The sequence below is a fragment of the Pinisolibacter sp. genome, assembly GCF_036782435.1.
In the GTDB taxonomy this organism is placed as follows: Bacteria; Pseudomonadota; Alphaproteobacteria; order Rhizobiales; family Ancalomicrobiaceae; genus CALBKH01.
In genome coordinates this window covers 1-52,267 of sequence record NZ_DAIPZB010000036.1, presented here as the reverse complement: position 1 = coordinate 52,267, position 52,267 = coordinate 1, and the positions used below count along the sequence as shown (strand labels likewise).

Here is a 52,267-nt window from a genome sequence, read left to right as displayed (position 1 = left end):
TGAGTGAATCACGTCAGATGACGGTCGTCGAGACCTATCCGCGCACAGGTCTCATTAGTCGCCTCCGAAGATCTCGTCGCGCGCCTGCGTCATCTTGATGAGTTCAGGGCGACATGGGTCGTATGCGCGCCCGATCAGAGGTGCAACCGGAGGTAAACGCTCAGACCTATGTGTCTCCGCACGTCACATTCTCATATGAAGTGCTGACCGCCGACTGAAAGACAGAAGGAAGGAAGTGAGACCTGCTTATGGTCGTTGTTGTCGAACGTCCACTTCTGGCCGCCCGGTTCGTGGAACTGAATGTCCCATTAGGCGCGTTGCCGTCAGAGAACGATGGCCACTTGGATGGCTGCTTTTCCACTTCCGCAGGCCAGAAACCGACAGGCAGCAAACCACCCCATTGTAGCCGTTCGCTCACATCCTAATTTTGGAGGGCTATAGCGTAGGTGTAGTTCTCCGTTTCGTCGGCCTCGGCCCGCCATTCTCCTGCCATCCTGTTGAAATGGCCAGGAAGCCCCGGAAATCGAAGGGTTGCGAAGCGGCTCTGCTACACGACGGCGCTGCACGGGGCGGCGAGCAGATGGCCGGAGTGCCCGGACTTTCTCGGCGTGGAAACGTCCGGCAGTTCCGCGTTCGCGTCCCCGACAAGCTGCGCAAGACCATCGGCAAGGGCGAGATCGTCAAGTCGCTCGGCGCCGTTTCGCACGCGGAGGCGGCTCCCGCTACGTGGCGCTGGAAAGATCGAAGCCGATGAATGACGATCCGCCCATCGAACCAGCCTCTGTGGCTGCCTGAGCCCACGTCGAATTCGACCGAGGATCGAAGGTCCGATACCATTCCGCGCGCCTCACCCGCCGAATGTCGGCTTGGTATACCCGGGGCGCCCGACTTGCGGTATTGATGATCGTCACATCGTGTTCGCCGACCCGAAGATAGGTGCCGAGGCGCATGGCCAACGAGCCACTTGCCGTGGAAATCGCCAGCCGATTGCGCCGCAGCATCCTGGTCGGGCGACTGAAGCCGGGCGACAGCGTGAAGGAACGCGACAACGCCGCCGAGCTCGGCGTCAGCCGTACGCCGATGCGCGAGGCGATCCGGGTGTTGGCCAAGGAGGGGCTCATCGAACTGCGCCCGTCCCGCAGCCCGATCGTCGCGAACCCGAGCCTGCGCGAGGTGATCGACGACATCGACGTGATCCGCGCGCTGGAAGTGCTGTCGGGGGAACTGGCGTGCCGCAACGCCTCGGTCGAGGAAATCGAGGCGATCGCCGAGTTGCAGCATCGCTTGGACGGCGCACCGCCGGACGCCGACCCTCTCGACCTGTTCGAGATCGACATGGAGATCCACCGGGCGATCGCCCGAGCCTCGCACAACCCTTCGCTCGCCGAGACCCATGGCGCCTACCTCGCCCGGCTGTGGCGGGTGCGCTACCTCTCGGCGCGACAGGTCGGCGGCAAGGATCGCACCTACCGCCAGCACCGCGAAATCATCGCCGGGCTGAGAGCGCGTGACGCGGCCGAGGTCGCCCGGGTCGTCGCCAGCCACATCGACCACATCATCCTCAACGTCCGGGGCTATTTCGACAGTTCTCCCCGGTGCGACGGCGATCGTCCGGCGGTCCGCGGATAGCGGCCGAGCGAATTCGGAAAGACGGACCGGAAGGCTCGCGCGTCGGCCCGGAGGTCGTGGACGCGACTTGCGCCGAGACCCGTGGCTCGCTCGATCGGTGACGACGCCGGCGGTCCGCCCGGGTGGCCGACGGGCCGGCCCGGGCGAATGGATCAGACGAGGTCTTCGGGCAGCACGCTCGCCGGCATGTTCTGGTAGCAGACGGGCCGCAGGAAGCGGCGGATCGACAGCGTCCCCACCGAGGTGTGGCCGAAGTTGGTGGAGGCGGGATAGGGCCCGCCGTGGACCATCGAGTCGCACACCTCGACGCCGGTCGGGAAGCCGTTGGCGAGCAACCGTCCCGCCTTGCGCCGGAGGATCGAGATCAGCGGTCGCGCCGCCTCGGCATCCTCGTCGTCCATGTGGACGGTGCAGGTGAGCTGGCCGTGCAGCGAGCGCGCCAGGGCGGTCATCTCGTCCATGTCCTTCACCACGACGATCAGGCCGAGCGGACCGAACACCTCTTCGCCCAGCGCCTCGTTCTTCAGCCAGGTCTCGCCGGTGGTCATGTAGAGGTAGGGCGTGGCGTTGCGCAGATCGCAGACCGAGGTGAGCAGTTCCTGTACCCCGGCGGAGTGCGCGACCCGGTCGCGCCCGGCGCGATAGGCCCGGGCGATACCGTCGGTGAGCATGATCTGCGCACCGATCGGCTTCAGTGCGTCCGTGGCGGCACGGGCGAAGGCTTCGGCCTGCGGTCCGTCGAGCACCACCGAGATGCCCGGGTTGGTGCAGAACTGGCCGGCGCCCATGGTGAGCGAACCGGCCCAGCCGGCGGCGATCTCGGCGCCCCGGGCGGCGAGCGCATGGGGCAGGAAGAACATCGGATTGACCGATCCGAGTTCGCCGAAGAACGGGATCGGGTTCGGCCGCTGGGCGCAGAGGTCGAAGAGCGCCCTGCCGCCGGCGAGCGAGCCGGTGAAGCCGACCGCATTGATCAGCGGATGCTGCACCAACGCCGCGCCGGTCAGGCGATTGCCGCCCTGGATCAGCGAGAAGACGCCGGGGTGGATCCCTTCCGCCTCGATCGCCGCGGCGACGGCCCGGGCGACGATCTCGCCGGTGCCCGGATGGGCGGAATGCCCCTTCACGACGACCGGACAGCCCGCCGCCAGCGCCGCCGCGGTGTCGCCGCCGGCGGTGGAAAAGGCGAGCGGGAAGTTGGAAGCGCCGAAGACGGCCACCGGGCCGATCGGATGCTGCATCATCCTGAGATCGGGGCGCGGCAACGGCCGGCGATCGGGCAGTGCCGCGTCGTGGCGGCGGTCGAGATGGTCGCCCTTGCGGATGTGGTCGGCGAACAGGCGGAGCTGACCGGTGGTGCGACCGCGCTCGCCTTCGAGCCGCGCCGTCGGCAGACCGGTCTCGGCAGTGCCGATGGCGGTGATCTCGGCCCCGCGCTTCTCGATCTCGTCGGCGATCCGCTCGAGGAAGGCGGCGCGCGCGGCGCGCGAGGTCTCGCCATAGCTCTCGAACGCCGCCTCGGCGGCGACGCAAGCCGCATCGACATGCGCCGGCGAGCCCATGGCGAAGTCCATCGGTGCACCCGAAGCGGGGGCGGAAGCGAAGGTGGTCTCGCCCGCGACCCATTCGCCGGCGATCAGGTGTTTTCCGCTGAGCATGAGTTCCTCTCGAAAGTCCTCAGGGGCGCTGGATGCCCGTGGTCGCGACGAAGACGGCGTAGACCGCATTGGTCGCGGTGACGAAGAGTCGGTTGCGGCGGGGGCCGCCGAAGGTGAGGTTCGACACCATCGACGGGAACCTGATCTTGCCGAGGGCGGTGCCGTCCGGGGCGAAACAGATCACGCCGTTCTGGCACGAGGTCCAGAGGTTGCCGTGGATGTCGAGGCGGAACCCGTCGGGAACGCCCGGATCGACTTCGCAGAACACCCGACCGCCGGTCAGCGTACCATCGTCGCCGACGTCGAACACGCGGATGTGGTGCGGGCCGTCGGGATCGTGACTGCGACCGCTGTCGGCGACGTAGAGCCGCTTCTCCTCGGCGTCGAAGCACAGTCCGTTGGGCTTGACGAAATCGTCGGCGACGATCCGGGTCTCGCCGGTCTCGGGATCGACGCGGAAGACGTAGTTACCGGCCTGTTCGCGCGGCGACTTGTAGCCCTCGTAGTCCGACAGGATGCCGTAGTCGGGATCGGTGAACCACACGCTGCCGTCCGACTTCACGACGACGTCGTTGGGCGAGTTGAGGCGCTTGCCGTCGTGGCGGTCGGCGATGGTGGTGATCGAGCCGTCGGGTTCGAGACGGATCACCCGGCGCCCGCCGTGCTCGCAGCTCACCAGCCGGCCCTGACGGTCGCGGGTGTTGCCGTTGACGAATTCGGTGCGGGCGCGGAACACGCTCACCCCCTGCCCTTCGATCCAGCGCAGCAGGCGCTGGTTGGGGATGTCGCTCCACACGAGAGCGCCGTGGTCGGCGAACCAGACGGGGCCTTCGGCCCAGCGGCAACCGTCGTAGAGGAGTTCGATATCGGCGATGGGCACCGTCAGGTCGTAGAACCTGCGATCGTAATATTCGTAGCTGTCGCCGACCATGGCCATGGCGCGTCTCCTATCGTTGCGGCTCGTCGCCACCGGCCGTGGTGATGACCGCGATGATGATCACACCGGTGAGGATCAGTCGGATGCCGGCGCTGGCACCGAAGGTGTTGAGCATGGTGACCAGCAGGAACAGGAACATCGCCGCGCCCCAGATGCCGGGAATGTTGGCGCGGCCGCCGGCCACCGAGGTGCCGCCGATGACCACCACGGCGATCGAGGCGAGCAGGTATTCCTGGCCCATGTTCAGCGAGGCGCCGCCTGAGAAACCGGCGAGCAGGTAGCCGGTGAGGGACGCCAGTACGGCGCTCAATGTGTAGGTGAGGAAGCGGACCCGCTCGACCCGGATGCCGGCCAGCCGCGCCGCGCGCATGTTCTGGCCGATGGCCATCACCGACCGCCCGTAGAGGGTGCGGTGGAGCAGGACGCTCATCGCCATCGCGAACAGGATGACGACCAACGCGAGGATCGGCAGACCCCAGACCTGTGCGGTGGTGAAATCGGCCAGAAGCGGCGGCGGCTTGATCTTGAGACCGCGGCCGTAGGCGATGGCGGTCGACAGCACCAGGAAGCTCGACGACAACGTCGCGATGATCGGCGGGATCCGCAGGATGCGGATCAGCAGGTAGTTGAAGATGCCGACGGCGAGACCACAGGCCAACGCGATCACCAGGCCGACGACGAGCAGATCGTCGGAACCCTCCATCACCTTCATCGCCACCACCCCGGCGAGCGAGATGGTCGAGGGGATCGACAGGTCGACATTACCGGGGCCGGTGGTGATCACGAACATCTGGCCGATGCCGACGATCACCGTGAAGGTGGCGAAGGACAACGCCGCGGTCAGCACCTGGGCGCCCCCGGTGCCGCCGCTGTGGATCGTGGTCGCCAGCCACACCAGCGTCATGCCGAGGTAGGACCAGATCCAGGGTTTCGCGGAGAGGCGGCGGATCGCGGGCATCATGGCTCAGACCTCCCGCCGCTTGATGAGGGCCCGCAGCGCGAGAACGACGATCAGCACGGCGCCCTGGGCTCCGATCTGCCAGTCGGGCGAGATCTTCAGGAAGATCAGGAACGAGCCGGTCAAGGTCAGGGTGAGCGCTCCCACCACGGCGCCGAAGGGCGAGACCCGTCCGCCGACGAACTCGCCGCCGCCCAGGATCACGCCGGCGATGGCGTAGAGCGTGTAGCGATCGGCGATGTGGGCGTCGGCGGCCGAGGTGAGCCCGATCAGCGACAGGCCGGAGAGGACGCCGAAGAACCCGGCGGCGGAATACATGATCACCTTGATCTTGAGCAGCGACCAACCGGCACGGCTCACCGCGCGCGGATTGCCGCCGGCGCCGCGCAACACCGCGCCGTAGCTCGACATCATCAGGAATACGTGGACGACGATGCCGATCACCAGCGCCGCCACCACCGGGAACGGCACCCACGGCGTCTTCAGCCCCATGATCGCCTTGACCCACCCCGGGGCCGAGCCGCCGGGGGTGGGCAAGATCAACACGGCGACGCCCAGCCAGACGAAGGACATGCCGAGCGTGACCACGATGCTCGGCAGGTTGCGCCAATGGACGAGCGCCCCCAACGCCCCGTAGGCGGCGATCGCGGCGAGGAGCGCCAGGGCCCCGAGCAGCGGCGTCGAGGCGACCAACGTCGCGCCGATGGTGGCGGTGAGGCCGACGAAGGCGCCGATCGACAGGTCGAGGTCGTTGACCGTGATGATGAACATCTGCGCGATGGTCGCCAGCGCGATCGGCACCGCGTATTGCAGCATCAGGTTGAGCCCGAAATAACTCATCGCCCGAGGTTGGACGTAGAAGATCGCCGCCAGCAGGATCGCGAACGAGGCCCCCGGCAGGGCCGCACGCAGGAACTTCGGCGACGTCACGGCGGTGAGCATGGTCACGCGCTCTCCTTGAACGAGCACTGCAGGATCTTCTCTTCGGAAAGATCGGCGCGAGCGATGTCGGCGACGATGACACCGTCGCGGAACACGTAGGTGTGGTCGCAGTTCTTCAACTCGTCGGTCTCGGTCGTGTACCAGAGGAAGGTTCGGCCCTTCTCGGCCTCGTCGCGGATCAGGTCGTAGACTTCGAGCTTGGTACCGACGTCGACACCGCGCATCGGATCGTCCATCAGGATGATCTCGGCGTCGGAGGCGAGCGCGCGGGCGAACAGCGCCTTCTGCTGATTGCCGCCCGAGAGCGACAGGATGGCGTTGTTCATGTCCGGCGTCTTGATGCCGATGCGGCGCTTCCACTCCTCGCCCAGAGCCGCCTCGGCCGACGCGTCGATGAGGCCGTGGCGACGCATGCCGGCGAGCGAGCGCACACCGATGTTCTGGGCGATCGACCAGAGATGGAACACGCCTTCGGTCTGCCGGTCGCCGGCGACCAGCGCCACCGGGCCGTCGACCCGGGTCGAACCGCGGTGTTTTCCGGCGGCGTCGAAGATCTTCATCAGCATGGCCGTCTGGCCGTGACCGGCGAGGCCGGCCAGACCGATGATCTCGCCGCGATGCGCCCGCAGGTCCACGGCGTCGCGGTCGCTCGACCGAGCCTCGACCACCAGAGGCGTGGCTCCGCGCTGGCGTTCGTGTGCCTCGTGCACCTTGATCGCGGTCATCTCGACCACGTTGCCCATCGCCCGGACGAGGCTGTCGCGATCGAATTCCTCGGTCTTCTTCGCGGCGACCACGGCGCCGTCCTTCATCACCACGATGCGGTCGGAGGTGTCGAGGATTTCGCGCAGAAGGTGGGTGATGAGAATGCAGCTCATGCCGCCGCCGACCACCTTGCGCACGTAGTCGAGCAACTGGCGGGCGGTGAACGCATCGAGCGACGACGTCGGCTCGTCGAGGATGACGAGATCGAGCGGCGCGTCGGAAATGGTGAAGGCGCGGGCGATCTCGACCATCTGGCGTTTGCCGATCGACAGGTCGCCGACCACGTCGTCGGCCGATATCCCGTGACCGGGAAAGATCTCGTCCAATTTCGCCCCGATCAAGGCCCGGGCGCGGCGCTTCCACCCGAAGCCCTGGAGCGACGGGTGGAAGATGCGCGCGTTCTCGGCGACCGTCAGGTTGGGACAGAGCGACAGCTCCTGGAACACGCACCGGATGCCGGCTGCGTTGGCGCCGGCCACTCCGTAGCGTGCGGTCACGTCCTCACCGCGGACCGACATGGTCCCGGAACTCGGCGTGAGCGTACCGGCGAGCACGTGCATCAGCGTGGACTTGCCGGCGCCGTTGTGCCCGACGAGGCCGAGGCACTCGCCCGCCTCGACGCGCAGATCCACCCCGTTCAGCGCCTTCACCGCACCGAAGTGCTTGGCGACCTTCTCCAGGGCGACGATGGTACGCGTCGATTCGGTCATGTCCCGGCCCCTGCCGTCTTCGTCTCACTTGCCGGCGGCGACGGCCTTCGCATCGTCGAGAGTGTACTCGACGTTGGCGACACTGCCCTTCTCGGTCGTGGCGAGCGACTTCTCCAGGGTGTCCTGGTTGATCTGCAGGAACGGCACGGTCAGGTCCTTCGGCACCTGCTTGCCGTCGAGGATCATCTGGGCGACCCAGAAGGCGAGCGTGGAGACGCCGGGCGCGATCGAGACCGACATGGTCTCGTAGCCGTTGGCGGTCTTCTGTTCCTTCCACCACTGCAGTTCGTCGTAGCGGTTGCCGAGCGTGATCAGCGGGGTCGGACGACCGGCGGCGGCGAAGGCGCGGGCGGCGCCGTAGCCGTCACCGCCCTGGGTCACGACGCCGGCGATCTGCGGCAGCGACGGCAGAACACCGGCCACCGCCTTCTGCGCCACGTCCTGGGCCCAGTCGCCGTGCACGGAGCTGACGATCTTGAACTGCGGGTTCTTGGCGACGCCCTCGTGGATGCCGCCACTGATCGCGTCGTCGACGAAGACGCCGGCGAGGCCGCGGATCTCGAGCAGGTTGCCACCCTTGGGCAGGCGACCGGCCATGTAATCGACCTGGATGCTGCCCATCTTCTTGAAGTCGACGGCGATGCGGTAGGCGCAGGGTTCGTTGACGATACCGTCGAACGAGACGACCACGATACCGGCGTCACAGGCCTGCTTGACCACGCCGTTCAGCGCGGTCGGCGAGGCGGCGTTGACGACGATGGCGTTGTAGCCCTGCAGGATCAGGTTCTGGATCTGCGCGGCCTGCTCGGTCACCTGGTTCTCGGCGGTGGTGAAGGCGGGCGCCTCGGCGACGATGCCGTCGGCGACGGCCTTCTTGGTGATCTTGTCCCAGCTCTTGAGCATCGCCTGACGCCAGCTGTTACCGGCGTAGTTGTTGGACAAGGCGATGCGCATCTTCGAGGTTTCGGCCATGGCCGCGCCGGCACCGACAGTCACGGCGAGAAGGCTCGCCCCCATCAGTCTGAACATCGACATCTCGTTCCTCCATCTGTGATGTACGTCGTTATCGGCCTTCCCCCGGGGCGGCTTTCCGAGCGGCCCGGGACACTCCTCGCGGTGGCGGTCAGGAAAGATCCGCCGAGTGTTCCTCTTCGAGCGACCCGACCACGGCCTCGACGTCTTCGCGGGCGCTGACGAGCAGGATCGACATCGCGGTCTGGGCTTCCGCCGCCTCGCCGCGCAGAATGTGGTCGCAGACCGCCTGATGCAGCGGCACCGAGGCGGCGCGCGCGCCCGGCCGGCGCGACGAGATCCGGAAGCTGCGGGACAACAACACGCCGGTGACGTGCCACAGCGAGCTCAGAAGCTCGTTGCCGGAGGCGCGCAGAATGGCGGCATGAAAATCGAGGTCGGCCGCCATGTTCTCCCGAGTCATCGGTTCGATCTCGGCCATCCGGGCCATCGCCTCGCGCATCTCTTCGAGCGGTCGCGCGAGCCGCTTCTGCGCCGCCAGACGCGCCGCCGCCGGCTCGATGATCAGGCGAAATTCGAACAGGGCATCGGTGAAGGCCCCGGTGGGCTCCTGCTCGTAGGCCCAGAGCAGAACGTCGGGGTCGAGCATGTTCCAGTCGCCACGGGCGCGGACCCGCGTGCCCACCTTCGGGCGCGATTCGAGCAGTCCCTTGGCCGAGAGCAGCTTGATGGCTTCGCGATAGGCGGTCCGGCTCACCGCGAGGTCGACGCTCGCCACCTCCTCGGTGGAGAGGACCTCGCCTTCGGCGATCTCGCCGGCGACGATCCGGCGGCCCAGCTTCCGGGCGACCCGGCCGTGCAGGCTGCGGCGCGGCACCGTGCTCCTGTCGAGATCGGCTTCGAGCAGACCCATCCCCGTTTCCTCGTTCCGAGGCCCGGTTTCGGCGAGCCCCGATTGTTTTGCCAATACTCATACAATATGAGATCGTGATTGGTATACCATTTTTTTCGGGAACCTGCCATCATGCCGAACGCGGTGCCGCTCGGGGCCGGCGGAGCGCTTCGGGGAGACGACGGAAATGCCATCGTGGATCGATCGGAACGAACGGAACGGCACCTTCGTCGGGCGGGTCTGGAACCCGGAGGCGCAGGGACCGAGCGTGGTGACGCTGCGGGGCGACCAGGTGGTCGAGATCACCGCCCGCGCGGCTCCGCTGGTGCGCGACATCTGCGAGATGGACGATCCGGCGGGCTACGTGCGCAGCGCCGAGGGTACGGTGCTCGGCGACATCGACCGCATCGCCGAGGCCCCGGTGGGCGACCCGACTCGCCTGCATTTCCTCGCGCCGAACGATCTCCAGGCGGTGAAGGCGTGCGGCGTGACCTTCGCCCGATCGATGGTCGAGCGGGTGATCGAGGAGAAGGCGGCGGGCGACCCGTTGCGCGCCGAAGCGATCCGGAGCCGGGTCGGCACGGTCATCGGCGACAGCCTGCGCAACATCCGGGCGGGCTCGCCGGAGGCGGCTCGGGTGAAACAGGTGCTGATCGCCGAAGGTCTCTGGTCGCAGTACCTCGAGGTGGGCATCGGCCCGGATGCCGAAGTCTTCTCCAAGGCGCAGGTGCTCTCCGCGGTCGGCCCCGGCGCCGAGGTTGGGCTGCACCCGATCTCGTCGTGGAACAATCCCGAGCCGGAGATCGTGCTGACGGTGTCGTCCAAGGGGCGAATCGTCGGCGCCGCGCTCGGCAACGACGTGAACCTGCGTGACGTCGAGGGCCGCTCGGCGTTGCTGCTCGGCAAGGCCAAGGACAACAACGCCTCCTGCGCCATCGGTCCGATGATCCGGCTGTTCGATGCGACCTGGACGCTCGACGACGTCCGCGCCGCCGAGCTCGACCTGCGCGTCGAAGGCGAAGACGGCTACGTGCTCGACGGGGCGAGTTCGATGCGCGAGATCAGCCGCGACCCTCAGGCCCTCGTCGACCAGACCGTCGGCCGCCATCACCAGTATCCGGACGGCCTCATGCTCTTCCTCGGCACGCTGTTCGCGCCGACGCAGGATCGCGACGCGCCGGGCGAGGGGTTCACCCACAAGCTCGGAGACCGCGTCACCATCTCGTCGGCCGGCCTCGGCCGGTTGGTCAACACGGTGCGCCTGTCCACCGAATGCGCCCCCTGGACCTTCGGTGTGCGGGCGCTGATGGCCAATCTCGCCGCGCGCGGGCTGCTCTAGGCCCGTCGCGAGCGCATTCCGCAGCCGGGTCGAACGTCCCGACCCCGACACTCCGGACCGGGCGCGCCACGGCGCGTCCCGGCCCTCACCACGAAAGGCGAGACCCGTGCGAACCCCTCTCACCGGCATCCTTCCCGTCGCGCCGACGCCCTTCCATGCGGACGGCCGCGTCGACGAAGCGGGTATGCGCCGGGTCCTCGACCTGATGATCGACCAGGGTGTCGACGCGATCTGCGTCCTCGCCAACTACTCCGAGCAGTTCGTGCTGTCGGACGAGGAGCGTGCGATGCTGACGCGGCTCTGCCTCGAACACGTCGCCGGGCGAAAGCCGGTGATCGTCACCGTCAGCCATTTCTCGACCGCCATCGTCGTGGCCCGCGCCAAGGCGGCCGAGGCGATGGGCGCGAGCATGGTGATGATGATGCCGCCCTATCACGGCGTCGGCCTGGTGCCGGCCGAACAGGGGATCTTCGAGCATTTCCGAGCGGTGTCGGATGCGATCTCGATCCCGATCATGGTGCAGGATGCGCCGATCTCGGGCGCGAACCTGTCGGTGCCGCTGCTCGCCCGGATGGCGCGCGAGATCGAGAACGTCGGCTACTTCAAGATCGAGACCCCTTTCGCGGCGGACAAGTTGGCGGCGCTGATCGAAGTCGGGGGCGAGGCGATCCTCGGCCCCTTCGACGGCGAAGAAGCGGTCACGCTCCTGGCCGATCTCGATGCCGGCGCCACCGGGACGATGACCTCCGGTCTCTTCCCCGAAGCGATCCGTCCGATCATCGTGGCGCATCGCGCCGGCGACATGGCGGCCGCGCTGGAGCAGTGGCGGCGCTGCCTGCCGCTGATCAATCACGAGAACAGGCAATGCGGGCTGCGCGCCTGCAAGACCGTCTATGCCGCCGGCGGGGTGATCGCCAGCGACCACGTGCGCCACCCGCTGAAGCCGATGTCGGAGCGCACGCGCGCTCGGCTGCTCCAGCTCGCGACGGAGTTGGACATCCTCGCCCTGCGCTGGGGCAAGTGATCGAAGGGGCCGTCGGTGTTCGTGGCCGGCTGCCCGGCCGACCGACCGCCGTCTCGCGCCCCCTCCCCCTCGGTCGATGACGCGACGTCGGTGCCGGACGCGCCGGTCACGACGGGAAACGACCGGAGTCGATCGCGAGATCGGCCCCGGCCGCACTCCGTCGTCGTCCGGCGCGTGGCACGACTCGCCCGTCGTCCGGCGGCTCAGTGATTGTCGCGCGGCAGATCGCGGGCGACGCCGTGGTAGCAGGTGGCGAGTTCGAGACAGCCGCCGTCGGCGAGCTGGCCGACGTGCTGGCGGTAGATCTCCTGCCACGGCGTCTGGTTGTGCAGCGCCGGCGGGGTCCACGCGGCCTTGCGTGCGGCCCATTCGTCTTCGGGCACGAGTGCATTCAGCGTGAAGGCGTTCAAGTCGAGCAGCACCTTGTCGCCGGTCTTCAGAAACGCGAGGCCGCCGCCCACGACACTTTCCGGCGAGGCGTTGAGGATCGAGGGGCTTTCGGAGGTCCCCGATTGGCGCCCGTCGCCCACCGTCGGCAGATGCGCGATGCCGCGCTTGAGCAGGTCGTCCGGCGGCTGCATGTTCACCACCTCGGCCGAGCCCGGATAGCCGACGACGCCGACGCCGCGGATGAACAGGATCGTGTCCTCGTCGATCTTCAGCGCCGGATCGTTGATCGAGGCGTGGTAGTCCTCCGGCCCTTCGAACACGACGGCGCGCGCTTCGAACGTGTTCTCCGCGCCGGGGCGCGACAGGAAGCGGGCGCGGAAGTCGGCCGAGATCACCGAGGTCTTCATCAGCGCCGTGTCGAACAGATTGCCCGAGAGAACCAGGAAGCCGGCGTTCTCGCGCATCGGCGCGTCGTAGCTCTTGATCACCTCGGTGTCGCGCGATCGCCAGTCACCGATCGTTTCGTCGACGGTCTTGCCGGTCACCGTCATGGCATTCAGATGCAGCCGTCCGGCAGATTTCAACTCGCCCATGATCGCCGGGACGCCGCCGGCCCGATAGAAGGCCTCGCCGAGGTATTTGCCCGCCGGCTGGATGTTGGCGAGCAGCGGAACGTCGTAGCCGACCGTCTGCCAGTCCCGAACGTCGAGTTCGATCCCGGCATGGCGCGCCACCGCCTGCAGATGCGGCGGAGCGTTGGTCGAGCCGCCGATCGCCGAGTTCACCCGGATCGCGTTCTCGAAAGATTCGCGCGTGAGGATGTCGGAGGGCTTGAGGTCCTCGTAGACCATCTGCACCGCCCGCTTGCCGGTCTGGTAGGCCATCGCCATGCGCTCGCGGAACGGCGCCGGGATGGCCGAGCAGCCGGGCAGGCTCATGCCGAGCGCCTCGGCCATGGCGTTCATCGTGCTCGCCGTGCCCATGGTGTTGCAGTGGCCGAGCGAGGGCGCGGCCGCGGTCACCCGCGACATGAACTCCTCGTAGTCGATCACCCCTTCGGCGAGCAGCCGACGGCTCTCCCAGACGATGGTGCCGGACCCGACGAGCGTTCCGTCCCACCAACCGTCGAGCATCGGCCCGCCGGAGAGCACGATCGCCGGAATGTCGACCGTCGCCGCCCCCATCAACATGGCCGGCGTGGTCTTGTCGCATCCGGTGGTGAGGACCACGCCGTCGATCGGATAGCCGTGCAGCACCTCGACCAGGCTCAGATAGGCGAGATTGCGGTCGAGCGCCGCGGTCGGCCGTTTGCCGGTCTCCTGGATCGGGTGCACCGGGAATTCGATCGGCACGCCTCCCCCGTCGCGGATGCCGGCCTTGATCCGATCGGTGAGGAACACGTGGATCTTGTTGCAGGGGCTGAGATCCGATCCGGTCTGGGCGATGCCGATGATCGGGCGGTCGCCCTGAAGCTCCTCGCGGGTGTATTCCTGGTTCAGATAGCGCTCGATGTAGAGCGCCGTCATTCCCGGGTTGTTGGGATTGTCGAACCACTCCTGGGATCGAAATCTCTTGTTGGCACGCGTATCGGTCATCGGCGCTTTCCCCGAGAGGGTCCGGCCACTGGTTTCGTGGCCCTGTTTTTTTGGTATACCAAATTCGACTTTGGTGGACCAGTGCGAATGTCGACGGCGAGCGGACGTGCTGCCGCACTCCACCGCTCGTCGACGACATTCGCCCGCGGCTCGTGGCGGACGGCGGTTCGGCTCGCGGTTCGACATGCGGCCGAGAGCGACCGCAGCGCACCGCGGCCGGTTCGCTTCACGGTTCCGGGGCCGGACGTGTCGTCGGCGCGCCTGCGACGAAGAACGAGGTCGGGTGGATCATCCGATGAACGGACGTGGTGCGTCGGCATCCGGCACGCAGCATCCGGTCCGTGTGGACGGCGACAGGGGAACGACACGTTGCCGCGCCCGTCTGGTCGGGGAAGACGGCGCTTCTCGACGGCGTCGCCCGCGACGACGGCACGAGCCCGGCGACCGCCTCATACCGAGTTCACGAAATTCGGACTCGTCCGAATTTCGTGAGTTGCGGCCCGACCGGCCGACGCCCGTTCGGGCTCGCCTTCGCGGATGAAGTTCCGAACAGGTCGGAACTTCATCCGCTCGGTATCACGAGCCGCGCAACGCGTCGGCGTAGCCGGGGTCGATCTCGCGATCGAAGGGGGCCGAGACCCTTGCCCGGACGCCACACCACCGAGCGGGTCGTCTTGTTCTCGAAGGCCGGGCCGAGGGCGACGACGCTCGCCGTTCGGGACGGACCTCGACGGTCTTCGAGGCCGTGGCCAGTTCGCCGCCGTGGAACTTCTCCTCGAGATGCGTCGTCACGATGATCGGCCCGGCCGTTCCGGTGACGAAGGTGTAGATCCGTGGATCGGCCGTCGGACCGGCACTCGCCACCTCGCCGGGCTGCTGAGCGAAGAATGAAGTTGATCTGGTCGGCATCCGCGGTCGCGCGATCCACGATGAAGCCGGCCGGCACCGCATCACGAGCACGAAGTCGTTCATCCATGGTGCCGATTCCTTGCCGAAGCAGCGCTGATCGGAGCCGCGAACTTCATCGAAAGTGCCGCAGACCCGAGAGTGCTCGCCGACCGACACCAAGACCCATGAAAAACGGAAGCCGGCGATCACGGGGCAATTCCCGGTGACGCGCGACCGGGTGGCGCGGCGCGATGACGGTCGACGACGGATCGTGCCGCACGGCGCGCCCAATTCGGACATTCGCCTCGCGTCGCCCCCGATCGCATGCCGCGGCGCATCCGAGCGACATCAAACCTTCAACGGAACTTCCTAGGTCTCGACGATCGACGCCGACCGGAGGCAGGGAAGATGTCCGACGTCCGTATCGAAGGGCTGAGCAAGGCCTTCGGTGATCAGCGTGCCGTGGATGCGATCGATTTCGAGGTCGCATCGGGCGAACTCTGCGTGCTGCTCGGCCCCTCCGGATGCGGCAAGTCGACGACGCTGCGGCTGGTGGCCGGACTGGAGGAGCCGAGCGACGGCCGCATCCTCGTCGACGGCGTCGACGTCGCCCACAAGGCGCCGAAGGACCGGCGCATCTCGATGGTCTTCCAGTCCTACGCGCTGTTTCCCCATCTCTCGGTCGCCAAGAACATCGTCTTCGGCCTCGAGGTGCGCGGGGTGGCGAAGGCGGTCCGCGCCGAGCGCCTCGCGCGCGTCGCCGCGATGACCGGCCTCGCGCCCTATCTCGATCGCAAACCGTCGCAACTCTCCGGCGGCCAACGCCAGCGCGTCGCACTGGCCCGCGCCATCGCCGGCGAGCAACCGATCTGCCTGATGGACGAGCCGCTCTCCAACCTCGACGCCAAGCTCCGGGCCGAGATGCGGCTGGAGATCCGCGCGCTGCAGCAGCGCCTCGGCATGACCATGCTCTATGTCACGCACGACCAGATCGAGGCCATGACCATGGCCGATCGCGTCGTGCTGATGAATGAAGGTCGGATCGAGCAACAAGGCGCTCCGGCAGAGCTCTACGAGCGGCCGGCGACCACTTTCGCGGCCCGCTTCATCGGCGCACCGGCGATGAATCTGGTGCCGCTCGAAACCTCCGCGGGTCCGGTTCTCGCCGGGGTCCGCGCCGAGCACGTCGAACTGGTCGAGGTCGGTGCCGGCCGGGTCGCCGGGCGGGTCAAAGCGCTCGAGTACCACGGCGCCGACACGGTCGTCGCCGTCGACACCGAACATGGCGGCGACTTCGCCGTACGCCGGCCCGGCCGGGTCCGTGCCGCCGTCGGGGAGACGGTGGCGCTCGCCTGGAACCCCACCCACGAACATCGCTTCGATCCCACCACCGGTCGCCGCCTCGGCGCGATCGCGTCCTCTCCGTCGAACAGTGAGCCCGTCAGATCATGAAGCCCACGCGTCGCACGTTTCTCGCCGCCTCGTTCCTCGCCGGTTCCCTCCTCGCCGGCATGGCCCCGGCCGCCGCGGAGACGAAGATCACCTTCTACTACCCGGTCGCGGTCGGCGGTCCGGTGACCAAGATCGTCGACGGTCTGGTCGCCGGCTTCGAGAAGGATCACCCGGGGGTGAAGGTCGAGGCGGTCTATTCCGGCTCCTACCAGGACACCACCGCCAAGATCCTGACCGCGGTGAAGGGCGGCAACGCCCCGAACGTCGCGGTGGCGCTCTCCACCGACATGTTCACCTTCATCGACGAGGACGCGATCCTGCCCTTCGACGACGCGGCGGGGAAGGACGCGAAGGCGTGGTTCGACGGCTTCTATCCGAGCTTCATGGCCAACAGCCGCACCGGCGGCAAGACCTGGGGCATCCCGTTCCAGCGCTCGACCGTGGTCATGTACTACAACAAGGACGCCTTCGAGGAGGTCGGCCTCGACCCCGAGAAGGCGCCGGCGAGCTGGGACGAGATGCGTGAGGCGGCGAAGAAGCTGACCAAACGCGATGCGGCCGGCAACGTGACGCGCTGGGGCATCGAGATCCCCTCGTCCGGCTTCCCCTATTGGCTGTTCCAGGGGCTCACCACCGAGAACGGCGCCATCCTGATGAACGAGGCCGGCAACAAGGTCGCCTACGACGACCCGAAGGTGGTCGAGGCGCTGCAATACTGGGTCGACCTCTCGACCAGGGACAAGGTCCACCCCACCGGCATCGTCGAATGGGGCACCACGCCCAAGGACTTCCTCGAGGGGAAGACCGCGATGATGTGGCAGACCACCGGCAACCTCACCAACGTCCGCAAGAACGCGTCGTTCCGCTTCGGCGTCGCCATGCTGCCGGCCAAGGTGCGTCGCGGCTCGCCGACCGGCGGCGGCAACTTCTATCTGTTCAAGGGCTCGAGCCCGGAGCAGCAGAAGGCCGTGGTCGACTTCGTGAAGTGGATGACGACGCCGGAGCGCGCCGCCGACTGGTCGATCGCCACCGGCTACGTCGCCACCTCGCCGACCGCCTGGGCGACCGACAAGATGAAGGCCCACGTCGCCGACTTCCCCGCCGCGGCGGTCGCCCGTGACCAGCTCGAGCATGCCGTCGCCGAGCTCTCGACCCACGACAACCAGCGCGTCACCAAGGCCTTCAACGACGGCCTCCAGGCGGCGCTGACCGGCTCGAAGTCCCCGGCCCAGGCGATGAAGGACGCCCAGGCCGAGGCCGATCGCATCCTCGCCGCCTACCGCTGATCCGGACCCCGCGGCCCGGCGTCCGCGCCGGGTCGCCCGACACTCCGTCTTCCCCCCTCTCCGGAAGGAGTTCACAGATGTCGCACCTCACCCGTCGCGGCCTCGCCGCCGCTTGCCTCGCCTTGTCGCTCTCCGCGATCCCGGCCTCGGCCGCCGATCTCGAGCTTCGCTTCTTCTACCCGATCGCCGTGTCGGGCCCGATCACCAAGCTGGTCGACGAGATGGCGGCGGAGTTCTCCAAGGCCCATCCCGGCGTCACGGTGAAGCCGATCTACGCCGGCGACTACGTCCAGACCATCGGCAAGGCGCTGACCGCGATCAAGGGCGGCGACGTCCCCGACATGGCGATCCTGCTCGCCGCCGACATCATCACCCTGACCGACGAGGACGCGGTGGTGGCGATGGACGACCTCGCCACCACGGCCGCCGACAAGGCCTGGCTCGCCGGCTTCTATCCGTCGTTCATGGAGAACGCCAAGCTCGGCGGCAAGACCTGGGCGGTGCCCTACCAGCGCTCCACCCCGGTGCTCTACTGGAACAAGGAGGCCTTCAAGGAGGCCGGTCTCGACCCCGACGTGGCGCCGCGGACCTGGGCGGAGATGCGCGACTTCGCCAAGAAGCTGACCGTCAAGGACGCGAGCGGCAACGTCACCCGTTGGGGCCTCGAGATCCCCTCGGACGGCAACACCTCGTGGCTCTTCACCGGCCTCGCCACCGCCAACGACGTGCGGCTGGTGAACGCCGAGGGCACCAAGACCAATTTCGCCGATCCCAAGGTGGTCGAGGCGCTGACCTTCTTCCGCGATCTCTCCACCGTCGACGGCGTCCAGCCGAAGGGCCTCACCTCCTGGGGTGCGGCGCCGCGCGACTTCCTCGAGAAGAAGATCGCGATGATCTGGACCACCACCGGCAACCTCTCCAACATCCGCAAGAACGCCTCGTTCCCGTTCGGCGTCGGCATGCTGCCGGCCAAGGCGCATTTCGGCGCACCGACCGGCGGCGGCAACTTCTACATCTTCAAGGGCACCTCGGCGGAACGCCGGAAGGCCGCCTTCGAGTTCGTCAAGTGGATGACGACGCCGGAGAACTCGGCCCGCTGGTCGATCGCCACCGGCTATGTCGCAACCTCGCCGGCGGCCTGGGCCACCGACGCGATGAAGGCCCATGTCGCCGACTTCCCGCAGGCGGCGGTGGCGCGTGACCAGCTGCAGCACGCGGTTTCCGAGATCACCGTGCACGAAGGCCAGCGCGTCATGAAGGTCTTCAACGACAATCTCCAGGCGGCGCTGGTCGAGACCAAGACGCCGGAGACCGCGATGAAGGACGCCCAGGCCGAGGCCGAGCGCATCCTCGCCGCCTACCGCTGAGACCGAAGCGAACCGGCGAGACGCGACCCTCCGGTCGCGTCTCGCCCGCCGCACGAACCGAAAGGCGACATCGCCGATGCGGGCACCCAGCCGTTCCGACATGCCGGAAACCGGACGGTCCTTCGGACCCTTCCGCTCGCCGCGCCTGCGCACCGTCGAGGCCTGGCTGCTGCTGCTGCCTTCGGTCGTCCTCTTCGCCGCCTTCACCCACCTGCCCTTCGTCCGCACCTTCGTCGACGCCTTCTTCTCGACGCCGAAGGGCAGGCGGCCGTCGCATTTCGTCGGCCTCGACAACTGGTCCGACCTCGCCCACGACCCGATCTTCTGGAAGGTTCTGATCAACAACACCTGGTATGCGCTCGGCACCATCCCGCTGTCGGTCGGCATCGCACTGGTCATGGCGCTGTGGGTGAACGGTCGGATCCCCGGCCGCGGCCTCCTCCGCATGGCCTATTTCACCCCGACGGTGCTGCCGATGATCGCGGTCGCCGACATCTGGCTGTTCTTCTACACCCCCGACTACGGCCTCTTCGACCAGATCCGCGGGCTCTTCGGCTTCGCCGCCACCAATCGGCTCGGCGACCCGTCCTCGGCGCTCGTCGCCGTCATGGTGGTGGCGGTGTGGAAGGAGGCGGGGTTCTTCATGATCTTCTATCTCGCCGCGCTCCAGCAGATCCCGCCCGATCTGCGCGACGCCGCGGCGATCGAGGGGGCGTCGCGCTTCGCCTTCTTCCGCCGGGTGATCTGGCCGCTTCTGATGCCGGTGACGCTCTTCGTCCTGGTCAACGCGGTGATCAACGCCTTCCGTACCGTCGACCACATCTTCATGATGACCGGCGGTGGACCGGACAACGCCACCAATCTGCTGCTCTTCCGGCTCTACGAACTCGGCTTCAAGTTCTGGGACCAGGGTCAGGCCTCGGCGCTGACGGTCGTCCTCATCGCGGTGCTGTCGACGCTGGCGCTCGTCCAGTTCCTCATCGCCGGGCGGGGAGTGCACTATCGATGAACCGCCGCACCCACCCCCTCGTCGCGGCTATCGAAACGGCGTTCGCCTGGGCTCTCGGCCTCGCCTGGCTGGCGCCGCTCCTCTACGCGGTGTGGACGGCGTTCCACCCACCGGCCTTCGCCACCCGGTTCGATCTCGGGGCGCCCTTGACCCTCGAGAATTTCCACCGCGCCTGGGAAGCGGCACCGTTCGCGCGCTATTTCCTCAACACGGTGGTGATCGTCGCACTGATCGTCGCTTCGCAGATCGTGCTCGGCACGCTCGCCGCCTTCGCGCTCGCCCGCTTCACCTTCCGTGGCCGCGACCTGCTCTTCGCCGTCATCCTGCTGCAACTGATGATCGCGCCGGAGATCCTGGCGGTCGCCAACTACCGCACCATGAAGGCGCTCGGTGCGGTCGACACCATCTGGGGCATCGTCCTGCCCTATCTCACCTCGGCCTTCGGCATCTTCCTGCTGCGCCAGACCTTCCGCACCGTGCCGCAGGATCTCGAGGACGCCGCGCGGATCGAAGGATGCGGCACGCTCGGCGTGCTCTGGCGGGTCTACGTGCCCGCCGCCCGGCCGGTCCATCTCGCCTACGGTCTCGTCCAGGCGAGCTGGCACTGGAACAACTTCCTGTGGCCGCTGATCATCACCAACTCGGTCGAGAACCGGCCGCTCACCGTCGGCCTGTCGGTCTTCGCCTCGGTCGATCAGGGCATCGACTGGTCGGTGATCACCGCCGCGACGTTGATGACCTCGGCGCCGCTGTTGCTCGCGTTCCTGGTGTTCCAACGCCGCTTCGTCCAGTCGTTCATGAGCGCCGGTCTTCGCTGACGGCGAACAGGTCATCTTCGCCGAAACGTCATCGAACGGACGACGCACCGTCATACGGCCCGGCCAGTCTCGCCCCCGACTTGTCGACGAGGAGACGAGATGACGGCGATCGAGGCGACGGACGCGTACACGGGCCCCGCATCGCGTGCGGCGGTGATCGTGCGGCGCCACACCGGTCTCGCCTTGACGCTGCTCGCCCCGTCGCTGGTCTTCCTGGTGCTGTTCACCTACTGGCCGATCGTGCAGGTCGCGCTCGATGCGGCGACCCTCACCACCTTCGGCTCGAAATCGGTCAGCTACGGGTTCGGGAACTTCGCCCGGCTCTTCGGCGATCCGGCCTTCGCTCATGCGGTGTCCAACAATCTGATCTATGCCGTCGGTACGGTGGTGCCGTCGATCGCGCTGGCCTTGGCGCTCGCCCTCGGGCTCGAGGAGGCGACCGGCATCGCCACGACGATCCGCACGGTCGTCTTCTTTCCCGTACTGATCCCGCTGGTCGCCGCCGCGGCGCTCTTTCTCTTCGTCTTCCTGCCGGGTATCGGCCTGCTCGACCACCATCTGGCGAAACTCGGCGCGCCGCGCACCAACTGGCTCGGCGACCCCGACGTCGCGCTCTGGTCGTTGATCGGCCTCACGGTCTGGAAGAACGCCGCCTACTACATGCTGTTCTTCCTCGCCGGGCTGCAGTCGATCCCGGCCGATCTCTACGAGGCGTCGCGCATCGAGGGCGCCTCGGCGATGCAGCGTTTCGTCCGGGTGACGCTGCCGCTGCTCGGGCCGACCTTCGCCTTCGTCGTCGTCATCGCGCTGGTCAACGTCGTCACCCAGGTCGACCACGTCGTGGTGCTGACCAAGGGCGGGCCGTCCGACAGCACCAATCTGGTGCTCTACTACATCTACCAGCAGGCCCACGAGAACTACGACACCGGCAAGGCCGCCGCCGCCACGGTGGTGTCGCTCACCGCGCTCGCCGCGCTCTCGGTCCTGTCGCTGCGCACGCTCGAGCGTGCCGTCCACTACGAGACGTGACCATGGCCGCGTCCCGCTCTTCCGCCCGCCGGCTCGACCCCGCCCGTCTCCTCGGCATCGCCTTCCTCGCGATCGTTGCGCTCGTCTGGTCGACGCCGCTCGCCTGGATGATCGTCGCCTCGTTCCGGCCGCAGAGCTTCGGCGGGCTCGACATGGCGTCGCTCACGCCGAACTTCACGCCGACACTGGCCAACTGGCGCGAGGCGCTCGACAGCGCCGACTTCGCCCGCCTCTACCTCAACACCGCGATCGTCTGCCTCGGTATCCTGGGCGTACAGCTCGTCACCATCACGCTCGCCGGCTGGGCCTTCGCCCGGCTGGAGTTCCGCGGCCGCACGGTGCTGTTCTACGCCTTCCTGCTGCAGTTGATGCTGGTGCCGCCGATCCTCATCGTCCCCAATCTGGTGACGATCACCCGGCTCGGGCTCTACGACACGCTGACGGCGGTGATGGCGCCCTATTTCGCCTCCGCCTTCGGCGTCTTCCTGATGCGCCAGACCTTCCGCACCATCCCGCGCGACTACGAGGAGGCGGCGGTGGTGGAGGGGGCGGCGTGGTGGCAGGTGGTCGGCCGCGTCCTGGTGCCGCTCGCCCGGCCCGGTCTCGTCGCCTTCTCGATCGTCTCGGTCGTCGCCCATTGGAACGAGTTCCTGTGGCCGCTGATGGTCGTCTCCTCGACCGAGAACCAGACCCTCACCATCGGTCTCGCCTCCTTCACCCAAGGAGCGGAGAGCGCCTCGCAATGGGGCGTCATCGCGGCGGGGACCTTCCTCGTCGCGGCGCCGCTGATGACCGCCTTCGCGCTGTTCCAGCGGCAGTTCGTCAATTCCTTCCTCTTTTCCGGCGTCAAATAGGAGAACGACGATGCGTCCCCTGTCGAAGGTCGCGCTCGCGACCGCCTTCGCCCTCTCCCTCGGGCTCGGCTCGGCCGAAGCCGCCACCGAGATCGAGATGTTCTTCCCCGTCCCCGTCGAGGGCAAGCTCGCCAAGGAGATGCAGAACCTGATGGAGCGCTTCAACGCGGCCCATCCGGAGATCAGGGCGAAGGCCGTCTACACCGGCACCTACGACGAGACCAACCTCAAGACCCACGCCGCGATCAAGGCCGGCCGGCCGCCGGCGGCGGTGATCATGAGCGCCAACTTCGTGCTCGAGTATCAGATCGGCGACGAGATCGAGGCGCTCGATCCGCTGGTCGAGGCCGACGGCAAGACCGCGGACGAGTTCATGAACCGCTTCTGGCCGGCGCTTCACGGCAACGCCCGCTTCGCCGGCAAGATCTGGGCGGTGCCGTTCCACAACTCGACCCCGCTGCTCTACTACAACACCGACCACTTCAAGGAGGTCGGTCTCGACCCCGCCAAGCCGCCCAAGACCTGGGCCGAATGGGCCGACGCGGCGAAGAAGCTGACCAAGCGCGACGGTGACAAGACGGTGCGCTGGGGCCTGATGCTGCCGTCGAACTACGACTATCTCGGGTGGATCATGACGGCGCTCGACATGTCGAACGGCGGCCAGTACTACAACACCGAATACGGTGGCGAGGTCTATTACGACCAGCCGTCGATGCGCGGGGCGCTGACCTTCGTCGACAACCTCGTCCATCGGGACAAGGTGATGCCGGAGGGCGTCACCGACGGCAAGGTCGTGTCGACCGCCTTCTTCGCCGGCGAAGCTTCGATGGTGTCGCTGTCGACCGGTTCGCTCTCCTTCATCCGTGAGAACATGAAGCAGGGCTACGCCGTCGCCTTCGTGCCGGCCAACATCCGCAACGGCGTCGCCATCGGCGGCGCCTCGCTGATGATGCCGAAGGGCCTCACCGCCGAGCAGAAGAAGGCCTCCTGGACACTGATCAACTGGCTGACCAGCCCCGAGATCTCCGGCCACTGGAGCCGCTTCACCGGCTATTTCGCCCCCAACAAGGCGGCCTACGAACTGCCGGAGATGAAGAAATTCCTCTCCGAGAACCCGGACGCCGAGGTCGCCGTCGACCAGCTCGCCTACGCCCGCTCGTGGTTCGCCACCTATTCCACCGTCGCCGTGCGCAAGGCGCTCGAGGACGAGGTGCAGGCGGTGCTGTCGGGCAAGAAGAAGCCGCTCGAGGCGCTGAAGGCGGCGCAGGCCAAGGCCGAAGAGATCATGAGCCCTTATGTCGCCGCGACGGCGATGAACCTGCCGAAGTGATCGACGACGGCACATGCGACCATCGAACCCGCGGTCCTCCGGGAGCGCGGGTTCCCTTCCCTCCTCCTCGCAAGAGACCCATCGGATGATCCTCGCGCACCTCACGGACCTGCACATCCGCCCGACCGGCCTGCCGGCCTATCGCGTCGCCGAGACCAACAAGCTCTTCGCCCGGGCGATCGACGCGCTCCTGGCGCTGGAGCCGCGGCCCGACGCGGTGGTGATCACCGGCGATCTCACCGATTGCGGCCTCGTCGAGGAATACGAGGTGCTCGCCGCGCAATTGGCGCGCCTGCCGATGCCGGTCCATCTGGTGCTCGGCAACCACGATCGCCGCGAGGCCTTCCATGCGGTCTTCGGCGAAGCCGAGGGCGCGGCGCCGGGCTTCACCGGCTTCGACGTCGCCGTCGCCGGCGTGCGGGTGATCGGCATCGACACGGTCGTCCCCGGCGCCTCCTTCGGCATGCTGTGCGACGCCCGTCTCGACGACCTCGAAGCGCGTCTGGCCGCGCGACCCGAGGTCCCGACCCTCGTCGCCATGCATCATCCGCCGGCCGCCTGCGGCATCGGTCACATGGACCGCATCGCTTTGATGGACGGAGCCGAACGCCTCGCCGAGATCATCGCCCGACACCCCAACGTCGAGCGGATGCTCGCCGGCCACCACCATCGGCCGATCCAGTCGCGCTTCGCCGGGACGATCCTCCAGGTCGCGCCCTCGGTCGCTCATCAGGTGGTGCTCGATCTGTCGCAATACGGCCCGCCCGCCTTCGTCATGGAACCCGCCGCCTATCTCGTCCACGCCCTGGTCGACGGCGCGGTGGTCTCCCATCAGGCCTATGTCGAGCGCCACGACGGACCCTATCCCTTCGTGCTCGACGCCGACTATCCGGGTGCGGAGCAGGGGGCTTCGTGACGATCCGGCGAACTTCGTGAATGACATGGCGCATGGACCGCCGGTCCGTGTCGTGCTCGGGTGTGGGCGTCGCGGTCCCGAGATGGAATCCGGCTCGGCCAGAGGGGCAGTTGCCGGTCGAAGCGAGCGCCGACACGGTATTTACCGGATGAGGCGCGACCGCGGCTCATCGCCCGCAGAGGCGATCGCCGGACGGCGATCTCGGACGGCCGAGAAGCACGAGGGTGAACGACCGGAAGAAGACACCCTTCGCGGATGAATCTCCGACGGGTTCGGGTACGGAGGCCTGAAAGATGGACCAGAAAACGGACGTTCACTCGATGTCGCAGGGTCGTCGCGCCACCGGCGACGGCCGGAACATCTCCTGGCGCCGGACATGGCCGTTCGGTGCGGACGACGATTTCGTCGCCGATCTCCCCGGCGGCGGCTGGGCGCGGATCCGGCTGGTGCACGAGGTCACCGGCGACGACCACTGGGACTGGTCCTTCGTCGGCCGCCACATGGGGCGGGGCGCGGCGTCGAGCCGCGACGTCGCGGAATGGGATCTGGCTCGGCAGTTGTGAGCCGCGCGGCAGGCCGGGCGGATCACGCCGAACCGACGAAATCCCGACTCGTATCGACGTGGACTTCGCGAAGGCGCTCGCATCCGGTCCTCTCCCTCCGCGACAAGGGGGAGGGGACGTCGGAGCACCGGCCTTCGAAACAGAACCGCCTCCCGAGAGGGTCGGAACTTCGTACGACCGCCATCAGGTCTCGCCCCGGCGAACCTCAGCCGCCGTATTCGGCGAGAAACGCCTCGACCGCGAGTGCCCGGAAGTCGGGCAGCGCGGCGCGCAGGGTCTCGTGGTCCCAGTCCCACCACGCCAGTCGTTCGATGCGTCCGGCGACCGCCTCCGAGAACCGACGGCGGATCGGTTTCGCCGGGTTCCCCGCGACGATCGTGTAGGGGGCGACGTCCTTCGTCACCACCGCGCCACCGGCCACCACGGCCCCGGTGCCGATCGTCCGCCCGGCGAGAACGATCGCGCCGTGGCCGATCCAGACGTCGTGGCCGATCGTCACCGCGTGGTCGCGCCGCCAGTCGAAGAAGTCGTGGTCGTCGGCCTCGCCGTCGAAATAGGCGGAGGCGCGATAGGTGAAATGCGCCTGGGTGATCCGCTCCATCGGGTGATTGCCCGGATTGATGCGGGTGTGCGCCGCGATCGAGCAGAACTTGCCGAGCGTCGTGTAGATGATCTCGGCGTCCTGGACGACGTAGGAGTAGTCGCCGAAGGTCGACTCGGTGACGCGCGAGCGGGCGCCGACCTCGGTGTAGCGGCCGAACCGGCTGTCGGTGACGATGGCGGTCGGGTCGATGGTCGGGTCGACGGAGAGCTTCTTCATCGGTGGCATCCGGAGGCGCGTCAGGCGGCGAAGGGAAAGCGCTCCATCACCCGGAAGGGTGCGGCGCGATGGTCCTGCCGGAAAACGACGATGGCGTCGACGGCGAGCGGTCGGGCGACATCGCCGAGGAAGTCGGCGAGGCCGTCGCGCACGGCGCCGCGCCGGTCCTCGGGAAGCGACCCGGTCAGCGTCATGTGGAAGCGGAAGTTCTCGAACACCCAGGGGTAGCCCCAGCGGTCGACAGCGGCGACGTGGCGCGGGTCGTCGAGGCCGGCGACGCGGCGGGCGCGCTCCGCGTCCGACAAGGGCGCGCGAAAGGGTTCGAAAGCGACGACGCAGTCGGCGGCGAGCCCTTCGAGGTCGGCGTTCGAAGCATCGGGCGTGAGCGCCACGAAGGACTTCATCGCGCGGACCGAGAGATCCCCGACCGAGAAGCCGCGGCGTGTGGCGGCGAAGCCGCGCGCCGCATCGGTCAGCAGGATCTCGTCGGCGTCGTCGGCGAGTTCGAACGGCGCCTTCAGCGTCGCATGGAACCCGTAGCGGCGCGGCTCGGCGGTCAGATCGCGCCAGTCGTCGCGGTCGCAGGGCGTCACCGTCGGAAAGGCGAGGCTCTCGCCGGTCACCGCATCGCGACCGATCACCCGCGAGGCGGCGCGCCACAGCGGCGTCTCGGGGGCCGGCGCCAGATAGATCCCGTAGCGGGGTTTCGACATGGTCGCTCCTCAGGCGAGCGCGATCACGCCGAGGAAGGCGGAGATCGCTGTGTCGAGTTCGCCGCCGTTGTCGATCGTGGTGTCGGCGCTCGGCCGATTCCCCGGCTCGAAACGGCGGGCGAGGCGTTCCGTCCCGGCCCCGTCGCTCGGCCGAGCCCGGGCGGCGATGCGGCGGGCGAGAACGTCGGCGGGGGCCGTCACCTCGACCACCGTGACGTCCGGCCAACGACGCCGCGCATCGCCGACGACGGTGCGCGACACGTTGATCACCACGGTGCGGCCGACGGCCAGATCGGCCTCGACCGTCGAGGGAATACCATAGAGATGGCCGTGCGCCTCCCAGACCAGCGCGAAGCCGCCCCGCTCGACCACGGCGCGGAACCCGGCTTCGTCGGCGACGACGTTGTCCTCGGCTTCGCTCGCCGGCCGCGTCACCACCCGGCGGGGGAAGACGTAGCGTCCGTCGCCGGCGAGCGTGAGGCGCGCCGCTTCGATCAGGGTGTCCTTGCCGGCGCCCGAGGGGCCGACGACCAGCACCAGACGCCCCGGCAGGACATCGGTCGTGGTGACGGTCGCGCCGTCGACGAAGGAGGAGCCGAGCCGAGCCTCCATCACGACACCCGCCGGCCGAGGCGGAAGACCTCGCGCACCACCGGATGGCCGTCGACCAGCCGAACACGAACGATGTCGCCGCGTTTACCGGTGGCGATCTCGCCGCGGTCGGTCATGCCGGTCGCTTCCGCCGGGTTCTTGGTGACGGTGCGGATGGCGCCGGGCAAGCCGCCGATCGCCGCGACGTCGGCGATGCCGAAGGCGCCCTCGATCAGGCTCACCGGCACGTAGTCGGAGGAGAGGATGTCGAGGACACCGGCTTGCGCCAGCTCGCGGGCCGAGACGTTGCCGGAATGCGAGCCGCCGCGCACCACGTTGGGCGCCCCCATCAACACGGCGAGGCCGTTGGCATGCGACGCGCGCGCCGCCTCGACCGTGGTCGGGAACTCGGCGACGGCGACCCGATCGGCGGCGGACTCGACGACGTGGTCGACGGTGGTGTCGTCGTGGCTGGCCAGCGCGACGCCACGATCGTGGCCGATGTCGACGAGAGCACGGCGATGGGGAAGCGCGTTGCGGTCGTGCAGCGCCTTGCGGGCGGCGAAGAAGGCGTCGAGTTCGGCTTCGTTCATCCCCTTCTTCTTGCCGCGGTAGTAGTCGCGCAGCTTCTCCTCGTCGCGGAACTGGCGCTGGCCGGGGGTATGGTCCATCAGCGACATCAGGCGGACGTCGAAACGGGCGAGATAGTCGCGGGTCTGCTCGAGCACGTCGTCGGAGCAGATCTCGCAGCGCAGGTGAGTGTGGTGGTCGACGCGCAGGAGGCCGGTGGTCTTGGCGCGTTCGATGGCGTCGCCCAGCGCGAAGAGCCGCGCGCCGAGCGACACGCTGTCGCCGTCCGAGCCGGCGCGCAGGCTGTCGAAGACGGTGGTGATGCCGGCCGCCGCGATCTGCGCGTCATAGGCGAAGACCGCCGAGAACGGTTCCCAGAACACCTTCGGCCGCGGCGAATAGTGCGGTTCGAGATGGTCGGTGTGGAGTTCGACCAGACCGGGGACGAGGAGATCGTCACCCCAGTCCTCGGACGCCGGCAGGATCCGATCCTCTTCGATGCCGACGACGATGCCGTTCTCGATCACCACCGTGCCGGGGACGACGCGGTCGGCGAGCACGATCGACCGCGAGGCGACGACGAGGGAACCGACCGGTTCCGGCGGGATCGCGAGCGAGGGCTTGGCGTCGAGGATGGTCATGGCGTCTCGTACCTTTCGAGGAAGGCGTCGATCGTGAGATCGCGGAAATCGGATACCGCCGCCTCGAGACGGTCGTGTGACCAGTCCCACCAGGCGAGCTTCACCAAGCGGTCGGCGATGTCCTGCGGAAAGCGGCGGCGGATCGGCTTGGCCGGCACGCCGCCGACGATGGTCCAGGGTTCGACGTCTTTCGCGACGACGGCGCCGGCGGCGATCACCGCGCCGTCGCCGACGGTGACGCCGGCGAGCACCGTGGCGCCGTGACCGATCCACACGTCGTTGCCGATGCGGGTCACCGCGCCGCGCCGGCGTTCGAAGAAGGCGGTGTCACGCTTCGCGGCGGGCCAATAATATTCCGGCGTGTAGGAGAGCCGGTGCTGGGTCGCCCGCTCCATCGGGTGGTTCGGCGGGCCGATCCGACATTGCGCGGCGATCGCACAGAACTTCCCCACCACCGCGTCGGCGATCGAGGTGCCGTGCATCAGGTAGCTGTAGTCGCCGATCGTCGCGTATTCGGCGTAGACCCCTTCGCCGAGCTCGACGTGATGCCCGAGGATGGTCTCGCGCATCGCCACCGTCGGGTGGACGAGGCCTTCGGCCGGGATCTTCGGCTGCGGGGCGAGCGGCGCGTTCATGCGGCGGCCCTCCCGGCGGCGAAGCCGGTGACGTCGACGATCCGGGTCGCCACCCGCTCGCGCACGTCGGTGTCGTGGAAGATGCCGAGGAGCGCAGTGCCGGCCGCCTTCTTGGCCTCGATCAGTTCGACCACGGCGGCGCGATTGGCGGCGTCGAGCGAGGCGGTCGGCTCGTCGAGGAGGAGCAGGCGGACGTCGGCGATCAGGCCGCGGGCGATGTTGACCCGCTGTTGCTCGCCGCCGGAGAAGGTCGCGGGGGGGAGCGACCATAGACGTTCCGGCACGTTGAGCCGGTCGAGCAGGGCCTCGGCCTTCGCCTGCGCCGTGTCGCGGTCGAGCCCCTGGGCCAAGGCCGGCTCCATCACCACGTCGAGGGTGGCGACGCGGGGGACGACGCGCAGGAACTGGCTGACGTAGCCCATGGTCGAGCGGCGCAACGCCAGGATGTCGCGCGGTTCGGCGGCAGCGACGTCGACCACTTCTCGGTCCGTCGCGACGGCGATGCGGCCGCGATCGACGCCGTAGTTGCCCCAGACCATCTTGAGGAGCGACGACTTGCCCGCCCCCGACGGCCCGCCGAGGACGACGCACTCGCCGGCGAAGACCTCGAAAGCGACGCGCTCGACCACGGGGATGGTCAGTCCGCCGCGCAGATGCATGACGAAGCGCTTGGCGACGTCCTCCACCCGGAGGATCGGATCGATCTTCGACATCGCGGACCTCACGGTTGCAGGATCGAGGAGACGAGGAGCTGGGTGTAGGCCTCGCGCGGGTCGTCGAGGACGCGGTCGGTGAGCCCCGCCTCGATCACCCGGCCGCGGCGCATCACCATGATCCGGTCGGAGAGGAGACGGGCGACGGCGAGGTCGTGGGTGACGACGATCACCGCCAGCCCCATGTCGGCGACGAGGCGCTTGAGGAGATCGAGCAGGCGCGCCTGCACCGAGACGTCGAGACCACCGGTCGGCTCGTCCATGAAGACGAGGCGCGGCGCGGTGACGAGGTTGCGGGCGATCTGCAGGCGCTGGCGCATGCCGCCGGAATAGGCCGTCGGCTTCTCGTCGATGCGGGCGATGTCGATCTCGACCCGTTCGAGCCAGTCCTCGGCCTTGGCGCGGATGTCGCCGTAGTGACGCGCGCCGACCGCCATCAGCCGCTCGCCGACGTTGCCGCCGGCCGAGACGCCCATGCGCAGGCCCTTCGCCGCGTCCTGATGGACGAAGCCCCAATCGGTGCGGAAGAGGAAACGCCGCTCGGCTTCCGAGAGCGAGACGAGATCGCGGATCGAGCCGTCGCGCATGCGGTAGGCGACGGTGCCGGCGGAGGGAGCGAGCTGGCCCGAGAGCAACGACAGCAGCGTCGATTTGCCCGACCCGCTCTCACCGACGATCGCCAGCACCTCGCCCTCGCGGATGTCGAAGGAAACGTCGCGACAGCCGAGCCGGTCGCCGTACCACTTGGTGAGGCCGCGCGCCTCGAGCAGGGGAGCGGTCACGGGCGGTTCTCCTTCGGCGCGTCGCCGAGGAGGGCGCCGCGACGGCCCTCGGCGCGGCGGGTCTCGCAGTGGTCGGTGTCGGAGCAGACGAACATCCGCCCGCCGCGATCGTCGATCACCACCTCGTCGAGATAGGCGTCGGTCGCCCCGCACAGCGCGCAGGGCGCTTCGAACTTCGTCCGCTCGAACGGGTGATCCTCGAAGTCGAGGCTCTCGACGCGCGTGAAGGGCGGCAACGCGTAGATGCGTTTCTCGCGACCGGCGCCGAAGAGCTGGAGCGCCGGGCTCATGTGCATCTTCGGATTGTCGAACTTGGGGATCGGCGAGGGATCCATCAGGTAACGGCCCTCGACCTTCACCGGATAGGCGTAGGTCTTGGCGATGTGGCCGTGGGTGGCGATGTCCTCGTAGAGCTTGACGTGCATCAGGCCGTAGTCGGCGAGCGCATGCATCACCCGCGTCTCGGTCTCGCGCGGCTCGAGGAAGCGCAAGGGCTCGGGGATCGGCACCTGATAGATCAGCGTCTGCCCCGCCTTCAGCGGCTCCTCCGGGATGCGATGGCGGGTCTGGATGACGCTGGCCTCGCCCGTCCGGGTGGTCACGGCGACGCCGGCGGTCTTCTGGAAGAAGGCGCGGATCGACACCGCGTTGGTGGTGTCGTCGGCGCCCTGGTCGATGACCTTGAGCACGTCGGCCGGGCCGAGGATCGCCGCCGTCACCTGGATGCCGCCGGTGCCCCAGCCGTAGGGCATCGGCATGTCGCGGGCCGCGAAGGGCACTTGATGGCCGGGGATCGCCACCGCCTTGAGGATGGCGCGGCGGATCATCCGCTTGGTCTGCTCGTCGAGATAGGCGAAGGCATAGCCCTCGGTCCGCTTGATCGGTGCGGTCATTCGGCGGCCTCCTCGTAGACGGATTCGGCGTCGGCTTCGCGCGCGGCACGGGCGGCGGCGTGCTCGCGCCGCATCTGGCGAACCAGCGCCAGTTCGGCCTGGAAATCGACGTGGTGCGGCAGCTTCAGATGCTCGACGAAGCCGGTCGCCTGGACGTTGTCGGCATGCGACAGAACGAATTCCTGGTCCTGCGCCGGATGCTCGACCGCGCCGCCGAGGTCCTCGGTGCGCAACGCCCGATCGACCAGCGCCATGGCCATCACCTTGCGCTCGACCTGGCCGAAGGCGAGGCCGTAGCCGCGGGTGAAACTCGGCTCGATCTCGGCCGAGCCGGCGAACTGGTTGATCATCTGGCATTCGGAGACGGTGACCGTCCCGAGCGGCACGGCGAAGCCGAGCTCCGGCACCTCGAACTCGACCTCGACCTCGCCGATGCGGATCTCGCCGGCGAAAGGGTGGGTCGAGCCGTAGCCGCGCTGGGTCGAATAGCCGAGCGCCAGGAGGAAACCCTCGTCGCCGCGGGCGAGTTGCTGCAGGCGCAGATCGCGGTCGGCCGGCACACGCAGCGGCGCGCGGGTGAGATCGCCGGGTTCGACGCCCGCTTCGCCCGCCGGTTCGGCTTCGATCAGCCCCTCTCCGTCGAGAAGGTCGGTGACCCGCGGCATCGCCACCGTCGCCTCGGTGGTGTCGCGCGCCGGAAGCGGCGTATCGCTGTCGCCCATCAGGGCGAAATCGACGAGCCGGTGGGTGTAGTCGAAGGTGGGACCGAGGATCTGGCCACCGGGCAGGTCCTTGTAGGTGGCCGAGATGCGGCGCTCCACGCCCATGGCACCGGTGTCGAGCGGCACCGAATAGCCGAAGCGCGGCAGCGTCGTGCGATAGGCGCGCACCAGGAAGGCCGCCTCGATCAGGTCGCCGCGCGCCTGCTTGATCGCCAGCGCCGCGAGATCGCGGTCGTGGAGGGAACCTTCGTTCATCACCCGATCGACGGCGAGGGTGAGTTGTTCGCGGATCTGATCGGCCGCCAGTTCCGGCACCGCCCGATCGCCGCGACGGCGGTGGGCGAGCAGCCGATGGGCGGCTCGGATGGCCTTCTCGCCACCCTTCACCGAGACGTACATCAGCGGATCTCCTCGATGCGGGTGGTGCGCGGCAGGCCCATGACCGAGGTCGAGCCGGAGAGGATCAGGTCGACACCGCGGGGGAAGAGCGCGCGGTTGGCGGCGAGCCGGTCGGCGAGATCGGTCGGGGCGCCGGCGATCGTCACCTCGCAGGCGCCATCGATGCCGGGACCGGAGAGGCGATAGCGGCGGCCGTTGTCGAAGCCGGCGACCCGGAGGACGAGGGTCGCCGAGGTCGAGGGGTCGACGTCGCTGCCGAGGGCGAAGTCGGTGAAATCCGGGGCGTCGTCCGCGCCGATCAGGGCGAAGGCGGCGCGGGCCGGATCGAGCGCCACCGGCGCGCCGGTGTGGAAGGCGAGCCACGCCTCGATCTCGGGCAGGCGCAGGGTCTCGTCGCGCCACACCGCCGTCTCGAAATCGGCGAGGGTGGCGATCACCGCCGCGGCGACGGGCGCGAGCGGCGCGGGGGCCGTGGCGATGCCTTCGACCGGGCGCTCGGTGCCCGGCTCGGCCAGCGCGTCGAGCACGGCGCGGAAGGTCGCCTGCGATTGGAACACCGGGTCGCGGAAGCCCGGGGCGATGGTCGTTGCGGTCGGGGCCATCAGTCGTCTCCGCGCACCAGGGTGAAGAAGTCGACGCGGGTGGCCGCGACCTCCGAGACGCGCCGCGTCTCGTCACGGGCGATACGGGCGGCGAGCGGGGTCAGGATCTCGCGCTCGAGCCGGTCGCGGCTCGTGCCCTCGATCCACAACGCATCGAGGAGCGCCGCGTCGCGGGCCTTCGCCCGATCGCGGCCGAGCACATGCCCGAAGCCCGTCGCTCCCGACGGCAACCGCACCGCCGCACGTGAGACCGTCGCCTCTCCGAGATTGAACGGCGCTCCCGACCCGCCGATCCGGCCGCGCAGCATGACGAGGCCGGTCTCGGCGAGACGCAGATCGATGACGCCGGAGGGCGCGAGATCGCGAACGGGCCTGAGTTCGCCGGCGGTCGCCTTCGCCGCCAACGCCATGACGGCACGGCGCGCCGAGACCGTCGGGTCGGCCGGATCGGAGCCCACGCCGGTGGTGGCGGAACGGGCGGTCGTGTCGATCGGGTTCATGTTCCCTCCACGGTGCGAAGGACGACGGGCTGGAGGAGCGACGAATCCGTCGCTTCATGAGTTGTATATAGTTCTAGACGATTATACTTTTGTGACGGCTCCGGCGGACGACCGCGGGGACGAGCGCGACGCGGCGACGAGAGGTGGGAGAGCGGACATGCTGGCACGCGGCAAGGGCATCGCGGTCTGGCGGCAGGTGTCCGAGATCCTCGAAGCCGGCATGGCTGACGGTACCTGGGGACGCGGGGCACGGTTGCCGACCGAGGCCGAGTTGGCGCTCCGTTTCGGCGTCAACCGCCACACCGTGCGTCAGGCGTTGCGCGATCTCGCCGATCGCGGCCTCGTCCGGGCCCAACAGGGCAGCGGAACCTTCGTCGAGCGAGCTCCCCTCACCTATCCGATCGGGCCCCGAACTCGGTTCTCGGACATCGTCGTCGCCCAGGCGCGCGAGCCCTCGGGCCTACTCCTCGCCGAGACGGCGGAGCCGGCGTCGCCCCTCGTCGCCGAGGCATTACGCCTGCGACCCGGTGAGCCGGTGATCCGGCTCGAGACCACCCGCCACGCCGACGGCGTGCCGATCTCCTGGGCGGTATCCGCCTTCCCGGCGGAACGCTTCCCCGACATGGCCGCGGTCTACCGTGAGACGGGCTCCTTCACCGCCGCATTCCGGGCGGCGGGGGTCGCCGACTACGTCCGCGCCGAGACCCGGATCGGCGCGCGGATCGCCGACGCACTCGATGCCGAACGGTTGGAGATCGCCATCGGCCGACCGGTGATCGAGATCGACTGCGTCAACTCCGATCTCGAAGGGCGACCGATCCAATGGGCCCGCGCCCGTTTCGCCGGCGACCGCGTCCGGGTGACGGTCGGGTGATGCACTCCCCCGCATCACCGGCCAGGGAGCCCGTGTCGACCCTCGGGAGACGGTGTGCGAGATCCTTCGAGACGGGCCTTCGGCCCTCCTCAGGATGAGGCGCTTTCGAGACACTCGTGATCAGAGGCGCCTCATGGTGAGGAGGCGCGCTCGGCGCGCCGTCTCGAACCATCGCGCACAGGAACTCCGCGTCACGTCTCCAGCCGGCGCTCGCCGATGATCGCGAAGCGGACCCGCGCCGAGATCTGGTCGATGATGGCGACGGCGACGAGGATCATCAGCACCAGGAAGGAAACCTGCTGCCATTCGAGCGTACGGATCGCTTCGGAGAGATGGAGACCGATGCCGCCCGCGCCGACGATGCCGATGATCGTCGCCGAGCGGGTGTTGCTCTCGAAGTAGTAGAGGACTTGGCCGGCGATGACCGGCAGGATCTGCGGCAGGATGCCGAAGCGGATGCGGGCGAGGTTCGAGCCGCCGCTCGCCGTCACGCCCTCGATCGGTTTGCGATCGACCGCCTCGATCGCCTCGGAGAACAGCTTGCCGAAGGCGCCGAAGTCCGAGGTCATGATCGCCAACACGCCGGCGAAGGGGCCGAGGCCGACGACGTTGATCCAGATCAGCGCCCAGATCAGCGTGTCGACACCGCGCACGGTGTCGAGGAACCGGCGGGTGCCGAGCTGGAACAGGCGGGCGGGGACGACGTTCTTCGCCGCCAGGAAACCGATCGGAAAGGCGAGGATCGCCGCGGCGAGGGTGCCGAGGAAGGCGATCGCCAGCGTCTCGCCGAGACCGTCGAGGAAGAGGTGGAACCGCGGCCAAGTGCCCGGCGACGGCGGGAACATCAGTGTCACGAAGTGGATCAACTGGCCGATGCCGCCGCCGATCTTGGCCAACGAAAACTCGAGGCGGACGAAGGCGTAGAGGAGCAGCGCCGTCAGAGTGACGACGATCGCCACGGTCAAGACCCGATTGCGCCGCGATCCCTCGAAGATATCGGGATATTTCTTCTCCAGCGCGCGACGGTTGGCGAGCGCCGCCGGACCGAGGGCGGCGCGGATGCGACGCGTGTCCGACATCACGCCGGCGTCGTCGGAGAAGGTCGGGGTCGCGGTCATCGGGCAGCCTCCCGGCCGATCAGGCGGTGGCGAAGGGCTTCGGTGCCGTAGTCGATGACCATGACGGTGGCGATCAGCAGCACCAGCATCGCCGAGACGTCGGCGTAGTAGAACTTGCGGATCGCCTCCATCAGGTCGACGCCGATGCCGCCGGCACCGACGAAGCCCATGACCGAGGCGCCGCGCACGTTGATCTCGAAGCGCAGCAGCGTGTAGCTGACGAAATTCGACAGGACCTGCGGCAGCACCGCGAAGCGGATGGTCTGCGTCCACGACCCGCCCGAGGCGGTGACGCCTTCGACCGGGCGCATGTCCGCATTCTCCACCACTTCGGTGAAGAGCTTGCCGAGCGCCCCCATGGTGTGGATGGCGAGCGCCAACACGCCCGGCAGCGCGCCGAGGCCGAAGGCGAAGACGAAGATCAGCGCGAAGACGAGTTCGGGAACGGTGCGGCAGAATTCGAGGAAACGCACCGCCGACCAGCGCAGCCACCCGGTTCGCGCCAGATTGCGGGCGGCATAGAAGGAGACGACGAAACCGCCGAGTGCGCCGAGGAGGGTGCCTGCATAGGCGATGAGCAGCGTATCGACGAGGAGCCGCGTCCAGCGGGCGAGACCCCACATCCATTCGCCGGGGTGGGAGAGCACCACCCGGCCCAGGTAGTCGCCGCTGTCGAAATGAGCGAGGCGGACGAAATAGCCGCCGAAGGCGCCGAGATTGTTCCAGAACTTGAGCGGCTCGACATCGGCCTGGAGCGCGGCGACCAGCACCGCGACGGCGACGACCGCGGCACCGACCATCGTCCGTCGGCGGCGGCTCGAGGCGGCTTCGGCATAGGCGCGGGTGAGCGGCGCCAGGCGCTCCGACGGCAGAGGAGTGACGGTCGACGACATGGCTCACCGGGATCGCGGTTGCGCGGAACGAACGACGCGAGGAGCCCGCCGACATCGGTCGGCGGGCTCGGGGCACGGGAGCGATCAGCTCTTCTTCTTGCGCAGTTCGTCGACGTACTTGATGAGCGCGCGGGTGTCGTCATAGGCCTTGTCGTCGATGGCTTCCCACGGACGGTTCTTGCCGTCGGAGAGCTTGTTGAAAGCTTCCGGCGCATCCTTGGCGGCGGCGTAGAACGCGGTGGCGATCCTGGTCTTCAGCTCGGCCGGCAGATCGGAGAGATAGGCGTAGGGCGAGTTGATGATCAGCGGCGACTTGAAGATGATGCGGAAGTCGTCCTTCGACGGCACCATCTTCTTGTTGACCATGCGGGTCAGGTTGGAGTCGTCTTCCGAGTTCCACCAGTTGGCGGCGACGTCGACGGTGCCCTGAGAGAGCGCCAGGACGGCGTTCTCGTGGCTACCGGTGGCGACCACCTTGGAGAAGAAGACTTCCGGCTCGATGCCCATCTTGGACAGCGCGTACTTCGGCATGTTGAAGCCCGAGGTCGAGTTCGGGTCGACGAGGCCGAGGTTCTTGCCCTTCAGGTCCTCGATCTTCTGGTAGGGGCTGTCCTTCTTCACGTAGAAGACGGAGTAGTAGCCCTTGGAGCCGTCCTTGTTCACGTCGATGGCGAAAGGCTCGATCTTGGCGCCGACGATGGTGGCGCGCGAATAGGACGCCGGGCCGTAGTAGGCGATGTGGATGTTGCCGGCCTTCTGGCCTTCGATGACGCCGGCGTAATCCTGGGCGACGCGCAGCGTCACCTTGGTGCCGATGGCCTTGGACAGGTACTCGACGAACGGGGTCCAGCGCTCGGTGACGCCGGCGGCGTTCTCCGACGGGATGACGGCGAAGACCAGCTCGGGGTACTTGGCCTTCCAGTCCTGCGCCACGGCGCCGGTGACGGAGAGCGCGAGAGCACCGGCGGCGAGGCCGAGCACGGAACGACGATCGATCATGGGGATTGCTCCTCTCGAGGGGTTCCGTGCGGCCGCGCCGCCCGGAAAGGTGAAGACGATGGACAGCGGACGCGTCACACCCGTTCGCGGGCGTGCGCGGCGTCCCACGAGGCCCGGATTTCGTCCGGGGTGGGATCGCCCGCCTTGGGGAGCTCGATGACGTCGCCCGCCTCGAGCCCGTAGAGATCGCGAACCACCGTGTCGGTGAGGTCGCGCGGGGTCCCGTCGAAGACGACGCGGCCCGCCTTCATGCCGATCAACCGGTCGCAGTAGCGCTTGGCGAGATCGATCGAATGGAGGTTGGTCAGCACGGTGATGCCGAAGTCGCGGTTCACGCGGAGCAGCGAGTCCATCACCACCCGGGTGTTGCGCGGATCGAGCGAGGCGATCGGTTCGTCGGCGAGCAGCACCCGCGGCTCCTGCACCAGGGCGCGGGCGATGGCGACGCGCTGTTGCTGACCGCCGGAGAGGCTGCCGGCGCGGTTGGCCGCGAGCGTGGCGATGTCGAACAATTCGAGGGCGGAGAGCGCGATCGCCTTGTCGTCGGCGGTCCACAGCTTGAGGAGCGCGCGCCAGTCCGGCGAATGGTCGAGACGGCCCATCAGCACGTTGGTGAGCACGTCGAGGCGGTCGACCAGGGCGAACTGCTGGAACACCATGGCGCAGTCGCGCCGCCAGTGGCGCAGACCCGCGCCCTTCAGCGCGGTGATCTCGCGGCCTTCGAAGACGATGCGCCCCTCGCTCGGCTCGATCAGGCGGTCGATCATCCGGAGCAGTGTCGACTTGCCGGCGCCGGAGCGGCCGATGACGCCGACCATCTGCCCGGCGGGGATCTCGAGATCGACGGCGTCGACCGCGACGAAATCGCCGAAGCGGCGGGTGAGGCGTTCGATCGTGAGCATGCGGATCTCCTTCCGGAGCGCGCCGCGCACGCCCGGTTCGTCCGGCCGTGGCCGGAGGGGTCCGTGTTTTTTCGATGCTCTTCGCTTAAGCGGGTCCGACTACGATTTTGTGACGCTCTTCGCGCCGGCGGGTGCGACGGTGCGCCGGGTCCTGTGGATCACTTCATGATTCCCATGCGTTTGAGCACCAGATAGACGACGCCGGAGCCGAGCGCGGCGACCACCGTCGCCCACCAGAATCCGGTCTCGTCGGCGCCGAAGGGCAGGCCGTGCGTGTTCATGCCGAAGAGGCCGGTGACCAGGGTCGCCGGCAGGAACAGAGCCGTCAGGGCCGAGAGCACCTGGAGCTGGCGGTTCATATGGGCCGCGGATTTGGCCGCCGCCTCTTCCTGGATGATCCGCGCCCGCTCCTGGATCGCTTCGACGTCACGGCCGATCGAGGTGAGCCGCAACGCCACTCGCTCGGTCATGGCGAAGACGTCTTCCGGCAACTCACGTTCGGGGTTGTCGACCAGCGCGGTGAAATGCAGGCGCAGCGCACCGACCTGTCGGGACAGGCGCAACGCGGTGCGCCGGATCGGCCCGACGCGCAGGTCTTCCGGGTCGACGGCATCGTCGACCACCCGATCCTCGATGGCCTCGAGCCGGCGCGCCAACTCGCGCGTCATGGTCGCCACCTGAGCGGCGAAGGTGTCGAAGAGCTGTTCGAGCAGCGCCTCGCCGCTCTCGAAGGTGAGCCCCGAGCGCAGCGCCCGCCGCACTTCGTCGACCGACTGGAGCGCCTGGCGTCGTCCGGTGAGCAGAACCCGACGATGCAGGGCGAACTTCAGGCGGGCGATGTCGTGCGTGTCGTGGTCGAGTTCGCGGCGGAAGTCGGCGAAGACGCCCATCAGCGAATCGTCCTCGGCGATCAGGCAGAGATGATCGTCGGCCTCGAGCAGCAGCTCCTTGGCCGAGTCCGGAATCGGTGCCGCCTCGTCGATCCACGCTCGGCCACGCGTGTCGGCGAGATTGAAGTGGAGCCAGACCCATCCTTCGGTCGCCCCGAGCGCTTCGCGGATGCCGGTGCCGGTCAGTCCGCGCGCGATACCGTCCCCGTCGAAGCCGTAGGCCCAGACGAGGCCGGGAATGTCCTCGGAATGGTCGCCCGAAAGGGCGGCCCCGTGGCGGACCGGATGACGAACGTCGCTCATGAACATCTTCCGTTGAAGGACGTATCGGGTCGAAGCCGCGACTGCGGGATCGGCCGACCACCCACCTCCGGAGAGAAGTGAGCCGGCCAACGAACCGAAATCGCTACCCGCGAAGCATGTCGGTACGGTGAAGCCCGCTCTCGCGCCCCGGCCGACGTCCGCCGTCGGCGGAGCGAACGATGCGTTCGAGGCGATCGCAGTGGATCGTGATGTCGGTAGGACGGAAGATCGAGTTCACAGCGGCTCGCGACGGATTCCCGTTCCGAACGAGGACCTCCCGGGCGGCGAGGTCGGCTCCCTTCTCGGAAGTCTGCCACATCGAACCTTTCGCCGAACCTCCACCTTCCCTGTTCGACCTCGTCCGCGGAACCGGTATGCGCGGGATCGACGACGTACCGACGAATGTACCTGTGGATGTATCAGGAGAGGCGTCGGCTTCCGGTCGGCCACGTCGGCCCGGTCGAGTTCGAACGGATGGCCGAATCGGCTCGAGCCGGTGTCCACGGAACCGGCGACAGGCCACGCCACCGAAGGGCGGGAGGATCTGCGCAAAGGCGGCGGCGGCTTTCCGTGCCCACGGCCGGAGCGGTCGCCGGTCCGGACGCTTGTCGCCGGTCGAAAAATCGGTCACGACGATGGTGGGGCCGAGATCGGAGGCAATGTGAGAAGTGACGGAGACACTCGGTCGCGACATCCTTCTGGTCGACGACGACGGTGAGATCCGCCGCCTCGTCTCGAAACTGCTGAGGGAGGACGGGCACAGGGTCACTTCGGTCGGAACCGCCGTGGAGATGCGCGAGGCGATCGCCCATCTCAAGCCCGATCTCGTCCTGCTCGACATCATGCTGCCCGGCACCGACGGGCTCACGCTGTGCCGCGAACTGCGTGCGACCTCCGATCTGCCGGTGATCATGCTCACCGCCAAGGGCGACGACGTCGATCGCATCGTCGGTCTCGAGATGGGCGCCGACGACTATCTCGCCAAGCCCTTTCATCCGCGCGAACTCCTCGCCCGCATCCGCGCCGTGTTGCGGCGAGCGCGGCCGAGCCCCGGCGGGGGGATGAACAGCGGGCGAGAGATCCGCTTCGCCGGTTGGCGCCTCGACACGGCGCGACGCGAGCTCACGGATCCACGCGGCGTCGTCATCGATCTGTCGACCGGCGAATACGACCTGCTCCTCACCTTCCTCGAAACGCCTCAACGAGTACTGAGCCGAGAGCAGTTGCTCGACGCCACCCGCAACCGCATCGCCGAACCCTTCGACCGGGCGATCGACGTCCAGGTGAGTCGGCTGCGACGCAAGCTCGACAGCGCCGGTGAGGTGATCAAGACGGTGCGCGGTGCGGGGTATCTCTTCGCCCCCGATGTCGAGCGATCGTGAGGGGAGAGGCCATGCGCGCCTACGGCTCGAGTCTCGCCGCCCGCACCATGCTGGTGCTGTTCCTCGGCATCGGCGCGGTGCATCTCCTCAGTCTGTGGACCTATCGCCAAGCCCTCGACCGGGAGACGACGACGGCTGACGAGATGCGCCTCGCCGACCGGCTGCTGACCATCCGCCGGGCGGTGATGCGGGTCGAGCCGGCGGAGCGCGAGGCGGTGGCCCACGATCTCTCCGGCGGGGCGATCGACGCCCATTGGAGCCGCGCCGAACACGCCGTGGCGGGCGGCCCGGGCAGCGCCGATCTCGCCGGCCTGGCCGAGAAGCTGCGGGCGCTCGGCGACGACCTGGAGCCCGGCGACGTCGTCATCGGGGCGAACCGCGCCCATCACGACGACCCGCATCTCGCCGTCGTCTCGCTCGGCCTGCCCGATCGAACCTGGATCAATTTCTCGCTCGTCGCCCAGACCTCGCGTCCCGAGGACGGCCACGGCACCCTCCTGTCGACATCGCTGATGGCGCTCGGTGCGATCGTCCTGTCGATCTTCATGGTGCGCTGGCTGACACGGCCGCTCCTCGGCTTCGTCGACGCGGCGCGGCGCATCTACCGTGGCGGCGAGACGGTCATGGTGGCCGAGGACGGACCGACCGAAATCCGCAGCCTCGCCGTCGCGTTCAACGAGATGCAGCGGCGAATCAAGCGGATGATCGACGATCGCACCCACGCGCTGGCCGCCGTCAGCCACGACCTGCGCACCCCGATCACCCGGCTGAGGCTGCGCCTCGGGGAGGTCGAGAGCGCGGCGACGCGGACCGCCATCTCCGGTGATCTCGACGAGATGGAGCGGATGATCGACCAGACGCTCGCCTATCTCGCCGGTGACCGCGACGACGAACTGGTGAAGCCGGTCGACGTCGCGGCGATCCTCGCGACGCTCGTCGACGACCAGACCGACGCCGGCCACGAGGTATCGCTCGACGGCCCCCGCAGCGCGGTGATCGAGGGGCGGCGGCTGGGGCTGAAACGCGCCTTCGCCAATCTCATCGACAACGCCGTCAAATACGGCGGCCGGGCCGAGATCCGGGTCACGATGGAGGCGGACGGGGTGATGGTGACCATCGCCGACGAGGGGCCGGGCGTCCCGGAAGACGAGCGCGTCCGCGTCCTCGATCCCTTCGTCCGCCTGGAGCCGTCGCGCAATCGCGACACCGGCGGTTGGGGCCTCGGCCTCCCCATCGCCCGGCGCATCGTCGAGAGCCACGGCGGGGTCCTGGAACTCGCCGACAACGAGCCGACCGGACTCCTCGTGCGGGTTCGCCTGCCGGCGCGGCGTGTCGATCCGCCGACCCCCTGAAATAATTTGTTACAGAACTGAAATCCTGCGACGGGCGGCTTGCGGCAGGGTCACGGTGACCGATCATCATCGACCGGAACCGACATGCGCCGCAGCTTCCGCATCGCCTCGCTCGCCTTCGCCCTTCTCGTCGCCCCGGCGGCCCGAGCCCACGACGGCCACGACCACGGTGCGCCGCCACCGCCGGTGTCGACCACGGTGGCGCCGCGCGCCGACGCCTCCTCGGCCGATCTCGAAATGGTCGTGGTGGCGCGCGGCGGGGGGCTGGAGATCCTGATCGATCGCTTTCGCGACAACGAGCCGGTGACCGACGCGACCGTCGAAGTCGACGGACCGGCGGGCGTGGTGAAGGCGACGGCGGAGGGCGGCGTCTATCGTCTTCCCGCGCCCTGGGCGGAGCCGGGCCGGACCATCGATCTCGCCGTGACGGTCGAGGCCGGCGACGTCGTCGACGTGTTGACCACGACGTTGACCCTGCCGGCGGCGGCGGAAGCGAAGCCCCTCGCCAGATCGGTGGTGTCGCCGGCGCGGGCGAGCGAGGGTGGGGTGGCGACGCTCGCCGACGGTGTCGGCGGATGGGGGTGGGCGCTGGCGGGGTTCGCCGCCGGTCTTCTGATCGCCGCCTCTTTTCGGCGACGCAGCGCCGCCGCCGCGGCTCTCGCCGGCGTCCTGGTCGTCGCGGTCGCGACGCAAACCCCGACACGGGCGGCCGAGACGGCGCGCGACCTGGCGCAGCGCTTTCCCGACGGCTCGCTCTTCGTGCCGAAGACGAGCCAGCGCATTCTCGGCTTGCGCACCCTCTTCACCGAGATCGCCGAACATCCGACGACGGTGGAATTGCCCGGCCGCGTCATTCCCGATCCCGACGGGTCGGGCGTCGTGCAGTCGTCGCTCGCCGGCCGGTTGCGGCCGCCGCCGGGCGGCTTCCCGCGGCTCGGTACCCCGGTGAAGACGGGTGACGTGCTCGCCTTCGTCGAGCCGGCGGTGGCGGCGGCCGACGTCACCAATCAACACCAGCAGGGACGCGAACTCGATCAACAGATCGCCCTGCTGACGCGCCGGCTGGAGCGCTATCGCCAGATCACCACCTCGATCACCCGCGCCCAGATCGAGGACACGGAACTCGAACTCGCCGGCCTCGAGGCGCGGCGCACCAATCTCGAAAAGCGCCAGCGCGCGGCGGAAGCTCTGGTCGCGCCGGTCTCGGGCGTCGTCGCGGCGGTCGCCGCCACCGCCGGGCAGATCGCCGAGCCGAACACCGTCGTCTTCCGCATCGTCGACCCGCGCCGCTTCTGGGTCGAAGCGCTGGCCTACGAGGCGCACGCCTTCGCGCCCCATGCCACCGGTCGGCCGGCGGGCGGCGAGAGCTTTCCCCTCACCTTCGTCGGCAGCGGCCTCTCCGACCGCGCCCAGGCGGTGCCGGTACACTTCTCGGTCACCGGCGAGGCCAAGGGGCTGCGCGCCGGCCAGCTTCTCACCGTGGCGGCGACGCTCGCCGAGATGCGCGGCGGCATCGCCGTGCCGCGCGCCGCCGTGCTGCGCGGCTCCAACGGGCGCTCGCTGGTGTGGGAACACACCAATCCGGAGCGTTTCGTGCCGCGCGAGGTGCGGGTCGAGCCGCTCGACGGCGAGCGGGTGTTGATCGTCGCCGGGGTCGAGGCCGGCCGGCGGATCGTCACCGGCGGCGCCGAACTCCTCAACCAGATCCGGTGAGACGGCATGTTCCAGTTCCTCGTCTCGCAGTCGCTGAAGAACCGGATCTTCGTGGTGGCGATCGCCGCGGCGCTCGTCCTGTGGGGGGCACTGACCGCCACTCGGCTGCCGGTCGACGTCTTCCCCGACTTGAACCGGCCGACCGTCACCATCATGACCGAGGCCGAGGGACTGGCGCCGCCCGAGGTCGAACAGCTCGTCACCTGGCCGATCGAAACGCAGATGAACGGTCTGCCGGGTGTCTCCCGCGTCCGCTCGGTGTCGGGTGTCGGTCTCTCGATCGTCTATGTCGAATTCGACTGGGCGACCGAGATCTTCCGCAACCGCCAACAGGTCGCCGAGAAACTGACGCTCGTCCAGGCGCAGTTGCCGACCGGCGTCGTGCCGCAGATGGGGCCGGTCGCCTCGATCATGGGCCAGATCGTGCTGATCGCCGTCACCGGCACCGACGCGGTCTCGCCGATGGAGCTGCGCGAGACCGCCGATTTCGTCCTCAGGCCGCGGCTCCTCACCATCCCCGGCGTCGCCCAGGTCATCCCGATCGGCGGCGAGGTACGGCAGTTCCGCGTCTCGCCCGATCCGGCGGCGATGCGGGCGCTCGGGGTCAACCTCGACCAGATCGAGAAGGCGGTCGCCCGGTTCGGCACCAACACCGGCGGCGGCTTCACCGACCAGTACAGCCGCGAGTTCCTGATCCGTGCCATCGGCCGGTCGAAGAGCCTCGCCGATCTCGGCGGCCTCGTCGTCGCGACCGTCGACGGCCGACCGGTGACGCTGGAACAGGTCGCGACCGTCGATCACGCGCCGAAGCTGAAGCGGGGCGAGGCCGGTTTCATGGGCCGCTCGGCGGTGATCGTCTCGGTGGAGAAGCAGCCGGGCGTCGACACGGTGCGGCTGACCCGCGACATCGAGGCGGCGCTCGCCGATCTCGCCCCGGCCCTGCCGGGCGGGATCACCGCGAAGGAACTGCTGTTCCGACAGGCGAACTTCATCGAGGCGTCGATCGGCAACGTCGAGAAGGTGCTCCTGGAGGCGGTGGTCGTCGTCGCCTTCGTGCTCTTCGCCTTCCTGCTCAACGTGCGGACGACGGCGATCTCGCTCACCGCGGTGCCGGTGTCGATCCTGGTGACGGCGATCGTCTTCCACCTCGCCGGGCTCACCATCAACACCATGACGCTCGGCGGCCTCGCCATCGCCGTCGGCGAGCTGGTCGACGACGCGGTGGTCGACGTCGAGAACATCTTCCGCCGCCTGCGTGAGAACCGCGAGGCGGGCAATCCGCGCACGGTCTTCGACGTGGTGGTCGACGCCAGTCGCGAGGTACGCTCCGGCATCGTCTACGCCACGATGATCATCGTGCTGGTGTTCGTGCCGCTCTTCGCCCTCGACGGCATCGAGGGCCGGCTGTTCGCGCCGCTCGGTCAGGCCTATGTGGTGTCGATCGCCGCGAGCCTGCTGGTGTCGATCACCCTGACGCCGGTCATGGCCTATCGGCTGCTGCCGGGGGCGAAGCGGCTCGACCACGCCGACGGCGCGCTGGTGCGCCTCCTGAAGCGCGCGAACGCCCGGGCGCTGGCCTTCGTCTTCGAGCGTCCGGCCCTGCCGCTGGCCGGCGCCGGGCTCGGGGTCGTCCTCGCGGTCGCCGCCGCGGTGCAGCTGCCGCGCACCTTCCTGCCGCCCTTCAACGAGGGCACGCTGACGATCAACCTGCTCTTCGATCCCGGCATCTCGCTCACCGAGAGCCATCGGGTCGGGCTCGTCGCCGAACGGCTGATCATGGAGGTGCCGGAGGTGAAGCTGGTCGGCCGCCGCACCGGCCGCGCCGAACTCGACGAACATGCCGAGGGTGTCCACTCCTCCGAGGTCGAGGTCGACCTCCATGCCGGCGGCCGTTCGAAGGACGAGATCGCCGCCGACATCCGCGCCCGCCTCGCGGTGCTGCCGGTCGCCACCAACGTCGGCCAGCCGATCTCGCATCGGCTCGACCACATGCTCTCCGGCGTGCGCGCCCAGATCGCGCTGAAGATCTTCGGCGAGGATCTCGACACGATGCGGGCGGTCGCCGCCGAATTCCGCGAGAAGATCTCGGCGGTGCCGGGCGTCGTCGACCTCCAGGTCGAGAAGCAGGTGCGCATCCCGCAGCTCGAGGTGATCGTCGACTATCGCCGCGCCGCCCTGCACGGTCTCCAGCCGGCGGCGATCACCGACCAGCTCGAGCGGCTCTCCAACGGCCGGCTGGTCTCCCGCGTCGTCGACGGCAATCGCCGCTTCGACGTGGTGATGCGCCTCGACGACAACAGGCGGACGACGCGAGCGCTCGGCGACATGCTGATCGAGACGCCCGAGGGTTGGATCCCGTTGCGCCGGATCGCCGACGTCGTCGAGACCGACGGCCCGAACCAGATCCTGCGCGAGAACGGCCATCGCCGCGTCGTGGTCTTCGCCAACACCTCCGGCGACGCGAACATGGGCGAAGTGATCGGCGCCATCCGGCGGATCGTCGCCGAGACGCGCCTGCCGGAAGGCATCTCGACCGGGCTCGACGGCACCTTCCGGGCGCAGGAGGAGAGCATGCGCAAGATCGGCCTCCTGTCGATCGTGTCGCTGGTGCTGGTCGTCGCCATCCTGTGGAGCCGCTATCGCTCGGCGGTCTTCGTCGGCGTCATCATGGCGAGCGTGCCGCTGGCGCTGATCGGTTCGGTCGCGGCGCTGTGGATCGCCGGACAGCCGCTGTCGGTGGCCTCGATGATCGGCTTCGTCACGCTCACCGGCATCGCCACCCGCAACGGCATCCTCAAGATCAGCCACATCCTCAATCTGGCGATCCACGAGGGGATGCCCTTCGGGCCGGCGCTGGTGACGCGCGGCTCGCTCGAACGGCTGACGCCGGTGCTGATGACGGCGCTCTCCGCCGGTGTCGCGCTGGTACCGCTGATGATCGACGCCCATGCGCCGGGCAAGGAGATCCTCCACCCGGTCGCCGTCACCATCTTCGGCGGCCTCGTCACGGCGACCGCGCTCGACACGCTGGTGACGCCGGTGCTCGTCCTCATGTTCGGGCGGCGGGCGCTGGAGCGCGCCGTCGCCGAGGCCCGCGCGCAGGCCGAGACGACCGACGCGACCGCCCCTTTCCCCCGTCCGATCGAGGCCTACTGACCCCATGACCGAGGCATCCATGATTCGTTCCACGCTCTCCTTCGCCACACTCGCCATCACGGCCGCGCTCGTCGCGGCTCCGGCGGCGGCCCATCAACCGCGCGTCGGCCCGCACGGCGGCGCACTGGTCGACGCCGGCGGAACGCATCACGCCGAACTGGTCGTCGACGGCACCGACAAGGTGATCGTCCATCTCTCCGACCTGAAGGACGCGGGCGTCTCGTCGAAGGGGTTCAAGGCGGACGCCATCCTCGTCATCGACGGCAAGCCGGTACGCTTCACCCTCGAGCCGGCCGAGCCGTCGCATTTCGTCGGCACCGCGCCGGTGAAGGTGTCCAAGGGGGTGAAGGGCGCCATCCGCATCACCGGGCCGGACGGCGCCACCTCACAGGCGAAATTCTGAACGCACGACCCCGCCGGCGCCCGCGCGCCGGTCTCCTCGAAAGGCTCACGCCATGATCGCAAGACGTCGCTTCCTCACCGTTCTCGGCGGCTTCGCCGTCGCCTCGACCCCCCTTCTCGCGATCGCCCCGAAGGCGGCGCGGCCGGCGATGCGGGTCCATCGCGATCCGAGTTGCGGTTGCTGCGAGGCCTGGGTCGCTCATGTGCGGCGTTCGGGCTTCGAGGCGCGCATCGAGGTCACCGACGACATCGACGCGGTGAAGCGCCGGCTCGGCGTGCCGGCGGCGCTCGCCTCGTGCCACACCGCCGAGATCGACGGCTATCTCGTCGAGGGCCACGTCCCGGCCGAAGTGATCGAGAAGCTCCTGGCCGAGCGCCCGGCGATCCGCGGCCTCGCCGTGCCCGGCATGCCGATCGGCTCGCCCGGTATGGAGACCCCCGGCGAAGCACCCGAACCGTTCCGGGTGATCGCCTTCGACGCTTCCGGGCGCGCGTCGGTCTTCGCCGACTTCCCGCGCGGCTGGATGCGCTGATCTCGTCCTCCCTCCCCCTTCTTTCCCCAATCCCTTCCTCGACCGCTCCTCGGAGTGCCCCATGATCCTCGTCCCGCCGTCCCTCTCGATCGATCGCCGCCGCTTCCTGGCGGGATCCTCCGCTCTCCTGGCCAGCGCCTTCGCGCCGGGTGGAGCGCGCGCCGCCGCGCCGCTTCTCACCGTCGGGTCACGCACGCTCGAGGTGAAGGGACGAGCGGCCACCGTCTTCGGGCTCCTGGGGCCGGACGGCAAGCCGGGACACGTCGCGCGCGAAGGCGACCGCTTCGCCGGCGAGGTGGTCAACGCCACCGGGGCGCCGCTGACCATGCACTGGCACGGTCAGGTCTTCGCGCCCTTCGACCAGGACCGTTCGCGACCCGGCGGCGGTACGACGCCGGTGGGCGGGCGCGACGCGCACGACTTCCTGCTCACCCCCGGCACCCACTGGATGCACTCGCACCAGATGACCGAGCAGCGCCTCCTCGCCGCACCGATGGTGACGATCGAGAAGGACGTCGGCGACGTGCAGGACGTCGTCGTCATGCTGCACGACTTCGCCTTCCGCGCACCGGAGGAGATCCTCGCCGAGCTCGGCGGCGGCGGCGGCCACGGTGCGCATGCCGGCCATGGTGCGGCGCCCGCTCCGGCACCGGCGGGCGGTGACGACCACGCCCACCACGACGCGCCCGCGCCACGCGCCGGCCCGGCCCCCGGCATGCCGATGGGACCGATGGGAAACGGGGGGGACCATGCGATGCACGGCCCCGGCCCGGGCGGGATGATGGGGATGGGACCGGGCGCGATGAGGGGCACGGGTCCCGGAGCGATGATGGGCATGATGGGAGGCGCGCCGCACGCCAACGACGTCGCCTACGACGCCCATCTCGCCAACGATCGCACTCTCGACGACCCGCAGGTGGTCCGGGTCGAGGCCGGAGGACGGGTGCGGCTGCGCCTGATCAACGGTGCGACGGCCACCGCCTATTTCATCGACACCGGCGAAGTCGGCGCGGAGTGCGTCGCCGTCGACGGCTCCCCCTGCCGTCCCCTCCCGGGGCGGCGCTTCCCGTTGGCGCAGGGCCAGCGCATCGATCTCGTCGTCACCGTGCCGAAGTCGGGTGGGGCCTTTCCCATCCTGGCGCAGGTCGAGGCCGCGCGGGCGCTGACCGGCATCGTCCTGGCGACGGCGGGGGCGACGGTGAAGCGGATCGCCAGCGAGGCGGCGCAGGCGGCGCCACACACGGATCTGTCGCTCGACGTCCGGCTCGCCGCGACGCGGCCGATCGCCGATCGGCCGGCCGACCGCTCGTTCCATCTGATGCTCGGCGAGGAGCCCGGCTATCGCTGGACGCTGAACGGTGCGGTGCACGGCGAACACACGCCGCTGGAGGCCAGGGTCGGCGAGCGCATCGAGATCATGTTCATGAACCCCACCTCGATGATGCATCCGATGCATCTGCACGGGCATCACTTCCAGGTGGTCGGCACCCGCGGCGGCCGCTTCGCCGGACCGATGCGCGACACGGTGATCGTCCCGCCGCACACGCCCGTCATGGTCGCCCTCGACCTCGACAAGCCGGGCGAGTGGTTTCTCCACTGCCACCACCTCTATCACATGGCCACCGGCATGATGACCGAGCTGCGCGTGCTGTGACGAGATCGAAGACCGGTTACCGCGGCACGCCTCCGGCGGCCGCGGCTCGATGGAGGCCGCGATCCGCGGCCGAGGCGCGGTGGCGCGGCTTCCGTGATCCTCCGGCACGGGTATCGTGGCGGCGGGGAGATCGGGATGGCGGACGCGGGCGTGGAGCAACGGCGCATGCCGTCGGAGAGGCGGCTGCGGTTCGCTCGCCGCTCCGTGGTGGCCGTGAGGCGCGTCCGCGAAGAGCGGCTCGCGCGACACGATATCGGTACGCGTGCGGTCACCGGGGCTGCAGATCATCCTCATTTCACAAAGCAGATTTCAAGCCGGCTTCGTCCTCCGACCCTCTCCGCCACTCTCCCACCATGCTGTTGAAATAGCCGAGAAGCAGGCGCGCTCCGGCCGCAACCGGAAGGGCGTGGCCGGAGCGCACCCGCCGTGGACATCGACGACTTCGCCTTCGACGGCACGTCGATCGACGAGAAGCTGGTCGGGATCCCGCCGGCGGCGGCTTCATCGGCCAGGCTCGCAACGTCGTGCCGATCGGCGACACCGGCGCGGGCGAGTCGCACCCGGCGATCGCCATCGCGCGAACCTGCATCCGTGCCGGCATGCGTGGGCAGTGCTTCGGCGGCGTCGACGGCCGAGACCCGTGCCGGCCGCCGGGGCGAAAGGCGGACCGCCTCTGTCGCCTCGACTTCGTCATCCTCGACGAGCCGGGCCACCGCCATCGTCCGTTCGTCGCGCCGCCAGCGGGCGGGGAACCATGGGGGCGTGTTCGGTCGGCCGGTGGCGAGCGGGCCGAAGTCCGTCTCGCATTCGGTATCGCCTCGTCATGCCCACCCCGGCGCGTTCTCGCGTCCGATCGGGCGTGTTAGCGTCGACCCATCGTTTCGACCGTTCGAATCGGGGGCGCCGCCTTGACATCCTTCCGCAGTCTCGTCGCCGTCGCGCTCCTCGCTCTCTCGACGTTTTCGGCGCCCGCCGGCGCAGCGGACGCGGGCTTCGCGCGGTTCGTCGCGTCGATGTGGCCGGAGGTCGCGGCCGCCGGCGTGTCGCGCGCCGCGTTCGAGCGGGAGACGCGCGGCCTCGAGCCCGATCTGAAGCTGCCGGATCTCGCCCTGCCGGGCCGGCCGGCGACCGGGGCGCCGGCGCAGCCGGAATTCGTGCGGGTGCCGGCCGACTACGTCAAGGAAGCGACCATCGCCCGCCTCGCCGACAAGGGGCGGCGGCTGATGCGGGACCATCGTGCCACGCTCGAGCGGATCGAGGCGCGGTTCGGCGTGCCGGCGTCGATGGTGTTGGCGATCTGGGGACGCGAGACCGACTACGGCCGCACGCCCGAGCGGCACGACGCGCTGCGGGTGGTCGCCACCCAGGCCTATGTCGGGCGGCGCAAGGATCAGTTCCGCCGGGAGTTCGTGCTGGCGCTGAAGCTCCTCGACGAGGGCGCCGTGAGCCGCAAGGACTTCCGCGCCTCCTGGGCCGGCGCCACCGGCCTCACCCAGTTCCTGCCGTCCGAAGTCTATGGGCACGGCGTCGATTTCGACGGCGACGGCCGGATCGACATCTGGCATTCGGTGCCGGACGCGCTCGCCTCCGCCGCCAAGCAGCTCGCCGACAAGGGATGGAAGCCGGGGGTGCACTGGGCCTACGAGGTCCGTGCGCCGAAGAACGCCGACTGCACCCTCGGCGTACCCGACGTCCGCCGGCCGATCGGGGCCTGGATCGACGCCGGATTCGCGCCGGTGCGAGGCCGAACGCTCGCCGCGGCCGAACGGCGCGAGCCCGCTTCGCTGCTCCAGCCGGAAGGCGTCCACGGGCCGTCGTTCCTGACCACCGCCAACTACTTCGTGATCAAGGAATACAACTTCTCCGACCTCTACGTGCTGTTCGTCGGCCACCTCTCCGACCGTATGGTCGACGGTGAGCCCTTCGCCACGCCGTGGTCGGCGTCGACGCAGATGAAGACCACCTCGGTCGAAGCGATGCAGCGCCATCTCGCCCGCCTCGGCTTCTACGCCGACAAGATCGACGGCAAGGCGGGCATGCTGACCCGTTCGGCGCTCGGCGCCTACCAGAAGGCCGCCGGGCTCGAGGTCGACTGTTGGCCGAGCGAGGCGGTGCTGCACTCGCTCGCCGCGGCGAAGTGATGAGACCTGTGCGCGGTTGGACCATCATGTTGATTTGATGCGTTTAATGTG

At 68.7% G+C, this 52,267-nt stretch carries 49 protein-coding genes; 24 read left to right on the top strand and 25 right to left on the bottom strand.

Translation table 11 applies throughout. The features are described 5' to 3' along the window. Positions 1-502: 502 nt before the first annotated feature. Positions 503-754 (top strand): DUF6538 domain-containing protein, encoded by a 252-nt coding sequence (locus V7Q42_RS21465; protein ID WP_442958214.1) that lies wholly within the window; start codon positions 503-505, stop codon positions 752-754. A gap of 215 nt (positions 755-969) precedes the next feature. Next, a complete protein-coding gene (locus V7Q42_RS15530) occupies positions 970-1,629 on the top strand; it encodes a GntR family transcriptional regulator (protein ID WP_333825003.1) in 660 nt (219 codons plus the stop codon). A 152-nt stretch (positions 1,630-1,781) separates the two neighbouring features. Here V7Q42_RS15530 and V7Q42_RS15525 read toward each other — a convergent pair whose 3' ends face one another. The 7 genes from V7Q42_RS15525 to V7Q42_RS15495 all read right to left on the bottom strand — a co-directional run bounded on the left by V7Q42_RS15525 (position 1,782) and on the right by V7Q42_RS15495 (position 9,484). Next, positions 1,782-3,287, bottom strand: a complete 1,506-nt coding sequence (locus V7Q42_RS15525; RefSeq protein ID WP_333825002.1) for an aldehyde dehydrogenase (NADP(+)) — start codon at positions 3,285-3,287, stop codon at positions 1,782-1,784. 19 nt (positions 3,288-3,306) lie between these two features. Beyond that, positions 3,307-4,224, bottom strand: coding sequence for an SMP-30/gluconolactonase/LRE family protein (locus V7Q42_RS15520; RefSeq protein WP_442958213.1), 918 nt, complete (start codon positions 4,222-4,224; stop codon positions 3,307-3,309). 10 nt (positions 4,225-4,234) lie between these two features. Then, positions 4,235-5,182 carry an ABC transporter permease gene (locus V7Q42_RS15515; protein ID WP_333825006.1) on the bottom strand — a complete coding sequence of 316 codons (948 nt, stop codon included), beginning with the start codon at positions 5,180-5,182 and terminating at the stop codon, positions 4,235-4,237. Between the two features lie 6 nt (positions 5,183-5,188). After that, positions 5,189-6,124 (bottom strand): ABC transporter permease, encoded by a 936-nt coding sequence (locus V7Q42_RS15510; protein WP_333825005.1) that lies wholly within the window; start codon positions 6,122-6,124, stop codon positions 5,189-5,191. A 2-nt stretch (positions 6,125-6,126) separates the two neighbouring features. Further along, complete coding sequence (locus tag V7Q42_RS15505; protein WP_333825001.1) at positions 6,127-7,599, bottom strand: sugar ABC transporter ATP-binding protein; 1,473 nt, start codon at positions 7,597-7,599, stop codon at positions 6,127-6,129. A 24-nt stretch (positions 7,600-7,623) separates the two neighbouring features. Further along, entirely contained in the window at positions 7,624-8,634 is a 1,011-nt protein-coding gene (locus V7Q42_RS15500; protein ID WP_333825000.1) for an ABC transporter substrate-binding protein, read from the bottom strand. Positions 8,635-8,722: 88 nt separating this feature from the next. Then, complete coding sequence (locus V7Q42_RS15495) at positions 8,723-9,484, bottom strand: FadR/GntR family transcriptional regulator (RefSeq protein ID WP_333824999.1); 762 nt, start codon at positions 9,482-9,484, stop codon at positions 8,723-8,725. 166 nt (positions 9,485-9,650) lie between these two features. On the opposite strand from V7Q42_RS15495, the gene V7Q42_RS15490 reads away from it, so the two are divergent. Both V7Q42_RS15490 and V7Q42_RS15485 read left to right on the top strand, forming a co-directional pair. Continuing rightward, positions 9,651-10,802, top strand: coding sequence for a fumarylacetoacetate hydrolase family protein (locus tag V7Q42_RS15490; protein WP_333824998.1), 1,152 nt, complete (start codon positions 9,651-9,653; stop codon positions 10,800-10,802). 106 nt (positions 10,803-10,908) lie between these two features. Then, on the top strand, positions 10,909-11,826 hold the full coding sequence (locus V7Q42_RS15485) for a dihydrodipicolinate synthase family protein (protein WP_333824997.1): 918 nt from the start codon (positions 10,909-10,911) through the stop codon (positions 11,824-11,826). 203 nt (positions 11,827-12,029) lie between these two features. On the opposite strand, the gene V7Q42_RS15480 is transcribed toward V7Q42_RS15485, so the two are convergent. Continuing rightward, the gene (locus V7Q42_RS15480) at positions 12,030-13,811 is read right to left on the bottom strand and encodes an IlvD/Edd family dehydratase (RefSeq protein WP_333824996.1); all 1,782 of its coding nucleotides are present in this window, start codon (positions 13,809-13,811) and stop codon (positions 12,030-12,032) included. Positions 13,812-14,387: 576 nt separating this feature from the next. Beyond that, positions 14,388-14,720 carry a hypothetical protein gene (locus V7Q42_RS15475; protein ID WP_333824995.1) on the bottom strand — a complete coding sequence of 111 codons (333 nt, stop codon included), beginning with the start codon at positions 14,718-14,720 and terminating at the stop codon, positions 14,388-14,390. 387 nt (positions 14,721-15,107) lie between these two features. Here V7Q42_RS15475 and V7Q42_RS15470 point away from each other — a divergent pair, with 387 nt between their 5' ends. From V7Q42_RS15470 to V7Q42_RS15425, 10 genes are all read left to right on the top strand, one after another. Next, positions 15,108-16,151, top strand: a complete 1,044-nt coding sequence (locus tag V7Q42_RS15470; RefSeq protein ID WP_333824994.1) for an ABC transporter ATP-binding protein — start codon at positions 15,108-15,110, stop codon at positions 16,149-16,151. Then, positions 16,148-17,437, top strand: coding sequence for an ABC transporter substrate-binding protein (locus V7Q42_RS15465; RefSeq protein ID WP_333824993.1), 1,290 nt, complete (start codon positions 16,148-16,150; stop codon positions 17,435-17,437). Before V7Q42_RS15470 ends, V7Q42_RS15465 begins: the two co-directional genes overlap by 4 nt. 77 nt (positions 17,438-17,514) lie before the next feature. Next, positions 17,515-18,804, top strand: a complete 1,290-nt coding sequence (locus V7Q42_RS15460; protein ID WP_333824992.1) for an ABC transporter substrate-binding protein — start codon at positions 17,515-17,517, stop codon at positions 18,802-18,804. A 100-nt stretch (positions 18,805-18,904) separates the two neighbouring features. Next, positions 18,905-19,813, top strand: a complete 909-nt coding sequence (locus tag V7Q42_RS15455) for a carbohydrate ABC transporter permease (RefSeq protein WP_442958216.1) — start codon at positions 18,905-18,907, stop codon at positions 19,811-19,813. Continuing rightward, positions 19,810-20,631: a carbohydrate ABC transporter permease gene (locus V7Q42_RS15450; RefSeq protein ID WP_333824990.1), complete on the top strand. Its 822-nt coding sequence runs from the start codon at positions 19,810-19,812 to the stop codon at positions 20,629-20,631. Before V7Q42_RS15455 ends, V7Q42_RS15450 begins: the two co-directional genes overlap by 4 nt. A gap of 99 nt (positions 20,632-20,730) precedes the next feature. Continuing rightward, the gene (locus V7Q42_RS15445; protein ID WP_333824989.1) at positions 20,731-21,660 is read left to right on the top strand and encodes a carbohydrate ABC transporter permease; all 930 of its coding nucleotides are present in this window, start codon (positions 20,731-20,733) and stop codon (positions 21,658-21,660) included. Between the two features lie 2 nt (positions 21,661-21,662). Then, entirely contained in the window at positions 21,663-22,514 is an 852-nt protein-coding gene (locus V7Q42_RS15440; protein WP_333824988.1) for a carbohydrate ABC transporter permease, read from the top strand. A gap of 10 nt (positions 22,515-22,524) precedes the next feature. Beyond that, positions 22,525-23,844 carry an ABC transporter substrate-binding protein gene (locus V7Q42_RS15435; RefSeq protein ID WP_333824987.1) on the top strand — a complete coding sequence of 440 codons (1,320 nt, stop codon included), beginning with the start codon at positions 22,525-22,527 and terminating at the stop codon, positions 23,842-23,844. A gap of 85 nt (positions 23,845-23,929) precedes the next feature. Next, positions 23,930-24,760, top strand: a complete 831-nt coding sequence (locus V7Q42_RS15430) for a phosphodiesterase (RefSeq protein WP_333824986.1) — start codon at positions 23,930-23,932, stop codon at positions 24,758-24,760. Positions 24,761-25,053: 293 nt separating this feature from the next. Beyond that, a complete protein-coding gene (locus tag V7Q42_RS15425) occupies positions 25,054-25,323 on the top strand; it encodes a hypothetical protein (protein WP_333824985.1) in 270 nt (89 codons plus the stop codon). A gap of 205 nt (positions 25,324-25,528) precedes the next feature. On the opposite strand, the gene V7Q42_RS15420 is transcribed toward V7Q42_RS15425, so the two are convergent. The 11 genes from V7Q42_RS15420 to phnG are packed head-to-tail and all read right to left on the bottom strand — an operon-like array spanning position 25,529 to position 33,904. Continuing rightward, positions 25,529-26,143 carry a chloramphenicol acetyltransferase gene (locus V7Q42_RS15420; RefSeq protein ID WP_333824984.1) on the bottom strand — a complete coding sequence of 205 codons (615 nt, stop codon included), beginning with the start codon at positions 26,141-26,143 and terminating at the stop codon, positions 25,529-25,531. Positions 26,144-26,163: 20 nt separating this feature from the next. Then, positions 26,164-26,856: a DUF1045 domain-containing protein gene (locus V7Q42_RS15415; protein ID WP_333824983.1), complete on the bottom strand. Its 693-nt coding sequence runs from the start codon at positions 26,854-26,856 to the stop codon at positions 26,164-26,166. A 9-nt stretch (positions 26,857-26,865) separates the two neighbouring features. Continuing rightward, positions 26,866-27,468: a phosphonate metabolism protein/1,5-bisphosphokinase (PRPP-forming) PhnN gene (gene phnN / locus V7Q42_RS15410; RefSeq protein WP_333824982.1), complete on the bottom strand. Its 603-nt coding sequence runs from the start codon at positions 27,466-27,468 to the stop codon at positions 26,866-26,868. Then, a complete protein-coding gene (locus tag V7Q42_RS15405; protein WP_333824981.1) occupies positions 27,468-28,658 on the bottom strand; it encodes an alpha-D-ribose 1-methylphosphonate 5-triphosphate diphosphatase in 1,191 nt (396 codons plus the stop codon). Before V7Q42_RS15405 ends, phnN begins: the two co-directional genes overlap by 1 nt. Beyond that, positions 28,655-29,293, bottom strand: coding sequence for a DapH/DapD/GlmU-related protein (locus V7Q42_RS15400; RefSeq protein WP_333824980.1), 639 nt, complete (start codon positions 29,291-29,293; stop codon positions 28,655-28,657). The genes V7Q42_RS15405 and V7Q42_RS15400 overlap by 4 nt, the downstream gene beginning before the upstream one ends. Next, positions 29,290-30,006: a phosphonate C-P lyase system protein PhnL gene (gene phnL, locus V7Q42_RS15395; RefSeq protein ID WP_442958212.1), complete on the bottom strand. Its 717-nt coding sequence runs from the start codon at positions 30,004-30,006 to the stop codon at positions 29,290-29,292. The genes V7Q42_RS15400 and phnL overlap by 4 nt, the downstream gene beginning before the upstream one ends. Before the next feature lie 8 nt (positions 30,007-30,014). Further along, entirely contained in the window at positions 30,015-30,788 is a 774-nt protein-coding gene (phnK, locus tag V7Q42_RS15390; protein ID WP_333824979.1) for a phosphonate C-P lyase system protein PhnK, read from the bottom strand. Next, on the bottom strand, positions 30,785-31,681 hold the full coding sequence (locus tag V7Q42_RS15385) for an alpha-D-ribose 1-methylphosphonate 5-phosphate C-P-lyase PhnJ (RefSeq protein ID WP_333824978.1): 897 nt from the start codon (positions 31,679-31,681) through the stop codon (positions 30,785-30,787). The genes phnK and V7Q42_RS15385 overlap by 4 nt, the downstream gene beginning before the upstream one ends. Further along, positions 31,678-32,802: a carbon-phosphorus lyase complex subunit PhnI gene (locus tag V7Q42_RS15380; RefSeq protein WP_333824977.1), complete on the bottom strand. Its 1,125-nt coding sequence runs from the start codon at positions 32,800-32,802 to the stop codon at positions 31,678-31,680. The genes V7Q42_RS15385 and V7Q42_RS15380 overlap by 4 nt, the downstream gene beginning before the upstream one ends. Beyond that, positions 32,802-33,404 (bottom strand): phosphonate C-P lyase system protein PhnH, encoded by a 603-nt coding sequence (phnH, locus tag V7Q42_RS15375; protein WP_333824976.1) that lies wholly within the window; start codon positions 33,402-33,404, stop codon positions 32,802-32,804. The genes V7Q42_RS15380 and phnH overlap by 1 nt, the downstream gene beginning before the upstream one ends. Beyond that, the gene (gene phnG / locus V7Q42_RS15370) at positions 33,404-33,904 is read right to left on the bottom strand and encodes a phosphonate C-P lyase system protein PhnG (RefSeq protein ID WP_333824975.1); all 501 of its coding nucleotides are present in this window, start codon (positions 33,902-33,904) and stop codon (positions 33,404-33,406) included. Before phnG ends, phnH begins: the two co-directional genes overlap by 1 nt. Before the next feature lie 157 nt (positions 33,905-34,061). Here phnG and phnF point away from each other — a divergent pair, with 157 nt between their 5' ends. Further along, complete coding sequence (phnF, locus tag V7Q42_RS15365) at positions 34,062-34,778, top strand: phosphonate metabolism transcriptional regulator PhnF (RefSeq protein WP_333824974.1); 717 nt, start codon at positions 34,062-34,064, stop codon at positions 34,776-34,778. A gap of 191 nt (positions 34,779-34,969) precedes the next feature. Here the strand turns inward: phnF and phnE (V7Q42_RS15360) are convergent, their stop codons facing one another. The 5 genes from phnE (V7Q42_RS15360) to V7Q42_RS15340 form a co-directional block, all read right to left on the bottom strand. Continuing rightward, complete coding sequence (phnE, locus tag V7Q42_RS15360; protein WP_442958215.1) at positions 34,970-35,857, bottom strand: phosphonate ABC transporter, permease protein PhnE; 888 nt, start codon at positions 35,855-35,857, stop codon at positions 34,970-34,972. A gap of 35 nt (positions 35,858-35,892) precedes the next feature. Further along, entirely contained in the window at positions 35,893-36,789 is an 897-nt protein-coding gene (gene phnE, locus V7Q42_RS15355) for a phosphonate ABC transporter, permease protein PhnE (protein ID WP_333824972.1), read from the bottom strand. Between the two features lie 84 nt (positions 36,790-36,873). Then, positions 36,874-37,788, bottom strand: coding sequence for a phosphonate ABC transporter substrate-binding protein (phnD, locus tag V7Q42_RS15350; RefSeq protein ID WP_333824971.1), 915 nt, complete (start codon positions 37,786-37,788; stop codon positions 36,874-36,876). 74 nt (positions 37,789-37,862) lie between these two features. After that, positions 37,863-38,690, bottom strand: coding sequence for a phosphonate ABC transporter ATP-binding protein (gene phnC / locus V7Q42_RS15345; protein WP_333824970.1), 828 nt, complete (start codon positions 38,688-38,690; stop codon positions 37,863-37,865). A gap of 158 nt (positions 38,691-38,848) precedes the next feature. After that, complete coding sequence (locus V7Q42_RS15340; protein ID WP_333824969.1) at positions 38,849-39,883, bottom strand: CorA family divalent cation transporter; 1,035 nt, start codon at positions 39,881-39,883, stop codon at positions 38,849-38,851. Between the two features lie 668 nt (positions 39,884-40,551). On the opposite strand from V7Q42_RS15340, the gene V7Q42_RS15335 reads away from it, so the two are divergent. The 9 genes from V7Q42_RS15335 to V7Q42_RS15295 all read left to right on the top strand — a co-directional run bounded on the left by V7Q42_RS15335 (position 40,552) and on the right by V7Q42_RS15295 (position 52,216). Next, on the top strand, positions 40,552-41,265 hold the full coding sequence (locus tag V7Q42_RS15335; RefSeq protein WP_333824968.1) for a response regulator transcription factor: 714 nt from the start codon (positions 40,552-40,554) through the stop codon (positions 41,263-41,265). Positions 41,266-41,276: 11 nt separating this feature from the next. Further along, positions 41,277-42,617 carry an ATP-binding protein gene (locus V7Q42_RS15330; protein WP_333824967.1) on the top strand — a complete coding sequence of 447 codons (1,341 nt, stop codon included), beginning with the start codon at positions 41,277-41,279 and terminating at the stop codon, positions 42,615-42,617. Between the two features lie 84 nt (positions 42,618-42,701). Further along, positions 42,702-44,330, top strand: a complete 1,629-nt coding sequence (locus V7Q42_RS15325; protein ID WP_333824966.1) for an efflux RND transporter periplasmic adaptor subunit — start codon at positions 42,702-42,704, stop codon at positions 44,328-44,330. A gap of 6 nt (positions 44,331-44,336) precedes the next feature. Further along, the gene (locus V7Q42_RS15320; RefSeq protein ID WP_333824965.1) at positions 44,337-47,486 is read left to right on the top strand and encodes an efflux RND transporter permease subunit; all 3,150 of its coding nucleotides are present in this window, start codon (positions 44,337-44,339) and stop codon (positions 47,484-47,486) included. Between the two features lie 19 nt (positions 47,487-47,505). Next, positions 47,506-47,889 (top strand): hypothetical protein, encoded by a 384-nt coding sequence (locus V7Q42_RS15315; protein ID WP_333824964.1) that lies wholly within the window; start codon positions 47,506-47,508, stop codon positions 47,887-47,889. A 52-nt stretch (positions 47,890-47,941) separates the two neighbouring features. Next, positions 47,942-48,421, top strand: coding sequence for a DUF411 domain-containing protein (locus V7Q42_RS15310; protein ID WP_333824963.1), 480 nt, complete (start codon positions 47,942-47,944; stop codon positions 48,419-48,421). Positions 48,422-48,482: 61 nt separating this feature from the next. Further along, positions 48,483-50,075: a multicopper oxidase family protein gene (locus tag V7Q42_RS15305; protein ID WP_333824962.1), complete on the top strand. Its 1,593-nt coding sequence runs from the start codon at positions 48,483-48,485 to the stop codon at positions 50,073-50,075. A 524-nt stretch (positions 50,076-50,599) separates the two neighbouring features. Beyond that, the gene (locus V7Q42_RS21460) at positions 50,600-50,941 is read left to right on the top strand and encodes a hypothetical protein (RefSeq protein ID WP_442958211.1); all 342 of its coding nucleotides are present in this window, start codon (positions 50,600-50,602) and stop codon (positions 50,939-50,941) included. 42 nt (positions 50,942-50,983) lie between these two features. Next, on the top strand, positions 50,984-52,216 hold the full coding sequence (locus tag V7Q42_RS15295) for a lytic murein transglycosylase (RefSeq protein WP_333824960.1): 1,233 nt from the start codon (positions 50,984-50,986) through the stop codon (positions 52,214-52,216). Positions 52,217-52,267 lie beyond the last annotated feature (51 nt).

Excerpts from the sequence above, each read along its gene's own strand:
- V7Q42_RS15500 (WP_333825000.1), bottom strand. The coding sequence starts at position 8,634 with ATGTCGATGTTCAGACTGATGGGGGCGAGCCTTCTCGCCGTGACTGTC.
- phnD (WP_333824971.1), bottom strand. The coding sequence starts at position 37,788 with ATGATCGATCGTCGTTCCGTGCTCGGCCTCGCCGCCGGTGCTCTCGCG.
- V7Q42_RS15400 (WP_333824980.1), bottom strand. The coding sequence starts at position 29,293 with ATGAACGCGCCGCTCGCCCCGCAGCCGAAGATCCCGGCCGAAGGCCTC.
- V7Q42_RS15425 (WP_333824985.1), top strand. The coding sequence starts at position 25,054 with ATGGACCAGAAAACGGACGTTCACTCGATGTCGCAGGGTCGTCGCGCC.
- V7Q42_RS15460 (WP_333824992.1), top strand. The coding sequence starts at position 17,515 with ATGTCGCACCTCACCCGTCGCGGCCTCGCCGCCGCTTGCCTCGCCTTG.
- V7Q42_RS15455 (WP_442958216.1), top strand. The coding sequence starts at position 18,905 with ATGCCGGAAACCGGACGGTCCTTCGGACCCTTCCGCTCGCCGCGCCTG.
- V7Q42_RS15440 (WP_333824988.1), top strand. The coding sequence starts at position 21,663 with ATGGCCGCGTCCCGCTCTTCCGCCCGCCGGCTCGACCCCGCCCGTCTC.
- V7Q42_RS15465 (WP_333824993.1), top strand. The coding sequence starts at position 16,148 with ATGAAGCCCACGCGTCGCACGTTTCTCGCCGCCTCGTTCCTCGCCGGT.
- V7Q42_RS15505 (WP_333825001.1), bottom strand. The coding sequence starts at position 7,599 with ATGACCGAATCGACGCGTACCATCGTCGCCCTGGAGAAGGTCGCCAAG.
- V7Q42_RS15435 (WP_333824987.1), top strand. The coding sequence starts at position 22,525 with ATGCGTCCCCTGTCGAAGGTCGCGCTCGCGACCGCCTTCGCCCTCTCC.
- phnL (WP_442958212.1), bottom strand. The coding sequence starts at position 30,006 with ATGTCGAAGATCGATCCGATCCTCCGGGTGGAGGACGTCGCCAAGCGC.
- V7Q42_RS15405 (WP_333824981.1), bottom strand. The coding sequence starts at position 28,658 with ATGACCATCCTCGACGCCAAGCCCTCGCTCGCGATCCCGCCGGAACCG.
- V7Q42_RS15380 (WP_333824977.1), bottom strand. The coding sequence starts at position 32,802 with ATGTACGTCTCGGTGAAGGGTGGCGAGAAGGCCATCCGAGCCGCCCAT.
- phnE (WP_333824972.1), bottom strand. The coding sequence starts at position 36,789 with ATGTCGTCGACCGTCACTCCTCTGCCGTCGGAGCGCCTGGCGCCGCTC.
- V7Q42_RS15475 (WP_333824995.1), bottom strand. The coding sequence starts at position 14,720 with ATGCCGACCAGATCAACTTCATTCTTCGCTCAGCAGCCCGGCGAGGTG.
- V7Q42_RS15315 (WP_333824964.1), top strand. The coding sequence starts at position 47,506 with ATGATTCGTTCCACGCTCTCCTTCGCCACACTCGCCATCACGGCCGCG.
- V7Q42_RS15520 (WP_442958213.1), bottom strand. The coding sequence starts at position 4,224 with ATGGCCATGGTCGGCGACAGCTACGAATATTACGATCGCAGGTTCTAC.
- phnC (WP_333824970.1), bottom strand. The coding sequence starts at position 38,690 with ATGCTCACGATCGAACGCCTCACCCGCCGCTTCGGCGATTTCGTCGCG.
- V7Q42_RS15310 (WP_333824963.1), top strand. The coding sequence starts at position 47,942 with ATGATCGCAAGACGTCGCTTCCTCACCGTTCTCGGCGGCTTCGCCGTC.
- phnF (WP_333824974.1), top strand. The coding sequence starts at position 34,062 with ATGCTGGCACGCGGCAAGGGCATCGCGGTCTGGCGGCAGGTGTCCGAG.
- phnE (WP_442958215.1), bottom strand. The coding sequence starts at position 35,857 with ATGTCGGACACGCGTCGCATCCGCGCCGCCCTCGGTCCGGCGGCGCTC.
- V7Q42_RS15430 (WP_333824986.1), top strand. The coding sequence starts at position 23,930 with ATGATCCTCGCGCACCTCACGGACCTGCACATCCGCCCGACCGGCCTG.
- V7Q42_RS15490 (WP_333824998.1), top strand. The coding sequence starts at position 9,651 with ATGCCATCGTGGATCGATCGGAACGAACGGAACGGCACCTTCGTCGGG.
- phnH (WP_333824976.1), bottom strand. The coding sequence starts at position 33,404 with ATGGCCCCGACCGCAACGACCATCGCCCCGGGCTTCCGCGACCCGGTG.
- V7Q42_RS15415 (WP_333824983.1), bottom strand. The coding sequence starts at position 26,856 with ATGTCGAAACCCCGCTACGGGATCTATCTGGCGCCGGCCCCCGAGACG.
- V7Q42_RS15330 (WP_333824967.1), top strand. The coding sequence starts at position 41,277 with ATGCGCGCCTACGGCTCGAGTCTCGCCGCCCGCACCATGCTGGTGCTG.
- V7Q42_RS15470 (WP_333824994.1), top strand. The coding sequence starts at position 15,108 with ATGTCCGACGTCCGTATCGAAGGGCTGAGCAAGGCCTTCGGTGATCAG.
- V7Q42_RS15445 (WP_333824989.1), top strand. The coding sequence starts at position 20,731 with ATGACGGCGATCGAGGCGACGGACGCGTACACGGGCCCCGCATCGCGT.
- V7Q42_RS15385 (WP_333824978.1), bottom strand. The coding sequence starts at position 31,681 with ATGACCGCACCGATCAAGCGGACCGAGGGCTATGCCTTCGCCTATCTC.
- V7Q42_RS15420 (WP_333824984.1), bottom strand. The coding sequence starts at position 26,143 with ATGAAGAAGCTCTCCGTCGACCCGACCATCGACCCGACCGCCATCGTC.
- V7Q42_RS15495 (WP_333824999.1), bottom strand. The coding sequence starts at position 9,484 with ATGGGTCTGCTCGAAGCCGATCTCGACAGGAGCACGGTGCCGCGCCGC.
- V7Q42_RS21465 (WP_442958214.1), top strand. The coding sequence starts at position 503 with ATGGCCAGGAAGCCCCGGAAATCGAAGGGTTGCGAAGCGGCTCTGCTA.
- V7Q42_RS15480 (WP_333824996.1), bottom strand. The coding sequence starts at position 13,811 with ATGACCGATACGCGTGCCAACAAGAGATTTCGATCCCAGGAGTGGTTC.
- V7Q42_RS15340 (WP_333824969.1), bottom strand. The coding sequence starts at position 39,883 with ATGAGCGACGTTCGTCATCCGGTCCGCCACGGGGCCGCCCTTTCGGGC.
- V7Q42_RS15320 (WP_333824965.1), top strand. The coding sequence starts at position 44,337 with ATGTTCCAGTTCCTCGTCTCGCAGTCGCTGAAGAACCGGATCTTCGTG.
- V7Q42_RS15325 (WP_333824966.1), top strand. The coding sequence starts at position 42,702 with ATGCGCCGCAGCTTCCGCATCGCCTCGCTCGCCTTCGCCCTTCTCGTC.
- V7Q42_RS15305 (WP_333824962.1), top strand. The coding sequence starts at position 48,483 with ATGATCCTCGTCCCGCCGTCCCTCTCGATCGATCGCCGCCGCTTCCTG.
- V7Q42_RS15450 (WP_333824990.1), top strand. The coding sequence starts at position 19,810 with ATGAACCGCCGCACCCACCCCCTCGTCGCGGCTATCGAAACGGCGTTC.
- V7Q42_RS15510 (WP_333825005.1), bottom strand. The coding sequence starts at position 6,124 with ATGCTCACCGCCGTGACGTCGCCGAAGTTCCTGCGTGCGGCCCTGCCG.
- V7Q42_RS15515 (WP_333825006.1), bottom strand. The coding sequence starts at position 5,182 with ATGCCCGCGATCCGCCGCCTCTCCGCGAAACCCTGGATCTGGTCCTAC.
- phnN (WP_333824982.1), bottom strand. The coding sequence starts at position 27,468 with ATGGAGGCTCGGCTCGGCTCCTCCTTCGTCGACGGCGCGACCGTCACC.
- phnG (WP_333824975.1), bottom strand. The coding sequence starts at position 33,904 with ATGAACCCGATCGACACGACCGCCCGTTCCGCCACCACCGGCGTGGGC.
- V7Q42_RS15525 (WP_333825002.1), bottom strand. The coding sequence starts at position 3,287 with ATGCTCAGCGGAAAACACCTGATCGCCGGCGAATGGGTCGCGGGCGAG.